Origin of the sequence: Runella aurantiaca, from assembly GCF_003339505.1 — a bacterium.
Taxonomy (GTDB): domain Bacteria; phylum Bacteroidota; class Bacteroidia; order Cytophagales; family Spirosomataceae; genus Runella; species Runella aurantiaca.
On the sequence record NZ_QPIW01000029.1, the window covers coordinates 1 to 57671 of the forward strand.

Sequence of the window (57671 nt, forward strand, 5' to 3'; positions counted from 1 at the left end):
ATTTTAGGTTTGTTAGCACAACTAAAATACGAAAATCCCCGAATTATGCCAAATACGCGCATATTCGGGGATTATTTTTTGATGCAAAGTACTGATATTTAATATCTTAACCCTTTAAAGGGAAGCCAATGTAAAATATTCCACAAAAGGCAGGCGTGCGTCTGCCAACTTTTTCAACGCCACTTCATCTACCTTTACGAAGTAAAAAGCCCATCCGCTGCATAAATCATAAGAGAGGCAGAGTGTTTGATTGTCGGGGCAATAGTTAATCAACAAGTTGGCCTCACGTACCTGTACTTCATAAAACTCGTACTTTTTATCTTTATTATTTCGGTAAAATCCATACAGTTCCCCTGCCATTTGCTTCTGGATTTCGATAGCACTTTCCTCTTTTTTTGGGCTATACTCGAAGGTTTCAGGATACGATGTTGCCAACGAACAACTCGTTAACCAAATGGCAAGCGGTAAAATACAAATACAACTTTTCATGTTTTTTTGGGGCGTCTCAAGTGTTTTTACCTAAACCAGCACTGGTTCATTAGAGAAAATACTGCCAAAATTAGCTGCGAATCCTGTCACCAACAACACTAGACAAAAACAACCTCCCTGGCTATCAGAGAGGTTGTTTTTACTGTTAACTTTGAGCCTCCAACAGGACTTGAACCTGCGACCTACGCATTACGAATGCGCCGCTCTACCAACTGAGCTATGGAGGCTTATTGTTTATTATACGACCTACAATCACCAATGCCCCGCTCTATCGAAACGTCGAACCGCAACTGTGCTATGGAGGCTTATTAATTATTATACGACCTACAATCACCAATGCCCCGCTCTATCGAAACGTCGAACCGCAACTGAGCTATGGAGGCTTATTAATTCCCAAATAGGTGTTTGCAAAATAAACAAACGCTTATCTGTCATACAAGATTTCATTTCAAATTTTGTGCCAAATTTCCCTTTTGCAAATCTGCAAACCATTCCTAAATTGCAGTCTATTTCCTAAAACCTATGATGACTCGAAAATACGCCTTAGTGTCGGTGGGGGAACTCCTTGCGGACTTAATCGGAACTGAATTTACGCAAAATCTCGCAGATACCGAAATCTTCAAACGTTTTCAGGGTGGCAGCCCCGCCAACCTTGCCGCCAACATGGCTCGTTTGGGAAACCCAACGGCCCTAGTCGCTTGCGTTGGAAATGATAATGTGGGAACCTATCTCGTAGAAAAAGTAGCCGAAACGGGTGTGGACACCACTTATATTGGCCGCGATACTCACGCGCCCACCAGCATTGTGCTGGTATCGCGCACCAAAGGCACGCCCGATTTTATCGCTTATCGCACAGCCGACCGTATGATTCAAGCCGCGTATATTCCCGATGATTTACTTCAAAATGCCTCATTTTTTCATACTACCTGTTTTGCTTTGAGTCAAGAGCCCGCCCAAAGTGTCATTGTAGCCGCCGCCGCGCGGGCCCAAGCAGCTGGGTGCATTGTGAGTTTGGACGCCAATTATGCACCTTCCATTTGGCCCGACCGCACGCAGGCACAGCAGGTTATTGAAGATTATTGCAAAAACGGGGCTTTCGTAAAACTCAGCGAAGATGATGCCCAGCGCATCTTCGGGCAAACCCTTTCCAACGATGCCATTATTACAAAATTCCACCAAATGGGCGCACAATTAGTGTGTTTGACATTGGGAGGAAAAGGCAGTATTGTTTCGTCTGATTATGGAAAAAACCATGTAGAGATTGCAGGAAAGCCCATTGAAGTAAAAGACGCTACGGGTGCTGGCGATTCTTACTGGTCTGGCTTTCTGACGGCGTGGTTGGATGGAAAATCACCCGCAGAATGTGCACAAGCTGGCGCCAATATCGCGGCCCTGAAAATCAGCACCGTGGGACCACTACCTGCTAAAGTTGACAGAGCTATTTTGTACTTGTAACGGTTTTCACTGCTTTACTTTTTCATCCCCAGGCTGATAAGAAACGTAATAAATCACCATTTCCATCATTTCGGAGGTGGTGTTCCACCCAAAGGTTACATCACGGGCGGGCTTAAAAGGATTGAGCGGATTTTCTTCAGTATTGTCGTAGGAGGCTTCTGCCAGTATAACCGAGCCTTTAGGGACGCGCAAAAGGGTCTCAAATTGGTAAGTCATTTGCCAGTTGAAATCCCAGTTATCAATCTTAATAAATGGCACCAAATCACCATCGGGCGTAATGGCAAAAGCTTTGAAGGTTTTGCCCAGAAAGTGCATGTGCGGCAAAATTGAAATGGCCGATATATCTTCGGTCAGAGGCTTCGTGCTTATGTAAAAAGTAGGTTTTTCGTTGGCTTTAATCAAAAACGGTGGATTAGTAATGTGCTGTTCGTGAAGAATCAACGATTTGACTTCGCGTTCTACAGGCTTTTTGGCAAAATAGAGATGAATCTCCGATTGGTCAGTTTGAGTAGTGGCGGAAGGAGAATAATGCAAATACATAATCAAATTGGAATTAGCGCTCATTTTCTTCGCTACACCTTGGGGAAACTGAATTTTATCATTGCCCGGCACCCAACCATACAAAAACTCATCAGCCATCGGAATACGCTGAAATTCGGCCAATTTAGGGTCTGTGCCCTGCATTCCTTCCAATCCTGCCATGCGTCCCGTGGTGTCTACCATCACGCGGCTGTGATGCACTACTTTCCGATTTCCTGGCAAAAACGCAATGGCATCCACCATCACATCTTCTTTGAGACCCGTAGGTACGTGGAAATACCGAAATTCTTCAACGCCCGTGTTCGGCACGGTAAACGCATTTTGCATTTTTAGTACGAGGTCAGGTTTTTTGTCTGTAAGTGACAAACGGGCATCTTTACTGCCTACTGCTAACTGTGAACTGCTAACTCTCGCCATCTTCCCCTCCACACTTCCTTGCGCCACCCATTGCTGAATGAGTTCTATTTCTTCCTCCTTCAAACCTCGTTCGTTGGCATAGTGCTGAAAGCTCTTATCGGCTGGGAAAGGCGGCATATACTTGATTTGGGTTACTTTAGCCACAAACTTTGACCGTTTGGCTACATCTTCGTAAGTCAGCAAATGAAAAGGGCCGACTCCCCCTGGGCAATGGCATACCGCACAGTTTTTAGCAATAATGGGTTGGATATGCTCATAATACGTCGGTTTAGACTGTGCCAAAACCGATGCACTTATCCCTAACATGAAGAGTATTTTTTTCATTGATTTCACGCCAATTAATCCCAAACAAAAATAGCAGACTCCGAGGAATCTGCTATTTTCAACACAAAAAAACTAAATTATCTTACCGTGAAGTTCAAACGGCAGTTGGCGTTTGCCTGTGAAACTGGCGTTGGATCAAGACAAATACTGTCTTCATTCCATGTTTTGAACACAAGCCCAGTAGAGGTAGTCAATTCCCATCTTACCACAAAAGCATCGGCAGCTGCACCCGTTTTTGCTCCTTGCAAACGTGCTCCCGCAGGACGGGGACGGTCAGGGTTTTCAAAAACTTTTACGTCTTTCACTTTGTCATATTTCACCGTAGCATCTTTATAAAGATTGTAGATTTCTGCAGGAGTGATGCTGAATGCATTCCACTGACGGTTACCAGCTGGGGCATCAATCGTTTTTACGACTTTACCACCGTTACCCAAAGAAATCGTTTTAGGGTTGCCATCAGGGTCGGTATATGATTCAATCATATCTACTTTGATTACAATCTTACTAACGGTCAATTGGTTATCCAATGATACCCAACGAATTTTAAAGTCAATTTTTGCGGCATCCTGACCAGTAAGCGGAAAAGTTTTTGCATTAGCAACAATGTTGGCTTTGCCTGTTTCAGCTACTCCGTCAAATACGCCCCAACCATGTACGCCCGGCTCCCAGGGTTTGTTAGGGTTAAGCGATTCATCGCGGCATCCTACCAACAGAAAAATCGCAAGAGATAATGAATATATAAGTGTTCTTTTCATTGTTTATCTTTCTTTAGGTTTTGAGAAATGATGAATGCCAAACAGTAAATTCAACATTCATCATTCAAAATTCGTCATTTTCTTAGAATTCCCACTTCACTTTCACTTTATCCCAGAAAATAGGATCGCGGTCAAAAATGACATCAGAAACGTATTTAGCCGCATTTGCAGGGTTCAATGCACCCTCAGATTGTGGATAAGGCAGACGCAACGCATATTGACGCGGTGGCTTAGAAATCGGCGTCATAATGCCCACAGAGAACTGTCTGAATTGGCCTTGGATTGGGAATCCGGTACGACGTTGAAAGTTCCAAAGGTCCATTCCTTGTCCCCAAGAGCAGAACCAAATTTGTTTAGCCACTACGTTCAATTTAGCTGAATTGGTAGCCGCAGCATCGTACAGTTTCAACCATTCGTTTACATAAGCGGTAATATCAGCCGCCGCAGGAGCTTTGGCCCGCGTTGGGTCTGACTTCAAACCTTGCGCTACTACAACCGCCATTTGCTCACGCATAGCAGCTTCAAACAATGCTTTAGCATCACCTGTTACACCCGTATTGTCCAATATAGCCTCAATCTGATAGTACTTGGTATTCCAGCTGTGAATGATGGGCCATTGGCCATCACCACCTGTGTTGAGGGCCGCCTGTCCAGTCAAGGCTACCGCAGCAGTAGTTTTATCTGAATAAACACCACCCGCTGGGTAGCAACCCGGAGTAGTACGCAAAGGACCATCGGCCGCTGCTCCTGATACATCTCCACGGTCGCGGCCAAAGAAACCAGCGATGTAAGCTATCTCAGATGCAGGCAAGTCTCCCGTAAATCCAAAGGCTTTTTTATAATCCTCAAGGAAGGTTGCCCGCAATGGCAAGTAAGAGCCCCCAAAAGGAGTAGTACCACGGTCGGTTGGGTTGCTTTGATCCAAAACACGGCTCGTTTGACGATAGAAATAGAATGGCAAACGTGGATCTTTGTTGAGAATCATTTCTCCCATCAATTGGTGATTAATGTAGCTTGGATCGCCAAGACCAGCATACGTATTATACCAAGGGTGGGTATTTCTCTCGGGAGCCACTTGCTTAGAATACAAGTAAGACCAGTTTTGCGCAGGCGTAGTAATAAACCCCCCCGCTTCAAAAGCGGCTTTCAGTTCTGCATTTCCATTAGCACGGCCCTTGCGAGACGTCAGCAACAGACGAAGTTTTACCGTTTTGGCAAGGCGTGTCCAAGTGGCGGCACTACCAGCACCAATGTAATCATTTTGCACCGATACGGCTTGGGGCTTAGCCAATTCAACTACTGCTTGGTCACATAATTTTAGAAGGTCTTCATAAATTTCTGAATCCTTATCAAACTTAGGCGTTTTGTTGGGCTCGGCGGCATTACCTTTCCATGCTTCGCTGTAAGGAATATCACCAAACATATCCACCATGTGACCTACCGCAAATGCCTTCAAGGTCAATGCAATCCCGCGATAAACGGGATTTTTACCATCTGCAGACCCTTTCAACATTTCTTCGATGGTCTGAAGCTCACGGAAACGTGCGTTCCAAGTTCCCTGATACGAAGTATTGCTCAGGTTGTAAGAATCACTGATAGTACTCAGACCTGCAAAACCCATTGCATCATTGTTGACACCAACATGGGCATTGATTGCTGCATTTTCGGCCACAGGCAACAACAGCGCTAACGAACCCGTAGCTGGGCGGTTAGGGTCAGTGTTGATATCCAATTCTGTCAGTTGGCAAGAGCTCACAATTGCAATAAGTCCTCCCAACGCCAGTGTTTTAATGCTATTTTTATAATTCATTTGTGTGTATCTTTTGAATGATTAATGAATGTGTAGTATGGGATATTGAGTACAATTTATACTCAATACTCGCTTCTCAATACTCACTACCAATTAGAACGTTGCAGTTATGTTAAGGCCAAAACGACGAGTCGAAGGCGAAGCCCCCAAGTCGAATCCTTGAATGTTTGAATCCGAGAAGTTTGACAACACTTCAGGGTCAAAGTTCAAGCCAGGCAACATGTTTGGTGCATAGAACCACAAGTTACGACCAGAAGCCGAGATACGGAATCCGCCAAATACTTTCGCGTATTTTTTCAGGAACGTTTTAGGAACTTCGTAACCTACTGAAACCTCACGCAAACGAATCACGGTAGCATCGTAGATATTTACTTCGTCTGCCCCATAAGCACCGTATCCATCAGAGAAGTGATACTGGAACGCCGACATCGCGATGGTATTTTTAATTGGCTGACCATCATCTCCCAACAATGGCTTGTAGGTTGTTGGGTCTCCTAATACACCTGGGATTACGCGCATACCTTCACGATCTTCTGAATTCTTCAACTGACCACGCAATAACAAAGAAGCCGCAGTAGATGAGAACAAGCTTCCGCCCGCTTTATAATCTACTAAGATATTCAAATTGAAGCCTTTGAACGAAACAGTGTTATTCCAACCTATTGTATATTTGGTATTAGGGTCACCAATGATATTTGAGCCAGCAGCCCGAATTGGCAAACCAGTGTTAGGGTTAATCAATAGGTTTCCGTTTTCGTCACGGGCATTCACAGCTCCGTAAATTTGTCCATACGGCAATCCATTACGGAAGATAGTTCCCAATGTGGTAGTTCCTGTACCTCCAATGAAAATTTCACCACCTGGGCCAGCATCTTCTACTTTTGAACGAATACGTGTATAAGCCATGAACGACGTCCAAGTAAATCCATTCCGCAATTTAACTGGAACTAGCGTTAAGCCTAATTCCCATCCTTTGTTAGAGATTTTACCAGCGTTGGTAATCTCGGTGTTAAAACCAGTGGTGTTTGGCAATTGGCGCGTTACGATCAAATCGGTAGAAACGCGGTTAAAATAAGCCAAATCAACACCGATACGATTATTCAGGAATTGAAGTTCAGTACCCACTTCCACTTCAGACGTAAACTCTGGCTTCAACGCCGCGTTGTTCAACTGACTTGGTAAGCTGGCGGTCGAAATAGCCGTAGCATTATAGAAAGTACGACTCAGGTTGAGTGCGGTGTTTACCTGATACGGATCGGCGTCTTTACCTACTACCGCGTAATTGGCTCTAATTTTACCAAAATTGATGATATTTTTAGGCAAGCTCAATACATCCGTAAAGATAAATGAACCAGAAATAGCTGGGTATAAATAACTGTTGTTGGCCGCAGGCAACGTTGAAGAGTGGTCTTGACGAGCAGATGCCGTTATAAAGGCAAAATTTCCGTAACCCAACGTTAATTCACTGAAGATACCGTACAAACGACGCTTACGAGAATATTCATACGCCGTTTGGGTCAAGGTAGCGGCAGTAGTCATTACATTGGCATCAATGATGGGTGAGCCAGCCACGCCTGATTCACTATAGCTACGCTCGTTGGGGTTAAAACCTACCAATAATTTAGCGTTAAATTTCTCAGTAAAATCGTGTTGAGCCGTTGCCAAAAACGTAAAATCAACCTCAGTATTAGTCAAATCCTGACGCAATACTGCACCAAGTGGTTGGAAAGTACCTCCTGGGCGAATGCCATTGCGGCGTATTTCTGAATAGGTATTCAAGCCACCACGAGCGGTCAGGTTCAACCAAGGAGTAACATCATAGCTCAACGCCATGTTTCCGTATACACGGTTTACACTTGATGTATACAAGTTGTATTTTGCCGTCCAAAGTGGGTTGTCAAGTGCCCGGAAGTAAACATTTGAACCATCAACGGGATTTTCAAAAGGATAACCATTTAGGTCATAGTTACGCGGTTGGTAAAACAAACGGCTATAAATTGAACCTGCTGAAGCCAAACCACCGTAGTCCGCGTAATAACCTGCTCCCGATTGTGGACTTGTCTGGTTCGTACGTGTGTAGGCTACGCTACCGCTTACGTTTAGGCCGTTAACTAAAGTGGCATTACCACCAAAGCTCAACGTAGTACGCTCGGTAGATGAATTAGGAACAATCCCTTCGTTTTTGGTACGCGACATCGAAGCATTGATTGATGTCTTGTCACCCGTAGAATTAATCTGGATACCATTTTCCAATACCTTTCCTTGGCGGAAGAAACCGCCTACAATATCATAGGCTTGGAGTGGTACAGGGATACCACGACCATTGGCTTGTAGTAATTCAGGAAAAGCTGATTTATAACGTGCTGCACCATACGGTACAGTAGCATCAACCAATGGGTGAGGAATTGTACCAGCAGGATAATCCGGGTCAATTATTTTTGAATAACGCTCAAAACCCAAAGCAGCATTGATACGATCTACTTCGCTTGGCATGGCAGTTCCCCAGTTACCGATAAATCCACCGTTATAGGTCTGGTTTGAGCCTTGTGAGTAGCTATCCTGATATTCAGGCAATGAAGATACTTTTTCAACGGAATAAGAAGAATTATAAGTAACCTCCAAACCTTTACGCGCCGATTTACTACCCGCTTTGGTGGTGATTACGATAACCCCGTTGGCCGCACGTGAGCCGTACAAAGCCGATGCCGCCGCACCTTTCAATACCGTCATTGACTCAATGTTGTTAGGGTCAATATCATACGCTCGGTTTGAAGTCACCGTGTTTTGGTTATACCCTTGGGTATTGTTTACACCATTATCAAAAGGAATACCGTCTACAACGAAAAGCGGCTGGTTGTTTCCAGTAAAAGAGTTGTTACCACGAATAGTGATACGCGTACCTGCACCAGGCGCACCGTTACCCGCCGTAATATTTACGCCTGGTACTTTTCCGCTCAATGCACGCAGTGGATCTGGCTCCGAACGCTGCTGAAGATCAGCACCTTTTACGTTTGAAACCGCAAACGCCAACGCTTTCTTGTCGCGCTGAATCCCTACAGCCGTCACCACAACTTCTGACAACTGCTTGGTATCTGCCGCCAACGCCAAGTTTATTGACGTACGATTACCAATATTAATCTCTTGAGAAACAGTACCCACAAAACTAAATACCAAAGTGGCATTAGTCGGAGCGTCAATTGAATAGCTTCCTGCGGCATCGGTATTCACACCTTTAGATGTACCTTTTACCACGACCGATACGCCTGGCAGGGGGGTTCCATCCTCTGCCGAGGTCACTTTCCCGGTGATTTTACGGTCTTGAGCTACCCCAGTAGCCCAAACCATGCACACAAGCAGAAAGTTGATACATAAAAATTTCCTCATAAGGGTAATTTAGTTTGGTTTGATTAAAGTGAAACATGTATGGAAAAAATCGCTGAAGCGCTAAAGTGAAGGCAATAGAAAAACTGGGCAAAACAAATTTGTTTAGCCAAAAACAGTTTTGAAAATTTTGCCTATTCCTATCCTAGATCAGAGGGATAGAAAATTTGGGGAAGTAAGAGATAGAGTTACGATTCATAGGGTACTTGTTTAGTTAGGTTAAGAAAATTTCTGAATGTAAAGTAAAATAAAGAATATAACAATTCAAACAGTGAGCTTATTTGGAGAATAAGGAATTTCGCCCTAAAAAAGAACAGAATTACTTGTACTTACAATAGATAATATTGTCAAAAAAGGCCTTTTTGAGCAAAATTTCTAAGGAATTAGGGTCAATTTACGGTATTAATAATTGTCCCTAAAAGTCAAACAGGGAGTTGTTTACTTTAAAAAATTCTTTAAAAAGTACAATAAAAACCTTGTAAAAAATCAATTTAATCGCAAAAAAAATAGCCCTACACGAAGGAGTTTGTCTAAAAAAAAGGGGAGTTCGTCTATTTTAGTGAGTTATAAAACAGCATTTATTGCTTTGGTAAATTAGCGTAATCTTCCAGCATACGCAGTTTGTCGGGAGATTTGGTGACGGAATGATACCCAACCAGAAAAATTTCGCGGGCTTTCCGAATATCAAATATGTCGTACTTCCCTACCTCTTTGGGTTCAAACAACAATTGGCACTGTAGGGTACGTTCTTGTGTTTTATTGCGAACGGCCAGCAATAAACTGCGCTCAATGACGGTCCGCATTGAGCGGATTGGCTTATCTGGAAGCGGAGGGTTACAATTGACCCCAATTAAGAAGTTTACTTCATCTTTTAAGAGCGGTTCGATGGGTAGATTATTCAAAACGGCACCATCCACAAATAGCCGCTTATTGTAGCGAATGGGTTCAAAAATGCCAGGCAAACAACTTGACGCCATCAATGGGCGAATCAACTCGCCCGATTGAAAATACACAATTTCGCCAGCTTCTATGTCGGTAGCCGCCACGGTGAGAGGAATTTTTAATTTTTCAAATGAATTATGGGGCAACAACTCTTGATAAAGCTCTTCGGCTTTGTCCATTCTCAATAGGCCAGGGCCATTAAACGAAGGTCGAAGGTACTTTAAAAGGTTTATTGTAAGCAACTTAGCGAGCACTTCATCTGGACTATGCCCGTGTGCGATAAGGGCCCCAACGATGGCCCCCGCGCTCGTGCCTGAAATAGCGGCAATCTCCACTTGTCGTTCTTGTAAAGCTTTTATTACCCCAAGATGCATGATTCCTCGGGCACCTCCTCCCGACAGTACTAATCCTATCTTCATTGACTGCAAAACGATTGTTCAGTTCTAAATTAACGTATAATCGGCCAGAATATAACTGATTTAACAAACGAACTCGCCCAATTAAATGTTTCCTTCACGATTTACTTAACTTTGCACCCTCATTTATTATTTATAATCATGCCCATCGACTTTGCACAAATTCCATCGCCTTGTTTTGTTTTGGAAGAACGTCTTCTACGCCAAAACCTCCAACTTATCCGTCAGGTGATGGATGAGGCTGGCTGCCAAATTATATTGGCATTGAAAGGCTTTTCTATGTATAGCGCCTTCCCCATTGTGGGCGAGTATCTGCCGGGGGCCACCGCAAGTTCACTAAATGAAATAAAGCTTATTAATGAATATTTAGGCTATCGGGCACATACTTACATCCCCGCGTATCAGGATGAAGAATTTGAGGAAGTATTGGAACGGAGTAGTCACCTCACCTTCAATTCATTATCTCAGTGGGAGCGGTTTAAACAACGCGTCAACGAATATAATCAAACTCACCCAGAAAAGGTGGTTTCGTGCGGGATTCGAGTGAACCCTCAGTATTCTGAAGTTGAAACCGACATGTACAACCCCTGCGTTCCGGGGTCTCGCTTGGGAGTAACACGCAGTCATTTTGGTGATACACTACCCGCAGGAATCGAAGGGATTCACTTTCATACGCTTTGCGAAAATGGCTCCGACGTACTAGAGCGTACCCTCGAAGCACTCGAAAGTCGCTTTGGCGACCTGCTCCACCAAGCCAAGTGGCTCAACATGGGTGGTGGGCATCTTATGACTCGCGAAGGCTACGATATACCTAAACTTATTTCACTCGTAAAAGCAATAAAGGAAAAATACAATTTGGATGTCATTTTAGAGCCAGGTTCAGCCATTGCGTGGCGAACTGGGTATTTGGTATCGACCGTGTTGGATATGGTAGAAAGTCAGGGAATAGAAGTGGCTATCTTAAATACTTCTTTTGCCGCCCACATGCCCGACACCCTCGAAATGCCCTACAAACCGCGCATATTGGGGGCCTATCACGAACCATTAGCTGATAAACCAACCTACCGACTCGGCGGTATGACCTGCCTCGCGGGCGATTTTATGGGCGACTATTCGTTTAACGAACCTTTAAAAATCGGCGATACGCTGGTCTTTGATGACATGATTCATTATACAATGGTCAAAACCACCACCTTCAACGGTGTCAACCTTCCTTCCATCGGCATTTGGCAGGCCAATGAGCGTTTCAGATTGGTAAAGACGTTTGGGTATGAAAGTTTTAAAGATAGACTTTAGTATCGTAAGCAAATTGATAGACAAGGCGGGGTAGTTTTTTAAAAAATCAGCTTGCCGTGTATAATATATTAAATTAATCGAGTAAATTTGTTTATGCCTCTCTCTTATAACCTTTTACTCAATAGTGTGCTAGTGCTATGATTTCAAAGAAAGCAAAATATGCCCTTAAAGCACTCAAAGTGCTGACCGAAGAATTCGGAAAAGGTCCCGTTCTCATTTCGCACATTGCGGAACGTGAAAATATCCCAAAAAAATTCTTGGAAGCTATTCTTTTAGAGTTGCGTAACCACGGGATTCTGTCCAGCCAAAAAGGAAAAGGTGGCGGGTATTTATTACGCGTGGAACCTGCAAGAGTCAATTTCGCCCAGGTCATCAGGGTAATTGACGGCCCTATTGCGCCAACACCCTGTGTATCGCTTCATTTTTATGTCAAGTGCGATGACTGCGTCGATGAAGCCACCTGCGCTCTGCGCCCCGTAATGGAGCAAGTGAGAGATGCCAACTTAGGAGTCTACGAAGGCACTACTTTGCAAATTTTTGTCAAATAGGCTTACATCCTCATTTTCTCTTCCAAAAACACTGCAGTGTAGTTGTCCGAAAGCTTCACCATCTCTTCGGGTGTTCCCTCGAAGGTGACATAGCCTCCTGCTTCGCCACCTTCGGGGCCCATATCAATAATCCAATCTGCCGATTTAATCACCTCAACGTTGTGCTCAATCACAATCACGGTATCACCTTGATTTACTAGCGCGTTGAGCGCTTTCAGGAGTTTTTGTATATCATGAAAATGGAGCCCTGTGGTAGGCTCATCAAAAATGAACAGGGAGCGTCCTTGATTGGGGTTTGATTTGCTCAAAAAGAAAGCCAGTTTTACGCGCTGCGCCTCTCCACCCGAAAGCGTGTTGGACGATTGACCTAATTTGACGTAACCGAGGCCCACTTCCTGAAGCGGCAACAGCCGGTCGGCGAGTTTGGGTTCATCGGCCCTGAAAAAGCCGATGGCTTCATCAATGGTCATGTCCAAAATATCGGCAATGTCAGCCGAGCCTTGGTCGGGACGTTGGTACCGAACATCCAAAATTTCCTGTTTGAATCGTTTTCCGCCGCAGGCTTCGCATTTGAGGTAAATATCGGCCATGAACTGCATTTCAATCTTCACTTGCCCTTCTCCTTGGCAGGTTTCGCAGCGGCCTCCTTCGATATTAAAAGAAAAATGAGAGGGTTTATAGCCCCGCGCTTTGGCCAAGGGCACTTCACTCATCATCTGTCTTATGTAATCGTAAGCCTTGATGTACGTAACTGGATTGGAGCGCGACGACTTGCCGATGGGATTTTGGTCTACCATCTCAAGATTGTCAATACGGTCCAAACTACCCGTCAGATTGGTGTACTTTCCTGCTTCTTCGTTGTATTCTCCCTTTTGGCGGGCCAAGGCTGGAAATAAGATTTTTCGAACAAGCGTCGATTTACCAGAACCCGATACGCCCGTCACCACCGTAAACGTACCGAGCGGAAACTTTACATCTACATCTTTGAGGTTATTTTCTCGTGCTCCCGTGAGTTCAAGCCAATGAGTTGCCTTTCGGCGAAAAGTAGGCACTGGAATTTTATCTTCACCCGTCAGGAATTTAATAGTATGGGAATGAATGCCTTCAATGGGGTTCAGAATATCCTCCCAACTTCCCTGCCATACCACCTCACCACCCAAATTTCCCGCGTCGGGACCAATGTCGATGATTTGGTCGGCGGCACGCATTACTTCTTCTTCATGCTCGACCACAATCACCGTGTTGCCCATGTCGCGCAGAGATTCCAGCACACCCACCAACTTGCGGGTGTCGCGCGGGTGAAGCCCAATGCTCGGCTCGTCCAAAATATACATCGAGCCAACCAAAGCACTGCCCAGTGACGTTGCCAATTTTATCCGCTGGAATTCCCCCCCAGAAAGCGAATTTGTCAAACGATTGAGCGTTAAGTAGCCCAATCCGACGCGTTCCATGTATTCCAAACGGTTTTCTATTTCGATTAAAATACGTTTGGCAATGCCAAATTGATAATCAGGTAACGAAAGGTTCTTAAAAAACAGCAACACCTCACTAATGGGCAACAACACCAAATCAGTAATGGAAACACCACCCATCTTTACATACCCGGCATCTTTGCGCAAGCGCGAACCACGGCATTCTGGACAAGTAGTACGACCGCGATAGCGAGACAGCATCACGCGGTATTGGACCTTGTGGGTTTGAGATTCAAGGTGTTCAAAAAATGCGGTTAGCCCTTCAAAATACGTATTTCCCGCCCAGAGAATATCTTTTTGTTCTTGGGTAAGGTCTTTATAGGCTCGGTGAATGGGAAAATCAAAGCGGATGCCGTGGCGCAGAAGAGGTGCTAGCCACTCGGCCATTTTTTCGGTTCGCCAAGGGGCAATTGCTCCTTCAAATACCGAGAGGTTTTTGTCGGGAATAATCAAATCAGGGTCCAAACCCAGCACTTTCCCAAAACCTTCGCAACGTTTGCAAGCCCCATAAGGGTTATTGAAACTGAAAAGATTGACCGTAGGCTCTTCAAACTTTATTCCGTCGAGCTCAAACTTATCCGAAAACACCCGGCGCTCCCCGCCTATCACATCGACAATACACAGGCCCTCTCCCTCGAAAAAAGCCGTTTGTACCGAATCCGACAATCGAAACTGCGTATCTTCATCGTCGTGTTTGACCGAAGCCCGGTCGATAAGAATAAAAAAATCGGCGGCAGAAAACGCGGCATATTCCTTGGTTTCCATCAATTCCTCAATAGATTTCGTTTCCTGATTGAGTACGACCCTTGTGTATCCTTTTGAAAGTAAAATACTTAACTCTTGGGCTAGACTTCTCTCTTCTTTCACAATCAAGGGTGCCAGTACCATCACACGCGTACCTTCTTCGTGGTGCAACATAAAATCAACCACGTCGGTCACGGTGTCTTTTCGTACGGGCAAGCCCGAAATGGGCGAATAAGTAACCCCCACCCGCGCAAAAAGCAGCTTGAGGTAGTCATAAATCTCGGTGGTGGTACCTACGGTAGAGCGCGGATTTCGGGTATTGACCTTTTGCTCAATGGCCACCGCTGGCGACACGCCCTTGATGTAATCTACTTCGGGTTTTTCCATGCGCCCCAAAAACTGACGCGCATAGCTACTCAAACTTTCGACATACATGCGTTGCCCTTCGGCAAAAAGCGTATCAAAAGCCAATGACGACTTTCCACTCCCCGATACCCCGGTGACCACAATCAATTTATTGCGGGGAATAGCAACATCAATGTTTTTAAGGTTGTTGACGCGAGCGCCTTTAATGATAATGTATTGCTTCGGATTAAGGGTTTCGAAGTCTATTTCGGAAGTATTTTGTTGGTTTTCGGCTACGTTCATGCGGCTGATTGCTAAAGGCACAAAGTTAGGGAATACCCCTTCATTTACTAACCCTAGTTTTTAAAAAATGGTTTGTTTTTCGTCGAAAACTGTTGGCTCGCATTGCTTTAAAACACAGGTATTTCTCCCCACATTTAAACAGTCAAAACAATCGCTTTCCATGCTCATCGCTTTGGGTAGAAAATCCGCTTGAAATGCTTGATAGGTTATATTTCCATCTGGCTACTATTCACAATCGGTTGCTGTTTTCCACAATTGATTCTTCCTGTATTTCACCGCTAAAAATAATTCAAATCAATGAACCGCAGAAAATTCTTAGAACAGAGTACGCAGCTTTCGGTGGCAGCGGGTGCCTTTGCACAAAGTATTGAAATCCGTGCTATAAACCATGTGCGTAAGTCGGCCAATGAAAAAATCGTTATTGGTGTCATCGGTTGCAATAATATGGGTAACGGAATCATGAACCACGCCCTCAACCAACCGAATGTGGAATGCGCGGCGATTTGTGATATTGATACCAACATTTGCAATAAGCGTGCCGATGAAGTAATGCGTAAGCAGGGAAAACGGCCCCAACTGTACGGGGATTTTAGGAAATTATTGGAAAACAAAGACATCGACGCGGTCATTATCGCTACGCCCGATCATTGGCATTGCCTCCCTATGGTTGAAGCCTGTCGGGCGGGCAAAGATGTGTACGTAGAAAAACCACTGGCCAATTCAATAGGCGAGTGTAACGTGATGGTAAAAGCAGCGCGACGCTACAATCGTGTGGTACAGGTCGGACAACAACAACGCAGCGGAGAACATTGGCAAAGTGCGATGCAATTTATCCATTCGGGCAGCATCGGCACGCTGCGAAAAGTACACAGTTGGGCGAATTTCAACTATGCAATTGGCTCTCGAATCGTGCCCGACGAACCCGTCCCCGCCCATATTGATTTCAATCAATGGCTAGGCCCTGCACCGCTACGCACCTACAACCGAACCCGACACCACGGTTCGTGGCGTTTTTTTTGGGATTACGGCGGAGGCCTCATGACCGATTGGGGCGCTCACCTGTTGGACATTGCGCTTTGGGCCAAAAACATCAAAACGCCGCCGCTGTCGGTCGCTGCTTCGGGCGGCAATTTTTATTCGCCCGACTTTGCCCACGAAGCGTTTGATACCTTGAGTGTGATGTACCAACTTCCCGATTATACCATTTCGTGGGAACAAACCGCTGGCACCCAAAACGGCCCTTATGGGCGCTCTTATGGGCTGGCTTTTATCGGCAATGACGCCACGCTCGTGATAGACCGGGGCGGTTGGGAGTTGTTTCCAGAAATTGACAAAGGCGGGTATAAAGTGCCCGCAATTCCTAAACGAAGCGGCAAAGAAACGCACGAAGAGCACGTAAAAAACTGGCTAGAATGCATCAGAACCCGCAAAGAGACGAATTGCCCCATCGAAAACGGCCGATTGGTTGCTTTGTATGCACACGCAGGCAACATCGCATTGCGCACCAATTCGCGCTTGGAATGGAATGAAACGGCGCAATCGTTCGGCAAAAATGAAGCCGCCAATGCCCTCATTACACCCACTTATCGTGCACCTTGGGAATTCCCAAAAATATAAACTGTGTTTCAATTCGTTCATTACAAAGCATATATCCATAAAGAAGTAAAAAAAGCAGCCTCTGCCCTTTTTGCTAAAAAAGCACATTCCAAACCATGAACCTTTCCACTTCCCGTCGCGATTTTGTCAAAACCGCCGCTACCACGTTGCTGGCCCCTTCCATTATCACTTCGGTGAACGCCCAACCAGCCGACGGCATCATCGGCCACGGGTCACACCGCTATAAAGTCAATGCCGATTGGGGTAAATTAGACTCCTCAAAATTTCCCGTCAAAAACTGCCATGAAATGGTCATGGACAGCAAAGGACGGCTTATTATGGTCACTGATGAAACCAAAAACAACATTTTGGTCTACGATCGTTCTGGTAAACTCCTAGACAGCTGGGGGCATGAATACCCTGGCGGACACGGCCTTACGCTCTGGAATGCCAACGGCGAAGAGTTTCTGTTTATCTGTGACCCCAACTCCAACCGCGTTACCAAAACCGACATCAACGGAAAAGTAATTTTCACCATTGAGCACCCCTCCAAAGTTGGCGCTTATAAGCCCGAAGAAAAATTCCTGCCTACCGAAACTACGGTTGGGCCCAACGGGGACATCTATGTAGCAGACGGGTACGGCTCGCAGTGGATTTTACAATATAGCTCTAAGGGAGAATTTATCCGCAAATTCGGCGGCCCCGGCGACGGCGACGACCAATTTGCCACCGCCCACGGTATCACGGTAGATTACCGAAATAAAGCAAACCCCACGTTGCTCATCACCTCACGGGTGCATAATTCCTTCAAACGTTTTACATTGGATGGCAAATATTTATCGACCATTTTTCTCCCTGGCGCGTTTGTTTGTCGCCCCGTGATTCACGGAGACCATTTGTTTGCGGGCGTTTGCTGGTCGCGTTTGCGCTACATGAACCAAACCAACAACTCTGGTTTCGTCACGATTTTGGACAAAAACGACAAAGTAGTTTCCAACCCCGGCGGCACCAAACCCGAATACCGCGACGGAAAGCTTCAGATGATGGTTCAGGATGCCGCGGCGGTAGGCGGCACATTAATGCACTGCCACGATGTATGCGTGGACAATGACGAGAACATCTACATTTGCCAATGGAACGCCAAACAAACGTATCCGGTCAAATTGTCAAGAGTATAATTTTAGTTTTATAATCAGAATAACAGAAAATGGGCCGTGGATAATTCTGCGGTCCATTTTCTGTTTATAACGGAAATGTGGCAATATTGGGGAAATAGTTCTACACCAAGAAGGGTTAGCATGATATTTTTACGTTAATTTTCGGGAATTTTTATTCTCACCGAACGTATAAAAAACATACATGCTATGAAATTTTTGCTTACCGCATTTTTGATGGGTCTTTCTTTTCTCCTACAAGCCCAATGCCGCCCCGCTACCGCTGCTGAAAATGCCGCCTACGAACGGGTAGTCAAAGAACTCCAACGCCAATTCACCACCGCCACTCCCAACGGAAGCTGGCGGGTTTTTGACGAAAAACATTCAATGGGCAACTTGGAAGTGACCTCAGAATGGGGTGGATTTACCCACCTTTGCACCGACCGTTATGACCTCATCATGGAAAACAGCGAACTGGCCGTGGTTCGAAAAGCCGAACTGGATACCGTCAAAGCCGCGCCAAATGTACCTACTTCTCTATACGTACACCGCGATACGATGTACAAAGAAAATCCAAACGCCATTGTGCAACGCGCCAGAGATACCTACTCCGTGAGTGTTGAAATGAACCTTGGCAACTATCGCCTACAACACCTCGAAAGCTCCCGGATTGTCGAGAATACCCAAGCCATTTCCGTACCCAACAGTCCAGTAGCGCTTGAAGTCCGTCTCAAGCCCGATTTACAGGGGGCAATCGGCCGTCAAGAAATCGTCATTTTATTGGGTGGATGGAATCCCCAACTCATCAAAAATGGACAGGATACGCGCTATCAACCCAAGTTTAAAAAAGGTGGTAAACTAGTGGAAAATATCGTAGTCACAATTACGGCACCCGTCGACATCGCTCGTCAGATAGTTGAAAAAATCGACTGGAAAGCAATTGATGGGGTTTTGTTGAAATAACTCAAAACCGAAGCGTCAAAGCACCCAGCGACAGCCCCGCCGCACTGCCGATAAGCAGGATTTTTTGGTCCGACAAATCCTTTTTTTGTTGGGCCAAATCGCACAAGCCTAAGGGAATAGAAGCCGAAATACAGTTGCCATAATGGGCCAGTGTATTAATTAAACAGTGCTCGTTTAGGTGGTATTGTTTGGCAAAAATCTCATTTCCAAACCGACTGGTTTGGTGCGGAATGACGTAATCGTATTCTGTCAGGGCAAGCCCCGAAAGCTGCTCATATTGGGCTAGAAACGGCTTTAATTCTTGCAAAGTGAGCGAAATAAGGCGTTTTCCATCCATTCTGAAATAAAATGACTCTTCGGGTGTATCGGCCGCTATACCACGATTTACACTTCCTCCCGTGGGTATCCAAGCCAAATCAGCGCCTTCGGGATTGTTGATAAAAGAGGGGAAAACGGGCTCATAACCCTCGTCACTTTTGCTCAAAATTACGGCTACGGCAGCATCGCCCAACAATCCATACGTTTTGGGGTCTTGGGGATTCAACGCGCGCGAAGCCAGCTCGGCAGATACGATGGCAATGGTGCGCACCGCGTTGCGTTGGAAATACAAGTGCGCAATATCAAGCGCATTCAAAAAACTCAAGCAGGTGGAATCCACGTCAAAACATGGAAATTTAGCCGTTGTCCCCAACGCTTTTTTGATACGCCCTGCATTGTGCGGAATGGGGTAATCGTAGGAAGCCCCCGCGTAAATCAACAAATCTAGGGTATCGGCCGAAAGGCCCGCAGCAGTCAGGGCCTTCTGTAAGGCCGTAGCCGCCATCGAAGCCACGGTTTCGTCGATTGCCGCCCAGTGCCTCGTTTTTACGCCTGCATTTTTTTCAATCCAGCCCGCAGAAAGACCCAGTTGTGCCTCCAATTGCGCACTTTCAATGGCAACTCCCGGCAGGTATTTCTCAATGGCTTGAATCTGAATTTTCATAGAATCTTCTTAAACGTTCGCACTACACGGCGATGTTTTGCTCCTTTATCACTTACTTTTTCTTCGATAAAAACAACCACGGTATTTTTTATACCCTGCCCTTCCAACACCTCCAAAATAGCCGTTTCAATTAACTGGCTGACGATTGCTTTATTTTTCGGTTCTGTTCCTACCGCCACTTCTAGCCTATTTTCGGCCACTTGCTTAATGCTGTAATGACTAAAATTATCGGTGGCGCGGGCAATTTTTCGCACTAAAGTATCGGGGAATATCGAAATTATTTTTCCGTCTTGGTCAAACAGAAGCACATCATCCGTTCGACCTTCAATGCGCTCAATGCCCAGCATCGCCGACCCGCAAGGGCAGGGCGTAGTACGTTCAGCCAGAATATCCATCATTTCGTACCGAATAATGGGCTGCGAAGTACGCGTAAAATCCGTTACGATGGGAATAAACCGATGTTTGCTCACGTATTTTTTTTCAAAAATGGCGACATCTTCGTTGAGGTGCATCGTTCCGTGCGCACAACTTACCCCCAAAAAGCCTTCGGTGCATTGATACACTTCGGTGATTTTAAGGCCAAACACACACTCAATTACCGTGCGGTCGTCATCATGCAGCACTTCGGCAAACGAAATGATTTGGAGAGGCGCAATACTGAGATTCCCTGCCCGCTGCGCCTCCGCCAAATACCGTAAAAGAGACGGTTGAGCGGCAACAATATCGGGCTTTAGAAGGTCTAGTTCGGCAACCAGTTCTTCGGTCTTTCTAAAAATATCAAAGAAGTAAAACGCCAATACCGAAGATTGGACCGAGCTGTACAAATTACTGTTGGCCCGCAGGAAAAACGCCACTTTTCGACGCTTAAAAATCGACCATTTCACCACGCGATGGAGCACCATCGCCACCCACTGCGCCCGCTCTGCCGTTGACGCTAGGAACAGCCCTCGCTTCCCGCTTGTTCCCGTCGACAGCCCTACCGTAATACCGTTAAGCTCTGACGCAAAGTCGCGGGTTTCTTCCGCTTGGAGTGCTATTTTCATTGCCTCTTCTTTGCGTATTCCTACGGTGTTTATTTCATCAAAATGTTCCATAAACAACGCCTTATGCATCAGCGGCATTTGGTCTAACGGAACGTTTAAATAGGAGCGATAAAAAGTTGATTTAGACAGCACAGTTCGGGCAAAACGGTGCCAACGCCGTTGTTGAAAACGTTCTATCTGCGCTCGATTTCGGAACAAGCTACGCAGCTTAATTCTTACTAAAAAATAAATAATTTGAAGTTTGAAAAACATAGGTGTCAACAAAACAGCCTTAGCAAGGCTCGAAAGTTTTCAAGGATTGAATGAGGAAATATGAGTCAGCGTTTCGGGACAATGCGTAAAAAGCAGCCGATGCGTTGGGAATGTTTGCTGATAGTTACGCAGGGCCGAAAACGTAGTTTTATAGGCCGCCCAATCGTCAAAAAATAATTTTACGGTGGGGCTTGGTAAAATGCCCGCTTCCAGTGTACTCTTGCGCCACACGGCGTCGGTGGCAAAAAATAACGTATGGTCAGCCGTGTGAATACGGATACCCAACTGCCCACACGCATGTCCTGGAAGCTGCGCCAATTCAACCGAACCATCCCCAAACAAATCCTTAAATTGAAGGCTAAACAACTCATCGGGATTCCGCATTATGGCTTTATTTGATATTACAGAATCCTCCGTTATTATCCGAACTCTTTCTCTCAAATCATTCGGAATCAGCGCCTTTACAATCCCATGTCTGACCGCCCCAAAACCCTTCACCGACAACACTTGTTGCATAGCTGCCGAATGACAGATAACGGGTATTTTCGGAAAATCCAACATTCCGGCCACGTGGTCCGCGTGAAAATGCGAGATAATCATTCCGCTCAAATCCGAAGGTTTGATACCAGTCTGCGCCAATTGCACCATTGCCGTTTCTTCATTCTTAATAAAAGCAGGGGTAGCCCAACCGTAAAATTTATCAGGAAAATGCTGTGTTGCTTCCAGAAATCGGGGCGAATATCCAGTATCAAACACAAAAAGTCCATGCTGTGGGTGTTCAATCAACAACCAAACCGCATAAAAACGGGCCTTTCCCCGACCATTTTTGGGGTCCACAATCCGATCATGGGCGGTGCAATACCCCGACGCAAAGAGGCGATAACTTACGGTTGTTGGGTTTGATACCATTCAATAAACTCGACAATTCCTTCCCGAGTAGTTTGTACAGGGTGATAATTCAACAAGGTTTGTGCTTTGGAAATATCCATCGTCAACGATTTTGCCAATACGCCAATGCCATACCGCGTCAGCGTAGGCTCAGGGCCTCCGGCGAGTCGGGCTTTCAGCTCCATCAATCGGGCCGCTGCATCGGCTATTGCCAAGGGCACGTGTTTGGTTACGGGCATCAGACCGAGTTGTTTGAGTAAAAAATTGATTTCTTCCCACAAATTGACTGGCTCTCCATTTGTGATGTTGTAGGCTTGACCCCAAGCCTCCACGGAAGCTTTAAATGCACAATTCACAGCCTCAATGACGTTGCGGGCCGTGGTCAAATCTACCCTATTTTGACCGTTGCCAATGATTTTTAGACGACCGCTTTCGTAGGCTTTCAATAATCTAGGAAAGATAACGGTATCTTCCGCCCCGATGATGGCACGCGGACGCAGGGCAATGGTTTTAAAAAAGGGAGAATGTTGGCTCAACACTTCCTGCTCGGCTTCCCATTTGGTGGCGGCGTATTCATTCACCATTTTGGTAGGCAACGGATCGCTTTCCGAAACATTCAATCGGTGCCGAGCGTTAAAATAAATGCTCGGAGTGGAGATAAAAATAAACTTTTTAACGCCCGTTTTTTGGGCGGCTTTCAACAGGTTTTGGGTAGCAATGACGTTGGCTTTTACGAATTCTTCGCGCTTGCCCCACGGTGCCGACAACGCTGCGCAATGCACAACCGCTTCGGTTTCAGCGAGCAACGTTTCGCAAAAATCAACGTCTAATAAATCTCCCGCCTCATAACAACACCCGTGACTTTCAAATTCGGCTATCCGCTCGGTACGACGGCCCGTTCCCACCACCCTTTGTGCGCTCTTCGGATGCGTAAGGTGTTTTAACAAACGTCCGCCTAAAAAACCTGATGCTCCAGTGATAACGATTTTTTGCATTCACGAAGCTAAATCTTAAAAATTGAATATGCTAGATTTCGGGTAGAAGATACATCAAAGACATGCACCGTGTCGGTATTTGGCACCCTCACTCGAACTTTGTAGTTGAGGATACCCGTGGGGAGTTTTCCTGCCAAATGCGTAAATAGAAAGGTTTTTTGCTGCTCATTATAAGAGCCCATTACCATCGGAAAAGGTAGATTATTTTGAAAAAAACCGCCCATCCACCAACCGTTATAGTGGGCTTCATACGGTTTTTTGGCATATCCTCCCTCTATCCAAGTGGCGCCTCCATCCATGCTTACATCGGTTAAGACCAAGGTGTGATTTTCGATATGCGTTTTGTAGGGGGCTATTTTTTTTTGCGCCAAAATAATGCTTTCCCTAACCATCGGATTCACCTTGCCTACGGTATTGGCTTCCCAATTCACGACACCGTAGTTTTGTAAGTTGGCAAAACCCACAACGGCGTCGTAGATTCGCTGTTCAAAAATATCGGTCGTTGCCAATGAATAAGGGCTAAAGTTGTAGGTCCGGGGAGTGGGTTCCCAGTTGATAAAACCAAGTTTCGCCGGTTCAAGATAGCGGGCGCAATAAATGGTATTCCAAATCAGCAGCAGAAAATGGTCATCTGTCTGCCAGACGAGTTCGGGCGACGTCGTAGTCAGCTCAAGGGTGTGCGTACCTGCGGGAAAATCAGCTTCGGCAAACCCCCGCCAATGCTGAAACGTAACCCGGTAAGCTTGGTTTGCCGCCCGCAGGCTCCCATCTTGGGCGTGAAGGGTAACGCGCACGCGGCGGTTTCCAGTGGCAGCATCTGCACCAATATCAACGATGTGGTAGCGCGTAGGAGCCCCAGGCGTCACGTTGGTTTTAGGAGGATTTTTTAATCGAATTATGTCTGTATTTACCCATTGGTTGTACTGAGAGTCGTATTGCAGAATGGCCCACATCGCAAACTGCTGCACAAAATCCCAGCCTTCCATGTAATTCAACTCCTCATTTACGGCCCGATTGTTGAATTTATTTCGCAAATTCCAGATAGGGTTGTTGGCAGTATTGTACGTAACATTCCCATTATCATCGAATTGTCTAAAAATAAAAGGATCTGCCTGATTGACGGGACCCGCGCCATATTGCCAAATCTTTGAATTGTTGCTATAATACCGTGTTTTGTAAAACAATTCGGTAAATACATAACTCCACCGGTGCTGTACGTAGTCAAAAAATTGGGAATCGGTCAAGTCTTTAAAGGCAGGATCAGTGCCTCCGTTGAAAGCATGGCGGTATTTTCCCTTATCCCATACCTGCCGTCCTCTGAGAATACTTATCCATTCTGCATTGGAGAACGTTTCAATGTCCCACCGCAAAAAACCGATTCTGCCATCACCCGCGTATTTTCCACGGCGGTCCAGTTCATGCTCGGTCAGTAAAAAAGGGTTCCATTTACTGGCTTCATTGACGTCGTCAATGGTCACAAAAAGAAAAGGAGCATCGAAACATTTAAAGCGTTGCCCTTGTGCCGAAAGCAGCCGATTAGGATCTGGGTTGTAAATAGGGTTTTTAGGAAACGATTCTCCATCAACCGTAAACGCATCCCTGAAGGCTCCTTCATTGATGTCGGTGTATCGATTTTCTTTCGGTTTACCTTCAACGGCACTCCCAAAAAAGGCTTTAAATCCATAATCTCGAAAATCGGTGACATCATCCCAAACGACTTTTTGAGCCTCAAAAAGTTTGAATAAATGCCGAAAAGGCTCATTGGACGCGCTGCTAGACAAATCAAATTTGCCAAGTTTTTGCGTCGGGGTGTAGCCAGACGGATATCCACCTTCATCGGGCTCATAGATTACTTCTTTCGGAATTCCCTGACTGTGAGCCACTACCGCCATTAAATGAACCAGCAGTAAAACGTAAATCTTTTTTTTCATGATTATTAAAATCGAATTCCCGTAAAAAGACCATTGTTTACCATCCAAAGCATTTGATCAAGGGCATTCACTTCGCCATCCAAATTAGCGTCGCCGGGTAAATAGCGGGCAAACTGCCCATTTTGTTGTTGCCAAATGATAACGTCATTGGCATTTACCTCCCCTAGCTTTGTTTTTTGTAAATCTCCCGCATACATCATGTAGCGATTATCAAAACGTTTCTGCCCAATGGATGATATTCCAGACGGGATGTACGATTGCTGAATGGTGAAATCATAAAAAAAGTGATCATAAATAAACAGCGCTGGCGTACCCGAAACAATGCCGACGTGGTTGCGGTGCTCAACCGCAACGTAGTAATTGGTGTAGTTTTTTAACTTATCAGGGCATCCAGTCACCACACTCAAACCGTTTTTTTGTAATACTGCCGCTGCCTTAAAAACCGTTGTGGCGGGGTCGTTGGGACTGGTACGCAGCGATACCAAAATCCAATCTGTGGCGTTGGCAGCGTAAGGAGCCGTCGTTTCGGTGCCAGTATAATTCCAAGGGGCGCCATAATAGGGCTGTCTCGCTGGAGTCGCCACACCTAAAGCATTAATGGGCGTTTGGCCCGGCAAAAGGCCTTTTTGGTTTAAGGAGGTTGTCATCTGTCCTATCCCTTTTTGATAGGGCCCTTCCAATAAAAGGTATAAGCTGCCCACACTCTCAGGGAAGGGAATGGTTCTAACGGTTACTTTGGCCGTACTTGTACAGCCTGATGCCATCTGCGCCGTAACATAAAAATCAGTAACATCCCCCGTAAGAACTATATTTTCGGGGTTATCCACAATGGGGGTCGTCATACTCCCTTGTCGCCATACCATCGAGACAAAGTCAGCGGAGTTGGTAACCATTTTAGGCAGAGAAAAAGGGCCTTTATGACAAATGGTAGTATCGGCCGTTACTAATTTAACCACTGCACAGGGTACTAATTTCCATATCTCCCCGCCAATTTTCCCATCATCAGCGGTAAAGTACACGGTATCGGCCACCGACATCATATTACTGACTCCACTGCTTGTACTCCCCACCCGTAGTTCTTTCAAAGCGGCAGTGCCCGCCTCTTTTCCGTCTGATTTCCAGAGCTCTTGGCCTTTCTCTCCGTCGTTTGCGGAGAAATACACGATTCCTTTTCCGTCCGTAAAAAACAGTGGATTGCTCGCGGAGGCTCCACCACCAATGGCAATTTTTTTCACCATCAACGTACCAGCCCCTGTTCCGTCCGACTTCCAAAACTCACGCCCCGTTATCCCATTGATTGCCGAGAAATACAACGTGCCGCGTATATTACTCAGGTAATGTGGGTTAGAACCTAGATTCCCTGCTTGCATATCCGCCACCAATGCAGTCCCTGCGGCGGTACCGTCTGATTTCCAAAGCTCATAGCCGTTGGTTCCGTTATTGGCCGAAAAATACACGAGGCCGTTTAGTTCGGTCAAAAATTGGGGCATCGAGCTTTGGTTGCCACTCCAAATATCTTTGACCAGTGTCGTTCCCGAAGCGGTGCCGTTCGACTTCCAAAGTTCATAGCCATTGGCCCCGTTGTCGGCCACAAAATACAGCGTACCATTTACGTTGGTAAGATACTGCGCTGAGCTGCTAGATGGCCCAGCATAAATATCCTTAATCAACGCTGTCCCCGCTTCGGTACCGTCAGTTTTCCAAAGTTCGTAGCCATTTGAACCGTCATCCGCCACAAAGTACAAAATGCCATTTACATTGGTCAACCCTTGGGGATTACTCCCTCCATTGCCCAGCAGAATGTCTTTTACCAATACGGTTCCCGCTTCAGTGCCGTCAGATTTCCAAAGTTCGCTCCCGTGAACAAGGTCAGTAGCCACAAAATACAGGACGCCGTTGACGTTCGTAAAACTTTCTGGCATACTACCCATACTGCCCGGATATATATCTTTTATGCGCACGGTTCCACTTGCAGAGCCATCTGATTTCCAAAGCTCATAACCAAAATTTGACTGGTCGGCGGCAAAATAGAGAAGGTTTCCCGCGCTGGTCAATCCATAGGCAGAATAAGGCAAATCGGTCACTTTTAGCGTTCCTTTAGCAGTACCATTTGACTTCCAAAGTCCAACGGTAGTACTGTTTTCTTTGGCCGTAAAAAACAGCGTGCCTTTGTGATTCACCAAAAAACGTGGATCACTGCTCAAGGTTGTCCCTGGGCGAATAGGATCAGTAAGGGAATTAATATCTTTGAGAAGAACGGGAGTCTGTGCATACATCAAACCCGTAAGAAACAACAACCCGCCGCAGATAAAACAGCGCTTTGACAGCAGATGATTGACCGCGAAAGCCCAAAAATGGACGATTCTGTAGATACACATTTTGATTGGCATCGAGTTTCTTGCGCTAACACTTGAATAAAGCCTCAAGCGTTAGAGCAAGAAAAATGCCAAAATGCGTTATATCAACGGGTTTCAAAAAAAAGCCACTCAATGGCCTTGGGGAATTCTTTCCCCCATCGGGTTTCATTATGCTCTCCTTTGGGGTCTACTGAGAGTTTTAATTGCAGGCGCTCTGGCGACCATCCTTGCCGCTCTACAGCCTCTTTGAGACGTTCTGTGCTTTGAATCATGTATCGCCCTTCTTTACCTCCTGCGTATACATATATCTTCGTTTCCATCGGATTGAAAAACTCAATGGCGTCGAAGTATATTTTTTCAGAAACCCACAAAGACGGCGAAAAAATCATTAAACGGCCGAGTACTTCGGGGTACATCAAACCCGCATAGATACTTATCAGCCCACCCATGGAGCTTCCTCCCACACCCGTATGCTGGCGCTCAGGACGGGTCCGGTAGTGCTTGTCAATGTACGGCTTTAACGTACGTACGATAAAATTGGCGTATTTTTTTCCAGAGCCTTTCCCAAATTTAGGATTGGCATAGGGCGCAAATTCGTGCAAACGGTCTTCGTCGGCATGGTCTATGGCTACAATAATCACGCTTTCTTTGCCCTGGGCAGCCAGAATAGCCATCTTTTTGTCGATTTCCCAATTTCCATACACCGAGCCATCTTCAAACAGGTTTTGACCGTCCTGAAGGTAGATTACAGGATAACATTTTTCGGAAGTATAATAATCGTGGGGAAGTAAAATACGAATACGACGCGTGCGTCCCAATTGTGGCATTTCAAATTGTTCAGCAACCGTTTCTACGGTCGGAATCAGGAGCGGGTCAAAAGACCGACCATCTTTACGCCAGTGGGGTACAAAATCTTTTTGGGACTTTGTTTTTGCGCGAACTCTGCGATTTTGAGGAGCTTCTCCAAAAGAATCAAGCTCTACTTGATCCCATCCCCCACGGGTGTATTTATATTCGAGTGGTTTATCAAACAAAAAATCAGACGGAAATTGAAATCTATACTTACCCGGCTCTACTTTTTGCATTCTAAATCGCTCAATGTCGGGAAACCATTCACAAAAATTTCCGGCAATGTATACAGGCCGCTCGTCGTCAACGGCAGTCGTCAACTCCAGCGCCAAAGACGCATAACTATTACTCATCACTTTTCCTTCATAAGTTAGTGTCACATCAACACATACAAAGGTACTAAGGTTCAATGAAATCTTTAAAAAACTGACAATTCATTCTTCGTTTTTTTATTTTTCTGAAGATTGTCGGTACCAATAACGGATGACTACTTTTTGCAATTCTCTCTTTATGATTAACTCCGCCAAAGGGTGCAGGTTGGACGCCAAACGCTCCGGAATGTGCTTTTTTAGTTGTTTTTCGGTTAAATCAACCCGATTTAAGACATTTTTCAGCGTTCCCCCCTTGGCCAAATGCGCATCCAGGGCCTTCACGAGTGTTTCACACAGCCCTTCAAAAGAGCAATTTACCAAAGACTCGGACGATAAGGGTATTTGTGCCGTCTGAAAATCTTTTGTTATTTGAAGAAGCAAATCCCGCAGCAAATCAGGCATATTTAAATACGCTTGAATGGCTTCATTTGTGTTGAGAATCAAATCATCCGATGGTTGTTCCATAAAATGTAATTAAGTGTTATGCTCTAAAACAAGAAAAAGCCATTTGTGCCGCAACGTTTCACAAAATAAAACTTTTCCCGGCAACCTTCCGTTATTTATACGCCACATAAATCATTTTCTAAGTTATGCCTTATCCGTTTTTGCCCCACAAAACCGTCGGACTCACCCGCTTCACCCTCACAACATTGTCCTTTATATTTCTCTCGTTTACTATTATTTGGGCACAACCCAAAGTAAACGTAGCCCAACTGAAGGCTAAGTTTCCGAATGAAGAAATGGCGTATCTCAACCGCTCCGAACAGGTAACGGTAGATTTGGTTAATGGGGCGTTGCAAATCGACGTTTTGCATCAAGAAGACCGCGTGTTTTTGGATGAACGCGCCAGCGTTTGGGCCGACGAGCGTATTTATTTTTCGGACGCGTTTCAGGAAATTAAGGATTTAGAGGCCATTTCCTACGTTCCCGAAAAAGCAGGATTTAAACGTACACCCGTTACCGACTTCAAAACCGAACGCCCCAGCCCAGGAGGAGGGATATTTTTTGACGATATGCAAGTTAAAAAGTTCACGTTTCCGGGGGCAAAACAGGGAGGCATCGGCACTGTATCTTACCGTGAGCACATCAAAAATCCGTACATGCTTTCGGGGTTTGTATTTGGCAACTATGTGCCCGTCATCAACAGCGATTTTTCAGTTACGTTTCCTGCGTCGGTTAAAATATCCTACAAAACCTACGGCGATATGAAGGGGATTACGTTTAAACAAACCACCCTAAACGGCAAAACAACCTACGCTTGGAAAGCCCAAAACCTGAAAACTTCACCCCTCGAAACCGAATCTCTTTCGCTGCGTTATTATGTACCACAGGTGCTTTTATTCATCGAAAGTTATACCATCGACGGCAAAACCACGGAGGTATTGGGAAATGTACAAAAGCTGTTTAATTACTATAAAAGCTTGGTCAAAGACCTCAACAAACAACCTAACGCTCCTTTGCAGGCCCTCACCGACTCTCTGACGAGGGGCAAAACCGAAGAGGAAAAAATCAAGTCGGTTTATTATTGGGTACAAGACCACATCAAATACATTGCTTTTGAAGAAGGCTTGGGCGGCTTTATTCCCCGTCAAGCGGCTGACGTTTGGCAAAAACGCTACGGAGATTGTAAAGACATGGCCAGTCTGACCTCTACGATGCTCAAGTTGGCGGGCATTCCCGCACATCTGGTTTGGATTGGCACGCGGGATATTCCGTATCGTTATGTGGAAAACCCCTCGATGAGTGTTGATAACCACATGATTGCGGCCGTTAAGCGCGATGGTAAATGGCAGTTTTTAGATGCTACCGACGACCGCATTGATTTTGGTCTACCTACTTCTCACATTCAGGGAAAAGAAGCAATGATTATGACCTCTGAAGACAAATATGAAATCGTAACCGTGCCTATTGTTCCAGCCTCTCAAAATTTCCGGCGGGATTCCATGATTCTTTCGCTCGATGGCAAGACGTTGAAAGGCCAAGGCACGTTGATGTTTGAAGGTTTGTGGAAAACATCCGTAAAATCGGCGATTCAATACCGTTCGGAACCGCAACGGGATGAGTACTACAAAAATATTCTCAGTCGCGGCTCCAATAAGTCCACGCTTGAGAAACGGACGGTTTCGGGCATCAATCAGCGGGATGTTCCTGTGCAGTTTGACTACACGTTTCGGGTCCCCGACTACGTGCAGGAAGCCGCGGGCGAGTTGTTTATCAACCCCCACTTAATACGTACCTGGGCGGATAAACGCATGGAAGATACGCGTAAAAATGACTGGAAACACGAATTTGCGCATACGCAAGAAACCGTCGAAATCTTACCGATTCCCGCAGGATATGAGGTTTCTTACTTGCCCGAAAACAGGTCGTTTGCCAATCCTGATTTTGGATTTTCGCTTAGCTACGAACAGAAAAATGGACAAATCACTATTCGTAGTAAACTAACACTCAACACATTACTTGTAAAGAAAACGAGTTTTTCTGAATGGAATAAAATGATAGAAGCGCTGAATGAAGCGTATAGCGAAGTGATTTCGTTGAAGAAAAAATAAAAAAGGCTTCCCAAGTTTCAGAAATTTGGGAAGCCTAAAAATGACTTATCGCTTTTTACCCATTTTCTTCTCCACCCGCGTTTCCTGCTTTTTGGGATTGCTCAAAAGTCGGTCGGCCAAATCAGGGCGTTTCAGTTTGTTTAATCGGCTTCGAATCAGGCTTCTAAACTCTGGCTTGTACCAGAAGAAATAGCGATTTTGGTCCAATTTTTCTTCTTTGGTTTTGGCCGTAAAGACGGGCTTCAACGTATAGGGATGAACGCCCGAATAGTAAATCACTTCCGCCACGGTCATGGGCGTGGGCGTAAAATCCTGCACCTGCTCCAGCCGGAAGCCAAGGTCTTTGGTTTCGGCCGCCAAATTGGCCATATCTGCTTCTTCGCAACCGGGGTGAGAAGAAATAAAATACGGAATCAGCGGTTGGTTCAGGTTATGTTTGTCGGAAATCTTATCGTATTTCTGTTTAAACAATTTAAAATACTTAAACGATGGCTTACGCATTACGCGCAGCGTATCGTCAGAGGTGTGTTCGGGCGCTACTTTCAACCGGCCCGACACGTGGCGCGTAATGAGTTGCTCCATGTATTCGTCGTGGTTATTGTCTTTGTTGTTTTTGTTGAAATCATCCACCAACAAATCGTAACGAATTCCCGACCCTACAAACGCCTTTTTCACTTTCGGGTGCGCATCTACTTTTTTATATAACTCCGTAATTGGCTTATGGGAGGTATCCAAATTTGAACAAATTACAGGGTGAATACAACTCGGACTCGTGCAACGCGCGCAAATGGCCTCGTCTTTGCCTTTCATGCGGTACATATTGGCCGACGGCCCGCCCAAATCGGAGATATAACCCTTAAATTCAGGGTGTTTTGTTACCTCCTCCACTTCTTTCATGATTGACTTCTCGCTCCGCGATGCAATAAATTTTCCCTGATGCGCCGAAATGGTGCAGAAACTACACCCGCCAAAACAGCCCCGATGCATGTTGATGGAAAACTTAATCATTTCGTAGGCAGGAATCGTGCCGCGCGTTTTGTACTTGGGGTGCGGCAAACGCGTATAGGGCAAGTCAAACGATGCATCAATCTCTTTTTCGTCCATGATTTTGAACGGCGGATTGATAACCAATGTTTGGTTGCCCACTTTCTGGATGATTCGATTGGCCTCCCATTTATTGGATTCAACCTCTACAATCTTGAAGTTGGCGGCATACTTGATTTTATCCTGTAAACATACTTCATGACTCGCCAGCTCAACCGTTTCCCAGCCTTTGTCGCTTGGCAACTCTGCTTCTGAGTCTTGCAAGTAGGCGATTTGGTTCACGTTGCGAATGGTATTCAACGGAACTCCTTCGCGCACCAACTTCAACAGCTCGCGCAGGGGCTGCTCGCCCATGCCATACACCAGCAAATCGGCTTTGGAATCGGCCAAAATGGTGGGCATCAATTGGTCTTTCCAATAATCATAGTGCGTTACACGGCGCAATGACGCCTCAATCCCCCCAATCAGTACTGGCACATCGGGATAGAGTTCTTTTAATATATTTGAATACACCGTGGTAGCATAGTCAGGACGAAAACCCGCCTCGCCGCCCGGCGTGTACGAGTCGTTGGAGCGCAGGCGTTTGTTGGCCGTGTAGTGATTCACCATCGAATCCATGCAGCCCGCCGTAACGCCAAAAAAGTATTTGGGTCGGCCGAATTTTTTAAAATCCCGTAAATCGTCTTTCCAGTTGGGTTGGGCTACCACCGCCACCTTGAAGCCTTCGCTTTCCATGATACGGCCAATGACAGCCGTACCAAAGGCAGGATGATCTACGTAGGCATCCCCCGAAACCAACACAACATCCACTTCGTCCCAGCCTCTTTTTTCAACCTCTTTCTTCGTCAGGGGCAACCAGTCGGTGATGGGTCTTTCTATCATACAACGTTTCTTTTTCTTGCGGAATGTAAATTGGCGTGCAAAAGTTTCACGCATTTATTCAACCAAAGTTATACTGAAATAGTTTTGGTCTTTATTAAATACAAAAACAGTTCACAATCAACAGATAAGGTACTTATACTGTGAATTGTGAACTGCAAATGATTGAAAGGCAGCGCTTAACACCGCCCCTGCGGTTATCGTGCTACTTCGATGTTGACCATTTTTCCTTTGATGGTATTGCCGCTCATGGCTTCCACCACTTTGCGGGCATCGCGCTCGGGAACATCTACAAACGAGTACGCATCAAAAATATCAATTGAGCCAATCACACGGCCGGGAATACCCGCCTCGCCAGCGATAGCGCCAACGATGTCGCGTGGTTGAACGCGGTCTTTACGGCCCACGCTCACAAACAGGCGAACCATACCCGGTTCGTTGCGTTTTGGACCACCGCCTTCACGGGGACCTCTGTCGCCGCCACGGTCGCCGAAACGGCCTGAGCCACGCTCTTCGCCTCTTCCGCCACGGTCTTCAAAACGGCCACGTTTCTCAAATCCTCTTTCTGATGGGCGACGATCAGCATCCCATGCCAAATCATTGTCGGCAAATTCGCTTTTCTGAACACCCATGTTGATTTTGACCAATGCGGCCACAATCTGCTCCGTAGTGAAGCCCGTAGTATGATGCAACATACCCAACATATCTTCGTACAAATCCAAATCGCCAGTCGAAACCGCCTCTTCTACTTGTGAGATAAAACGGGCTTTGCGTACACCTACGATGTCTTCAAAAGTTGGAATAACTCCTTTGTCGATTTTTACTTTGGTATAAGTCTCGATTTGGCGCAAACGGTATTTTTCATCTTTGGCTACCAACGTCAGCGCTTTACCCGTTAAGCCTGCACGGCCAGTACGACCGATACGGTGAACGTAGTATTCTTCATCCAACGGTAAATCAAAGTTGATAACGGCGTCAATACCCGACACGTCGATACCGCGAGCGGCTACGTCGGTGGCTACCAAGATATTGGCGGCTCCCGAACGAAACTTCGCCATTACCTGATTCCGTTGCGTTTGGCGCAAATCGCCGTGCAAACTTTCGACCGAATATCCTTTGGAAGAAAGTTCTTCGGTTACTTCGTCTACTTTACGCTTGGTATTACAGAAAATAATGACCTGCTTTAAATCGTAGGCATCTAATACCCGGCAGGTCACTTCAATTTTGCCCCGTTGTTTTACTTCAAAATACGTTTGCTCAATATTTTCGTTGGTAACTTCCTTCCGCGTAATTTTAATCTGGACGGGATCTTCTTGGAATTTTTGAGCGATGCCCATGATGGGCTTCGACATAGTAGCCGAAAACAACACCGTTTGGCGCTCATCGGGTACACTTTCCAGAATGGTATCAATATCTTCACGAAAGCCCATATCGAGCATTTCGTCGGCTTCGTCTAATACTACATAATTTACGAAATCTAGCTTAAGCGCCTTACGCTCAATAAGGTCCATGACACGACCGGGAGTTCCGACCACAATTTGAGCACCTATTTTCAACGAACGAATCTGACGTTCAATCGAATCACCACCGTAAACGGTTTCGAGTTTCAACCCTTTTTTGTATTTGGCAATACGACGTAACTCTTCAGTTACCTGCACCGCCAACTCACGGGTCGGACACAACATTAATACTTGGGTACGCTTATCTGAGATATCCACTTTTTCAAGAGCAGGAATACCGAAAGCGGCGGTTTTGCCCGTTCCTGTCTGGGCTTGTCCCAATACGTCACGGCCTTCCAAAAGGGACGGGATGGCTTCTGCCTGAATGGGTGAGGGTTTGGTAAAACCCATTTCTGTTACTGCTTTCAGAATTTCTTCCGAAAGGCCTAATGAATCAAAAAGTACTTCCATTGATTGTTTTTGCGTGCTTACGCACAAGTTAAACGGTTAATAGTATTCCCGTTAATTGTTCGAGCGGTAAGCACAACGTGGCATAGAAGGGTTTCTAGCCGGCGAAAACCTTTCAACAATTACCTTCCCTCGACGAGTTTTTAACTCAACCTATCGGCGGATACGATCAATAACAGGATTTTTAAAAATTGCCCATGCACTGAACACTCATGAAATCTCAATGAGCCGGTGCCAAATAATTCGAAGCGTGATTTTCTAACAGACAAAGATGGGGACTCCAATACCCCATGGGAGAAAAAGACGCAGAGACGTTAAGAAGCGCTCGGTGCAGTTATTTTATGCAAAAGTAAGAAGAATATTCGATTTTCCCCAATCAACGCAACAAATTTTGTATTTTTTTAATATTACACCTCGCTTACACTTCCTGCCTCACACTTCAGGACGCGTGCTGGGTATTTTTTTAGAAAATCATAATTGTGCGTAGCCATCAAAATGGCGGTTCCTGCCGTATTAATACTCTGAAACACCTGCATGATTTGTTCACCTACTTCAGGGTCAAGGTTTCCAGTTGGCTCATCAGCCAACAGAATCTGAGGCTCGTTTAGCATGGCCCGCGCAATCACGACCCGCTGCTGCTCCCCACCCGAAAGTTGATGGGGCATTTTCTTTTGTAAAGTGCCCAACCCTACTTGCATCAGCACTTCCGAAATCCTGTTCTTGATGGTGGCTTTGTCGGTCCAGCCAGTGGCTCGCAGTACAAACTCAAGATTTTCTTCCACGGTACGGTCAAAAAACAGTTGAAAATCTTGGAAAACAATGCCGATTTTACGCCGAAGGAAAGGCACGTCGGCTTGTTTGAGCTTTTGCAACTGATAGCCAACCACCGTTCCTGTACCCGACTCCAACCACAAATCGGCGTAGAGTGTTTTGAGCAGAGAGCTTTTTCCACTTCCCGTTCTTCCAATCAAAAAAACAAAATCGCCTTTATTTATTACGAAGTTTACATCTGCCAATACCAGCTTGTTGCCGTTTTGATAAATGTCGGTATTTTCGAGTTGAATAATCGGTTCAGATGAAAAAGCAGTCATAGTTTAGTAGGAAGTTAGCAGTTAGCAGTAGGCTGTTAGCAATAAAATACTGCAAACTGCCTACTGCCAGCTGTAAACTATTTTTATTGGTTTCCTTTTTTGTAGTCAGACAGGAATTTCTCCAAGCCAATGTCGGTCAGAGGGTGCTTAAGCAACGAGGTAATAACGCTTAACGGGCAAGTAACCACATCGGCGCCCAATTCAGCACATTTCAAAAGGTGAATCGAATGACGAACCGATGCCGCCAAGACTTCGGTCGTATAACCGTAGTTTTGATAAATGGTCACAATCTGCTCAATCAAATCCATCCCGTCCATGGAGACATCGTCCAAACGGCCAATGAAAGGAGACACGTAGGTAGCGCCCGCTTTGGCCGCCAACAACGCCTGCCCTGCCGAAAAGACAAGGGTACAGTTGGTCTTAATACCACGATCTGAGAGGTGTTTGATGGCTTTTACTCCATCTTTAATCATCGGTACTTTTACAACAATTTTCTCGTCAATTTCAATCAATTCATCCGCCTCTTTGATCATCCCCTGAAAATCAGTAGCAATTACTTCGGCACTTACGTCGCCATCTACAATATCACAAATTGCTTTGTAGTGGGCCATGATGTTGGCTTTGCCAGTGATTCCCTCTTTTGCCATCAAAGATGGGTTGGTAGTAACGCCATCCAATACGCCCAATTCATAGGCTTCCCGGATTTCACTCAGGTTTGCGGTATCAATAAAAAATTTCATAGAAGTCTTTTTAAGTTATCACTTGCAAAGTTAGGCAAACCCTTTGTTTCATGAAACATTTAATTGAATTAATGGCAGATAACCTCCCCGCTTTACCATCCCCTTTTTTTGGGTAACAAACAGACTGATTCATGCGTTTTTAATATCCGAAACTTGTATTATAGAAATTAATTATTGTAATTTGCCGTCTGGTTAAAGCATTTGTGACAACAAATACTTGGAACAATCCAAAAACCGTAGTAGTGAGTGCGTTACAAATTGCGAAAACCAATTAGGTAATTATTCACAAAAACCAATTTTCAACCTATGATGAACAGTTTCCCCTTAGCAGGTCGGGCTTCTTTAGCTCGACAGAGGGCCTTTGTCAGCAAATTTTTGTTGACAGTCCTAGTCTCAGTAGTATCGTTGGGGGTATGGGCCCAGGACAAACAAGTGTCCGGTAATGTAAAAGATGCAAGCGGTACCGGTATGCCCGGTGTTAGCATCGCCGTAAAGGGTACCCAGCGAGGTGCCAACACCGACGTAGACGGTAACTACAAAATCTCCGCACCCGACAATGCTACGCTCGTGTTCAGTTTCGTAGGTTACAAAACGCAAGAAGTTGCCGTAGGTAACCGTACCACTGTAGATGTTAGCTTGGTCGAAGACAATCAGGTACTTAATGAAGTTGTGGTTGTGGGGTATGGTACACAAAAACGCCAAGAAATTTCGGGTACAGTAGCCAGCGTTAACTCAAAGGATTTCAACGCTGGGGTTGTGGCCAACCCGCTTGCCGCCATTCAGGGTAAGGTAGCTGGTTTGACCATCAACCAAACGGGTTCTGACCCTAACTCACGCCCAACGGTACGTTTGCGCGGAGTAGGTTCATTGGCCGCTGGCTCTGATCCTCTTTATGTGATTGATGGAGTACCGGGTGTACCCATTCAAAACATTGACGCAAACGATATTGCTTCCGTAGACGTATTACGTGATGCTTCATCGGCCGCTATTTATGGGGCGCGTGCTTCCAACGGGGTTATTCTGATTACTACTAAACGTGGTAAATCTGGCCGTGCTTCGGTTGATTACAATGCTCAGTTTGGCGTAGACATGGTTGCAAAAGCTCCCGATTACATGAGCGGCTCAGAATACCGCGATGCCGTTAAAAAGTTCGGTTTCACTTTGGTCAATGATCAGGGTGCCAATACCAACTGGTTTGAAGAAATTACGCGCAAGGCTCCAGTCATGAGCCACAATTTAGCATTTTCAGGCGGTACTGAAAACTTCAGTTATCGTGCTTCTATCGGCTATTTAAACCAGCAGGGTTTAGTCCTGAAATCAGGTTTTGAGCGTGTAAGTGCTCGTATCAACTTAGATCAGACGGCTTTAAACGGCAAATTGAAAATCGCTACCAGCCTGTCTTTGATTAACGGTAAACGTGATTACGTAAACTACGACGCCTTTACTTATTCAATTACCAACTTGCCTACCGATCCAATTTATACAACCGACCCAACTTTCCAAACACCTGGTAGCATCGCAGCTGGAACAGGATATTTTGAGCGTTTGGGTGAGTTTGGCGCATTTAATCCAGTGGCACTTTTAGAACAAACTACCAACTATTCCAAGTCGATTGAATATTTGGGGAATATCAACCTAAAATATAGCCTTACCAAAGATTTGGTATTTGGGGTAAACGGTGCAATGAAAGGTTCTAAGCAAGATGGTTTCTTCTACATATCACGCATACCTAAATCAGCCCAAGCTGGCTTAGGTACTGGTAGTCGCTCAACAGGCCCAGTAGATAATGGCCAAAGTGAAGATAATCTGTTAGAATTTACGTTGAACTACAACAAAACATTCAATGGATTGACATTCGGAGCTTTGGGAGGTTATTCTTATCAAGATGTCAATTTTGAAGGATTTAACGCGGTAAACAATAATTTTATCACCGACGATTTATTGTTTAACAACTTAGCTGCTGGAGCGGGTGTGTCGCTTGGGCAACGGGCAAATGACGCAGTTGGCTCTTTCCGCTCAAACTACAAATTGATTTCTTTCTTTGGACGTGCTACTGCCGCTTTGAATGATAAGTATTTTGCAACGCTGACAGTACGCCGTGACGGTTCAACCAAGTTTGGACAGAACAACAAATGGGGGCTTTTCCCATCGTTGTCGGTAGGTTGGGCATTGTCTGAAGAAGCATTCTTGAAAGGTAATCCAACCGTCAATAACCTGAAACTTCGCGTAAACTACGGTCAGACGGGTAACTCTGAGGGTATTGCCCCTTATCGTTCTTTGGCCTTGGTGGGCCCAAGTAACAAATACTATGACAACGGTAACTGGTTGCCTACCTACAAGCCTTCACAGAACCCTAACCCAGATTTGAAATGGGAAGTGAACGAAAACTACGGTGCTGGTATTGACTTTGCGTTGTGGAACTACCGCATAACGGGTTCATTGGATTATTACATCCGTAATACCAAAGACCTGTTATACGAAATTGCCGCCCCGCTTTCTATCAAGCCTCTGTATCCAACTATTCTTGCCAACGTAGGTTCAATGCGTAACCAAGGTTTGGAATTATCGTTGACGGCGGGTATTGTAGAAAAAGGTGACTTCCGCTACGAAGCAACATTAGCCGCCGCGACTTTGAAAAACGAGGTAACTGCGCTTGCCAAAGGTGAATTTATTGGCTCTGATAAAATCTTCTTGTTCTCAGGTTTGGGAGCTGCTACTCGCGGTACTTCAGCCGTGCCTTTCTCGCTTATCAAAGTTGGTTTACCAGTAGGTGCTTTCTTCGGCGGTATTGTTGAGAAATTGGATGAAAAAGGGCAATTTGTATTCAAAGATATTGATGGTGACGGTCAAATTAGCGAAAACGATGCAGATCGTGACTTCCAAGGAAGCCCGCTTCCTAAGTTTACGGCTTCTTTAACCAATAACTTTACGTACAAAGCATTCTCGTTGAGTTTCTTATTGAACGGTCAGTTTGGCAACAAAATCTTTAATGCAGAACGCATGATGTATGCCAACCCAAACAACCGTCTTCCTGCTGAAAACACGCTTCGTGAGGCTTTGACTTCACCCGTTCGTGATACTAAGACAGGTGCATTCAGCTATTTCGTAGAAGATGGCAGCTTTGTACGTTTGGCTAACTTCCGTTTGGGATACCAAATCCCTGGCAAAGGTGTGTTGAGCCGTGCGCAAGTGTATATTTCTGGAAACAACCTGTTTGTATTGACCAAATTCAAAGGTGTTGACCCTGAAATGAACACAGGTTTTGCTACTGCGGGTGTTTATACCAAGCAGCAATTCCCTAAAGCCCGTGGTTTCCAAGCTGGCTTTAACCTATCATTCTAATTAACACGACTTTAGAGTTATTTGAAAAATCTAAATTTCTCTAAACATCGTACATAAACATACTGTTACATAATTAATTTGTAGCATCAAAAACTAACTGAATAAAAATGAAAAAAACATTCTCTTACCTTGCATTGGCGGGTGTGCTTACGATAGCCTCTTGTACCAATTTGGATGAGTCGGTGTATGGAGTTATACCTAAAGAAGGCTTTGGTTCAACTCCCGAGCAGTTGGCCTCGTTGTTGGGTCCTGCTTACTCTGGATTACGGGATTATGCATGGAATGCCCACAACGCTGAAGTAACTACTGACGTAGGCTTAGTACCTACTCGCGGAAAAGACTGGTATGATGGCGGTAACTGGTTGAACTACAACCGTCACACTTGGACTACCACGCATGGCCCTATCAACGACATGTGGGGTTGGATTTTTGAAAGCGGTATTAACACCATCAACAACCTGATTCCGCAAGTAGCTGGCAACACAGTAGCGATTGCTGAATTGAGAGCGGTTCGCGCTTTCTATTACTTCCTTGCCATGGACTATTTCGGTAACGTTCCGTTGATTACAGAATCTACGTCAGGTACCGTAAGCACCACTCCACGGGCACAAATCTATGCGTTTGTAGAGAAGGAATTGACCGAAGCTCTGCCTAATCTTTCTGACAACGTTGGTGGTTCTTACTACGGACGTATCAATAAATTAACGGCTCAAACATTGTTGGCTAAAATTTATTTGAACGCTGGTGTATATAAAGGAACTCCCGAGTGGCAAAAAGCTGCTGATATGTGTGACATCGTCATCAAATCAGGTAAATACAAATTAGAACCCAACTTCCTTGCCAACTTTGCGGCAAAAAATGAAGGTTCTACCGAAAACATCTGGGCCATTCCTTTTGATCGTATTCAGGCGGGCGGTATGACCATTGCTTACCGTACATTGCACTACCAAAACCAAAGCACCTATAACCTAAGCGGTCAGCCTTGGAACGGATTCTGTACTATTGCTGAATTTTATAACTCATTTTCAGACGATGACCTGCGCAAGAAAATGTGGATTTCAGGTGTTCAATACGGTGCCGATGGCAAAGCGTTGAAAGACGATAATGGTAAAGATTTGGACTTTAATCCCGTAATGACCAAAGACGAAATGACTTCGGCTGACCCTGAGTTTCAGGGAGCAGGTGTACGTCTCGGAAAATACGAAATCCAACGTGGCAACACGGTACCTGACCAAGATAACGACTGGGCAATGTTCCGTTTGGCCGACGTTTATATGATGCGCGGAGAAGCTCTTTTCCGTCTTGGAAAAACAGCGGATGCCTTGGCCGATTTTAACATTGTAAGAGCTCGTGCTGGTGTAACAGCATGGACTGCGCCACAATTGACGCTCGATAACATTCTTGCCGAACGCGGTCGTGAATTGGCATGGGAAGCATGGCGTCGCAATGACTTGATTCGCTTTGGTGAATTCAACAAAGTGGGTGGTAAATTCACTTCAAGATTTATGAAGGAACCAGCTACTAAAACGTTGTTATTCCCAATTCCTCAGCAACGTCGTGATGCCAACCCTGGATTGGCTCAGAACCCTGGCTACTAATTTATAACGTTATACGTTAAATCAGATAACTGATACAAAGCGAGTGAGTCTAATAGCTCACTCGCTTTTGTTTTTTAGTTAATTTTGTGAAAAGATTTGCTACAAGTGATTGCCACAACCTATGATGAGCAAAATAAATTATTCACCCTTTTTAGTCATTTTATTCCTGTCGGCATGTATGGTGGGCTGCAGTAAAGATGCCGACGAAAATTTGTTCGAATCCCTTCCTGCTTCTCAAACGGGAATTAATTTCACCAACCGTTTACTGGATAAAAAAGAACTGAATATTTTCAATTACCGTAATTTTTACAACGGAGGGGGCGTCGCCATCGGCGATGTAAACAATGATGGATGGGCTGATATATACGTTACCTCCAATTTTGAAGAAAATCACCTTTACCTTAACAAAGGAAAAAACGCCAACGACCAATGGAAATTTGATGATGTAACCCAAACCGCTGGCGTGGGAGGTGCCAAAGCATGGTCAACAGGGGCCACTTTTGCCGACGTAAACGGCGACGGGCTCATGGACATTTATGTTTGTAACGCGGGTAATATCAAAGGTGACAGCCGAGGCAATGAGTTATTCATCAATCAGGGCATCGGCCCCGACGGTGTACCGAAGTTTGCAGATAAAGCGGTAGAATACGGCCTCCTCGACGGAGGATTCTCCACCCACGCGGCTTTTTTTGACTATGACCGCGACGGCGATTTAGACATGTATCTACTCAACAACAGTTTTACGCCCGTTGACAAACTTCAATACCAGAATTTCCGCAAATACCGCGACCCTCTCGGTGGCCATAAACTGTTTCGGAACGAGACAATTAGCACTACCTCCAGTAAACTGACACCAAAACCAGTGGTAAATGATTCAGCATCCATGACTAAACCTGTTTTTACGGATGTAAGTGAAGAAGCAGGAATTTACGGCAGCTTGATTGCCTTTGGGTTAGGAATCACCATCGGCGATGTCAATGAAGACAATTGGCCAGATATTTATATTTCAAATGATTTCTACGAACGTGATTACCTCTATATCAATCAGCGCAACGGCACCTTCAAAGAATCATTGGAAGAAAGCATGAACCACATCAGCCTGTCGTCGATGGGTGCGGATATTGCCGACATCAATAACGATGGATTGCTGGATATTTTCGTGACGGATATGCTTCCCCGCGATGACAAACGGCTCAAAACAACCTCCGTTTTTGAAGGGTATGAATTAACAGAATTCAAAATAAAGCAGGATTATTGGCACCAATACATGCGCAATATGCTGCATCTGAATCAGGGAAACCAGTCCGCAGTCCAGAGTCTTCAGTCCGCAGTCCAAACCTCCTCTTTTAAAGAAGTAGGTCAGATGGCAGGTGTACACGCGACCGACTGGAGTTGGGGAGCCTTGATTTTTGACATGGACAATGATGGTCAAAAAGACTTATTTGTGGCTAACGGAATTGTTAAAAACTTAACAGACCAAGATTACGTGGCCTTTTTGTCCGACCAAAAAAATATACAGGCAATGATTGAAGGCAGAATGCAGTTTGATTATCGTAAGTTCGTAGATATGATTTCAACGACGCCTATATCTAATTTTGCATTTCGAAACAAAGGTCAACTGCAATTTGAAGACAAAGCCATGGCATGGGGACTCGGAGAACCCAACTTCTCAAATGGTGCAGCCTACGGCGATTTGGACAATGACGGCGACTTGGATTTGGTAGTAAGTAACAATAATGCCCCATTGGGCGTATTCCGAAACCAATCGGTCGAGAAATTAAAGACCCATTTTTTGCGCGTAAAACTAAAAGGCAACGCTAAAAATCCCCACGCTATTGGGGCCAAAGTTTACATTTATCAAAAAGGACAGACGCAGTATTTACAACAAATGCCCAATCGTGGGTTTCAATCATCCAGCGATTTAAACTTGGTTTTTGGCCTCGGCACCAATCCAAGGATTGATTCACTGACGGTCGTATGGCCCGACGACAAAATGCAGTCATTCAAACACCTGAAAGGAGACGTTGAACTAACCCTAAATCATGCCGATGCAAAAGACTTATGGAAATTGCCCGCTGCTTCAACAATTAAGGCTCCTTTCAATGACATTACAAACACCTCTGGCTTGGATTTCAAACACGAAGAAAACGACTTTGTTGACTACAACCGCGACGGATTGTTGAAACAAATGTATTCTACGCAAGGCCCAGCCCTAGCTATTGGCGACATTAACGGCGACGGATTGGACGATGCCTATATCGGCGGCGGTGCTGGAAAACGACGTGCGTTGTTTATGCAGCAACCCAACGGCAACTTCGTAGAAACTTCAAAAGCTACTTTTGCCTCTCCCGCCATTGCCGATGAAACTGCCGCTACATTCTTTGATGCCGACGGGGACAAAGACCTAGATTTATACGTCGTGACGGGCGGGAATGAATTTATGACCGGCGAAGAAATATTGGCGGATAAACTCTACCTCAACGACGGCAAAGGTAGCTTCAGCCTCAGCAAAGGGCTACCCACGGTTTTTGAAAATGGCTCATGTGTGGCCGTGGCCGATTATGACCGCGATGGTGACCTAGATTTATTCGTAGGCTCTCGGATGATTTCTGGTCAATATGGCCTCAGTCCCCGAAGCTACCTACTCCAAAACAATGGCAAGGGCAACTTTAAAGACGTAACCAAAGAGACCATGTCCAACAACCAACTTGGTATGGTGACGGATGCGCGCTTTGAAGATTTAAACAAAGACGGTTATCCTGAGCTCATTGCCGTAGGAGATTGGATGCCCATCATGATTTTACAAAACCGCAAAGGAAACTTCCCGCAGTCCCAGAATATTCCCATTAAAAATTCAAACGGTTGGTGGAATGCCCTAGAAGCGGCTGACGTAGACGGCGACGGCGACACGGATTTTATCGTGGGAAACTTGGGGCGTAACACAAAGCTCCAATGTTCGGAGACCCAACCCGCAGAGCTGTACATCAACGATTTTGATCGTAATGGTAGTGTAGAACAGATTATTACCTGCTACAATCCCGACGGAAAAACGTACCCGATGGTGCTAAAACCCGATTTGCAAAAAGTATTGCCCGTAATAAAAAAACGATTTGTTCGCCACGAAGAGTACGGCGGTAAGCCCATAGATGCTATTTTTTCGCGAGAACAAATGGAAGGGGTACAAAAAAGGGTTGTGTATCAATCCAACAGTTCGTTGCTCATCAACAATGGCAAAGGCGCATTTACCTTGCAATCGCTGCCGCTAGCCGCCCAATACTCCCCTATTTTCGGAATCGTAACAACCGACTATGATAAAGACGGAAAAACTGACATTCTGTTAACGGGGAATTTCTTCGATGTATTGCCTGAAATGGGCCGTTATGACGCAAATGATGGATTGGTTCTGCGAGGATTAGGAAAAGACAAAAACGGTCTGCCGCAATTTGCCACGGTGAAGCCTGCACAATCAGGATTTTTGGTCAAAGGTCAGGTACGAAAAATGCGTAAAGCACGCGGTACCAATGGCAAAGAGTTGATTATTCTGGCCAAAAACAAAGACAAAGTTCAAGTAGTAGGGCTGAATCAATAGTCCCTTGATTAACTCAGTAGTAGTAGAAAAATAAAACCTGTGATGAAAAAAATGAAAGGAAACACCTGGGGTGTTTTAATTTTTAGTCTGTTTTTTCTAACCAATTGTTCCAAAAACTCCAACAATAGCGCGGATGGGCCTGCCCTTTTTGAGCAAATCGCTCCCGAAAAAAGCGGCGTAACCTTCGCAAACATTGTGCGGGATACGAGAGAACTTAATATTTTGGATTATCTGTATTTTTATAACGGCGGTGGAGTAGCCGTGGGAGATGTTAACAATGATGGGCTTTCGGATGTATTCTTTGTTTCTAACCAACAAAAAAATCACCTTTACCTCAATAAAACGAAGACTGGAAGCGGCATAAAAATGGAAGACGTCTCCGAAAAAGCCAACATCGGCGGAAGCGCCAATTGGAAAACGGGCGTCACCATGGCCGACGTCAACGGAGATGGCTGGTTGGATATTTATGTATGTGCCGTCAGCAACTACAAATCGTTTAAAGGCCATAATGAACTGTTTATCAATAATCAAGACGGAACTTTTTCTGAAAAATCGAAAGAATATGGGTTAGATTTTCAGGGGTTTTCGACCCAAGCCGCTTTTTTTGATTACGACCACGACGGCGATTTAGACATGTATCTGCTCAATCATGCCGTGCATACATCCATCTCCTACGACCGCGTCAACGTTCGCGCGCTAGAACGCGATGAGTTGGCGGGGGATTATTTATTCCGCAATGACGGCAAGACTTTCACCAACGTGAGCATCAAAGCAGGAATTTACGCCGCCCCCCAAGGCTACGGACTAGGAATTTCGGTGGGTGACTTAAACAACGACGGCTGGGAAGATATCTACGTCGCCAACGACTTTCACGAAGACGACTATTACTACATTAACCAAAAAGACGGCACCTTCAAAGAAGCGCTGAGAGAGCACTTTACACATACCAGTAAGTTTTCGATGGGCAACGACATGGCCGACATCAACAACGACGGCCTGCTCGATATGGTGACCGTCGACATGTATCCACAAGACCCCAAAGTCGAAAAATCCTCAATGGGCGAAGACCCGCTAGACGTATATTTGTACAAACTGCAATTCGGCTATTATAACCAATACACCCGCAACACTCTGCAATTAAACCTTGGGGGCGAGCGCTTCAGCGACATTGGTGCCATGTCGGGCATCTCGGCCACGGACTGGAGCTGGTCGCCGCTTCTGGCTGATTATGACAATGATGGCATCAAAGACCTGTTTATCAGCAATGGCATTGAGCGCCGACCCAACGACTTGGAATACATCAAGTACGTATCCAACCCAATGGTTGAAATCATGTTGGAAAAAGGCAAGAAAAGCGATAAGGAAGCCTTGGACAAAATGCCCAACGGCCGCTGGCACAACTACCTTTACAAAGGGAGCGACAGTCTGCTTTTTGAGGATAAATCACTGGCGTGGGGGTTCAAAGAGTTTAACTGTGCCAATGGAGCAGCTTACGCCGACTTAGACAATGACGGCGATTTGGAACTCATTACCAATAACCTCAATGCGCCCGCTGGAATCTACGAAAACAAAGCCGATGAACTGTTTAAGAACGCTTTTCTGAAAGTTAAACTGCAAGGACAAAAAGGGAACGGCTTTGGAATTGGCGCAAAAGTGTACCTTAAAACCAATGGCAAATGGCTATACCAACACAACATGCCCACGCGCGGGTTTATGTCGTCGGTAGAACCTTGGTTGACGTTTGGACTGGGAAAAGCCGCCAGCATTGACTCGCTCGTGGTGATATGGCCCACCCAGAAAGCCCAGATTCTGACGAATGTAAAATCGAACCAAACCCTAACGTTGCAACAAGAAGCCGCCACCAGTCAATGGAACTTACCTGCGGGCAAAGCGCCCATTTTTGAAGATGTAACGAAGCAATACCCAGTTGATTTTGTCCATAAAGAAAACGAATATTACGATTTTACGCGTGAGCCACTCATGCCCTTTAAGATTTCTACAGAAGGCCCCAAAATGGCCGTTGGCGATGTAAATGGCGACGGATTGGATGATTTTTACGTGGGTGGCCCAAAATATCAAGCGGGAAAATTGTTTATCCAAAAAACAGACGGGCAGTTTACCGAAAGCAAACAGGGAGCTTTTTTGACGGATACGCTTTGCGAAGACATCGACGCGTCTTTCCTCGATGTCGACGGCGACAAAGACCTTGATTTGTACGTAGTAAGCGGTGGCAATGAATTTTTTGCGCAAGATGAGCCGCTACTCGATCGGCTATATTTCAACGACGGCAAAGGGAATTTTGCCCGTAACCGAGCCGCCTTGCCCAAATTTTACGGTAACAAATCCTGCGTTAAAGCGGGAGATGTGGACAAAGATGGCGACTTAGATTTATTTGTCGGCGGCCGCATAGTAGCGTTTCACTACGGACAAATCCCCGATTCTTATTTATTAATCAACAACGGCAAGGGTATTTTCACGGACCAAACCGACAAACTCGCGCCCGAACTTCGTAAAGCGGGGATGATTACTGATGCCGCTTGGGCCGATATTGACAACGACGAAGATGTTGATTTGGTGATTGTGGGAGATTGGATGGGCATTACCGTTTTTGAAAACGACAAGTCTTCGTTTGATGTAAAACATACTTCGTTGGAAGACAAAAAAGGGTTTTGGCAAACCATAAAACCAGCCGATTTGGACGGCGATGGCGACATAGATTTTGTGGTGGGCAACTTAGGAACCAACTCCAAATTCAGACGGCATACCGACGCGAAACTCCGCATGTATGCGGGTGATTTCTTAAAAAGCGGGGCTAAATACGACCAAATTTTGGCTTATGGCGAAGGCGACGAATTTTATCCCGTTGCGTCCAAAGATGAACTGGGAAAAACCCTGCCATTCTTAAACAAACGTTTTCCTAATAACAAAGATTTTGCGGGAAATACCCTTGGCAAAATCTTCAAATCGGCCGAATTGAACGCTGCTGAGGAGCGCGAAGTGAACATATTTGAAAGCGTGTGGATTGAAAATATGGGCAAAGGTGAGTTTACGTTGCATTACCTCCCAAGCGAGGCACAGGTATCCAAAATCTTCGCTCTTCACATCGCCGACGTTACCCAAGATGGCAAGCCCGACATTTTGTTAGGCGGTAATTTTTACAACGTCAGCACCTACCAAGGTCGCTACGACGCAAGTTATGGACTGATATTGGAAAACAACTTTGCCAAAGCCAAAGGGCAGTTTACCCCATTATTGCCTACCAGCTCAGGCTTTTTATTAACGGGAGAAGTGCGTGATATTCAGCCAATTCGCAGCGGTGGAGCTACTCGATTTTTGGTATCGCGTAGCGGCGCTGACCTGTTGATGTTTAAAACTAAATAATCGTATTGACGCCGCAAAACATCCTTATTTTGGGGGCAAGAGCGCCCATTGCCCTTGAGATGGCGCGGAGCTTTGGCAAACAAGGCCACCGCGTCATCATGGCAGATTCGTTGCGGTTTACCTTGGCGCGGTGGAGCAAATACGTGGCGACTTATTACCATTTACCACCGCCCGCTTACGCGTTTGAAGCATTTCAGGAAAAACTCAGGCAAATCATCATTGACGAAAAAATAGACCAGTGCCTCCCCACTTGTGAGGAGGCTTTTTTCGTGGCCATGTCCAAAGATTCCTTGCCTTGTCAAGTCTGGACTTCTGGCATTGAATTGATGCACCAACTCCACCGAAAAGATACCTTTATTGAATTGTCTAAAGGATTTTTTGCCATACCTGATACAATAAATGCGGCGGATTTTAACGATTATGAAAATGCTAATGCCTACGTTTTTAAGCCCATTTATTCCCGCTTTGCCAATTTTACGCTCCTTCGACCGACGGTTACACAGATAAAGCAAATCTCTGATTCAACAGCGTGGGTAGCTCAACGATTTATCAGCGGCAAAGAGGTCTGCGTTTATTCCATTTGGGCCCACGGAAACCTAAAAGCCCTTACAATTTATCACCCTAAATACCGCGTCGGAAAAGGCTCAGGAATTTATTTTGAACCCGTCACTCATCAAGCACTTATCTCTTCCATCAAACGATTTGGGGAAGCGATTGGTTATCATGGCCAATTAAGTTTTGATTTTATCATTCAGCCCGACGGTACGCCTGTGGTGCTGGAATGCAACCCGCGCGGCATCAGCGGGGCGCATTTGATTGGCACTGATTTGGCGCGCTGTTTTCTGGATGATTCTTTCCAACTTCTCAATCCGAGCCAAAAGCACATGGCCGTCAAATTTGCTTTTCTGATTACGCAGCCGCACCGGATGTTGAATCGGGATTTTTACCGAGCCAACGACGTGATTTTCAACGGCGATGACTCCTTACCGTTGTTTTTACAACCGTTGAGTTTGGTAGAACTCTTAAAAATCAAGTTCTTGCAAAACAAAACGCTGTTACAGGCTTCTACTCAGGATATTGAGTGGAATGGATAACCCGAGCGTTTTTAGTATATTTGTACAAAAAACACAAAATTATGACCGTCATTATTAAACCCAATGACTCAAAAGCTGAAATTGAAAAACAGCTAAAAAAGTTGAAACCCGGCAAAGGCTTCAATACAAAAAAATATTTCGGTAAAATCAAATGGGGGCAAGATGCCGTTGAATATCAGCGAGAATTACGAGAAGAATAAATGGATACAATTTTTGCTGATACCAATAGTCTCATCAGAACCCAGCTTGAAGAGCAACGCTAGATGATCAAGTGGCTGCTTCCTTCGCAAATTCCTAACCCGCAGATACGGGTATGGGGAGAATTGTTTGAGCAGCATCCGTCCCAACAACTCATTGAAAACGTTCGTACAGATTTTCGCCTTTTATCCATCAACGACCGCTGGTTTCTGCCCGTCACCATCAACGATACGGAGTTTGATAATTCTTACGTATGCTCTCCCTACACCGCTTGCGTATCCTACTCAATTGAAGAACTTGACCGAAATATCCGAAATCCCTTTCTGAATAAATCGTTGAATCTGCTCCTGAAAGGCACGTCTAATTGGCTGATTCGCAACGAAATCAATAAAACCATTCATGTTAATAATTTTCTACTTTCCACCAACCCTTACCCCGATTGGCACGGAATTTATTTACCGCAAATTGTTCGTTTTCTGACCGAACAATTCCCGCAACACACCCTCATTTTTAGGTCACTCAACCAAGTTCAACATTCTCTTTTACTGCACGAATTTGAACGATACGGGTTTCGAACTGGCGCTAGTCGGCAGGTGTATTATTTTCACCCAAACGCCCAAACCTGGTCTAAGCACAACAACATTGGCAATGACCGCCGACTGGTACAAAAATCTGAACTGACTTATGTCTCACCCGCAGAAATAGGTGAGTATGTTTCGCAAATCAGAGAACTTTACAATCAATTATACATCCAAAAATACTCCCAACACAATCCACGCTTTACGGAATTGTTTTTTGAGAAAGCATTTTCCAATCAACTTTTTCGGTTTGAAGGATACCGCAACGACGAAGGGCTATTGAAATCTGTGGTGGGTTTGTTTGAATTAAACGGCACTATCACTTCCCCCATCGTGGGTTATGACACATCCGAAAGTCCGAAAAAAGGGCTTTATATCCAAGCCATTGATTTGATTTTCAGGCGAATGCACCAAACTGGCCACGTACTGAATCTAAGTTCTGGGGCGGCATCTTTCAAGCGATTACGCGGCGGGCAGGGCCATTTGGAGTATTCAGCCATTTATTTCAACCATTTGCCGCACGCCCGTCAGCAAATGTGGAAAACGCTGTTATATTTACTCAACAAAATCGGTATTCCGTTGCTTGAAAAATATGAGTTATAGCGAAAACACCTGGTGGCCGCTTAAGCATCAGGCGTCCGACGGTTTTGAACCGTCAGACGCCCAGTGTTCAAAAGTTAGTCAAAACCCTTGCTGCCCATGACATACTACCACCAAAATACCTGGTGGCCGCTGGGGTTTGAGCGTGATTTCAAGGCCAATCAGCCCCATCCTGTTTCGTCGCCTTTTGGTGCGTTGGTTATTTACAAAACCCATAACCATTGGGCGGGATTTAAGGATATTTGTCCGCACCGTGGTGCGCCGTTGTCGCAGGGCTGGCTGCAAAACGGTGAATTGGTTTGCCCGTATCACGGCTGGTGTTTTAACCATAAAGGCAAAAATACATTTGTACCCGTCATCAACAAGGCCACCGATGCTGCGTTGGAGTGTATTTCGCTTCGCGTAGAGGGTGGTATTGTATGGGCAACCACTTCTGACACTGCACCATTCCCTGCCATTTCAGCCTTAACGCAAGATGTAATCCTAGGCGGAAACACCACCGCAAACTTGCTCAATACGTTGGAGAATTTTTTAGAAGGCAGCCATACACACTACGTACACAACGGTTTTATTCGTTCAGAAAACACAAAACGGTCGCCTCTCAAAGCGCGTCTTTTCCCCCAATCTAATGGTTTTAAGGTAGTGTATGAAGCCGAACCCGCCAAAGGACTACTCACTAAACTATTGCCCAAAAACTACCAACTTCTGACCCCAACGGCGCATTATATTTATCCCAACATCGCGGTTTTGGAATACCTCACCCAAGACCAACAGCCGTTGATTAGAATTGAAGCTTGTCTCAATGAATCCAAAGCGGGATGTACTTATGCCGCACGGGTATTTCTGCTGCGTCCTTGGTTGCGTTTTTTTGGAAAATGGGTCGTAAAAAAGCTATTCGGAATCATTATCCAGCAAGACAAGCGCATCCTAGAAATGCAGAAAAACAACCTAGATAACTTCCCGCAACGTAGTTTTGTGTCTACATCGGCCGATACCGTTGGTAAAGAGTTGTATTTTTGGTTGTATCAACCCCATCAAAAGGCATCAGAAATCGTTGATTTTGAGGTGTATTGGTAAATAATTTAGTTTAATGACGGATTTTGAGGCGTTTTTGGAAATGTAGATTTTGAGGCAAAAATCAATACGTGGACCACTAAACCCAGTACAATCAGCAAAGACAGTTCAAATCGGTTTTGAGAAGCCGAGCCAAGAACGATTTGTCGCGAGCTGTTGGCCACCTTTTCCCCCTCTGAAATTTGAATATTGGATAGAAGATTCAGGTCATTTGACATCACATAAAATGACTTATTCAACACTTTTTTGGCGTTTACAATGTCTGTTACTCCATCATTTTGGTAAAAATAACGCTTTTCCAACCGCAAATCTTCGGCCACGTGAAATTTGAATTTGCGGAAAATAACCTCCTCCGCAGGCGTTAGTTTGGTTTTTTCAAATTCATGAATTAGCGCATTAATCGCCTCATTATGCCGAGAAAGTTGCCCTTTAATCTGATTTACATCCTCATACGCCACACAGCCATCAATGACAATCTTCTTATCTGATAAGTGGTGATAGAATTTATAAATGTAGCTTTCTGCCAGCAGCCGGTCCTCATAAACCGTAGAAAACGCCTCGCCTAACTCCGTAAAACTTTGTTTATCAAGTAGATTTTTGACAAATAACAATCCAAAAATAACCGTTAATAGCACGGCGATTTTTAATTTTTGTTGCAAACTATACGCCCATTTCATGGTGAGAAAGGTTAAAAAGTGCGACGAATCAATTCTAGGAGCTATTTTTCAAAGATACAAAATCTGTATTAAACCCAAGGAAAACGTTTTGGATAAAATCACCGTATATTTGTAAAAACCATTATCTATTTCGGGGAGATGAAACAGTGGCTAAAAGTAGGAATGTGGCTGGGAATTGCCGCCATGACGGGATGCGATTTGATATTGCCCAAAGCCGAGAGAACCAAAGACAATCAGGCAACAACGGGAAAATGTCTGCCCGACCAACCAGTTTCTTTTTTGGAAGAAACCAACACCGAACGGGGATTTTATAACCCCAAAGACAGCCTTTATTACGGCACCATCGTTTACGGCGTTTTTTACCGGGGCGGAATTACGAATCCATGTGAGTTGGTAAAACGCCCGTTTTCCTATAAAAATGTTATTTCACGGAAATTCAAAGTCGTTTGGGAAGGCCCCAAAGGCGTTACTTCCGACCGTCAAGCCACGCGAGCATTGATTCGTTTTACGGACAAAGGCTATCAGGATGACATAGATCGGGACTTACCGAAGCCCGATACGCTTTATCCTTTTCCGTACGAAATCACCGTCAAAGAAGATTCAGGTTACGTGACCCTGCCCACCGCCCGCGAGTACAAATTAGCCCTTCGAAAAGGCTATTCTGGCTTACTCAACGAAGTTAAGTGCGCGGAGGTAAGTCTTTCAACAACGCCTACTTTTGATACACAACGCATTATTTTGGAAAATGCTGCCACGGCCAGCTGGTCGCCACGAATCATTTTCAAAGCCGCCGATTTTGCTCCCAACGTTGAATACATCGTTGTGCGTGAAAAGGAATGTGCTACATGCGACGTTCCCACGCCTACCCTCACCGCTTCTACCACCACGGTTGGAAAAGGAGAGGAAACAATTCTCTATTTTTCAGGATGTCCCGTGGTAGATGGGGCCCAAGGGCCCTTGGAATGGTTTTCACAAACCGATGGGAATGCCAAAGAATTGGTCCAACGCTTCAGCTATTCGGCCCGCAATGAGCGCCGATTTTATCCCCAAGTGACCACCACTTACTACCTGCGCTGCCAAGGAGATTGGTTTTGTAAACCCCAAAAAGAAGTAAGTATTCGGATAGAAGTAAAATAGTTGGAAGCTATTGGTTATCAATAGCCTCCAACGTCTCGCTATCTGCGTTTTCGGCGGGTGCCTTTATCTTTGGGCGATGAGCCAGCGCTGCGTTGACGACTCCGTTCAGTGGTATTTTTAAACGATGAAGTACTGCGCGTTGGGTTGGCATCGGCCAACACTAAATCCATACTTCTGCGCGAAATATTGGTCTCTTTGACCTTTACTTTTACGGCATCACCAAAAGTGTAAAACTTTTTGGTGCGCTGCCCTACCAAACGGTAGTTTTCTTTGTCAAGTTCGTAATAATCGTCGTTGAGGTCATTCATCCGCACCAGTCCTTCAGACGCGGTGTCGGTGATTTCCACAAAAATCCCGAATTCCGTTACGCCCGTAATGATACCATTCCAAACACGGTCTGGTTCCATGGAAGCCATAAACTCCACTTGTTTGTACTTGATACTGGCACGCTCGGCATTGGCGGCCAACTGCTCCCGCGCCGAGGAATGTTTACAGGCAGGCTCAAGTTCGGCACGGTCGGGCGAGGGCTTTCCGTCCAGATAATGCTGCGACAAACGGTGCGCCATCATATCAGGATAGCGTCGGATGGGCGACGTAAAGTGCGAATACCGCTTAAACGCCAACCCAAAATGCCCCGCGTCTTCGGTGCCATAACGGGCCTTGGCCATAGTACGAATCGCCAACTGTTCGAGCGCATTTTGTTCGGGCTTGCCTTCGAGGTCTTCCATCAACTGGTTCAGCGACTGGGCGGCAAGCTTTTCATTCTCAAATTTCATTTTATACCCCAAACGCCCCGCGAAAGCGGCAAATATGCGCAACTTTTCCATATCAGGCTCTTCGTGAACCCGATACACCATGGTATTTGGATTGCCTTTGTCTTTGGATTTTTGGTAAATGAATTCAGGTACTCGCCGGTTGGCCAAGAGCATAAACTCTTCGATTAGCTTGTGCGCATCTTTGCGCACTTTAGTATAAATTCCGAGCGGTTTTCCTGCTTCATCCAATCGAAATTTCACCTCGGTCGTTTCAAAGTTAACGGCGCCTTTGGCAAATCGGTCCGCACGAAGTTGAAGGGCCAATGTATTCAAAAGTGTCAATTCTTTTGCATAGGGTAATGGCGCGGAAAGATCCACAAATCCTTCTTCTTTGGCTGCTTTGTCAGCCGCCGCCTGCATTTCCAATACTTCCTGCGCTTCTTCGTACGAGAATCGTTTGTCGGAGTGGATCACCGTACGCCCAAACCACTCGTGTTTGATTTTGGCATCGGGTGTCATTTCAACCACCACCGAAAACGTGAGTTTATCTTCGTTAGGGCGTAGTGAGCAGAGATTATTAGAAAGTTTTTCGGGCAACATAGGCACGGTTCTATCCACCAAATAGACCGACGTAGCCCGTGCGTAGGCTTCCTGCTCCAAGGCCGTTCCGGGGCGCACGTAATGCGTCACGTCGGCAATGTGAATCCCGATCTCGTAGTTTCCATTGTCTAAAAACCGCACCGAAAGCGCATCATCAAAGTCTTTGGCGTCGGCAGGGTCAATGGTAAAGGTCGTTATATCGCGCATATCTCGGCGACGCCCTATTTCTTCGGCAGAAATGGTGTCGGGAATGGCATTAGCTTCGGCTTCTAATTCTTCGGTAAAGCGAATCGGCAAGCCAAATTCCGCCAAAATGGCGTGCATTTCGGTTTCGTGAGAGCCTGCTTTTCCGAGTACTTCCACCACTTCTCCTTCCATGCGGCGCGAGCGTGTCGCGTATTGGGTCAGGCGGATGAGTACTTTATCGCCATCCTGCGCACCTTTAAGTTTATTTTCTGGGATGTACACATCTTCGTACATCCGGCGGTTGTCTAAAGCCACAATGCCGTACTTCGGCCACAGTTCGATTTCACCCACAAATTCTGTTTTTCCTCGGGCAATGACCTCTTCTACACGTCCTTCACGGCGGCGGCCGCTGCGATAATCGCTGAACAGCGTAATGCGCACTGTATCACCGTCAATGGCTCCGCGCAAATCGTCGGAGTCGACCCACACGTCAGCGTTCTCCGAAAGTTTGGAGCCTTCGGGCAACGGCGAATCCATGACAATAAACGCGTAGTTTTTGTTGACGTGTTCTACTTTTCCAATCAGCACATTGGCACTTACGTTGGCAACGTACAAACCTTCTGGCGTACGTTTGATGCGTCCTTCTTCAATAAGCTCATCGAGTAACCCATTCAGAATCAACTGCATTTTATGGTCATCGGCGTCAAAATGGTCGTGAAGCTGTTGCAGTTCAAATGGCTGTTCGTTGTTGATTTCAAAAAAAGCGGCAATCTCTGATTTGAATTCATCCAAAAAAGTAACAATCTTTTTTTGGGAGCGAGTTTTTTTATTTTTTACCTCGCTTGTTTTTTTTCTTTTATTCATACTTAAAATTACTTCTGCTTAAATAACCATTTTTTACGGAAAAACATTACATAATACGCTTATTGATTCCCGTCAGCTTGTTATGTTGTTTGCTTTGATACCCTTTCATCCTTCCTTCTAGCAGCTTACCAAAAGCTACATTTCAGCGTACATATCAATATCTTTTTTTACGATATCAAAGACAAAACCCTACGAAAGATAGTTATAAATACAAACACACCGCCGCGACCGTCTTAAATTTATGTACAACGGTCCAAATCTAACATTGCTATATTTACGTAATTATAGATAACCATAAACATTATCGCTTTATGTCGACGTATTACAATTCCGAAGACCTCAAGAAATTTGGTAGTATTGGGGCCTTTGGTGCCAAAGATTTGGCCAACGATTTTTTTAAGTACTACGGCGACGTATTTGCCGAAGGGGCACTCACCTCCCGCGAAAAATCGTTGATTGCACTGGCCGTGGCCCACGTACTCAAATGCCCGTATTGCATTGACGCTTACACAACCGATACGCTCGAAAAAGGCTGCTCAGAAGACGAAATGATGGAGGCAGTGCATGTAGGGGCAGTCATGGCAGCGGGAATTACCCTGGTACACAGCACCCAAATGATCAACAAAGCAAAAGAACTAACCATGTAAAATCAGGAGCGAGAAGTGAGGAGTCAGAAGTTTTTATACTCACTTCTGACTCCTCACTTCTCGCTCCTGACTCCTGCCCACAATATGAATCCTGTCAAATCACTGAAAGCCCGAAAGCATGAACTGGGCGAATCTGCGTTTCAATTGGAGGTGTTAAACGACCGCCTTACTTTGGGGAAACACCTCCCGTCTTTTCGTGAGAAGCTAGAACCTATCGGTCTTTTTCCGCTGAAGCCCACCGAAATCGACATTTTTCAAGTCAACATGGGGAAAATGTGTAATCAGGTGTGCAAGCATTGTCACGTAGACGCGGGACCAGACCGCAAAGAAATCATGACGCAGGAAACCATGCAGTTGTGTTTGGATGTTCTGCAAAAACATAAATTCAAGACCATCGACCTTACGGGCGGTGCGCCCGAGATGAACCCGCATTTTCGGTGGTTCATTGAGCAAATCAGAGCCATCGACAATGACATCAACATCATCGTTAGGTGTAATCTGACCATTATTTTAGCCAATA

The 57671-nt window shown here is 45.4% G+C and carries 39 protein-coding genes and 1 tRNA gene (1 of these 40 running past the window's edge); 18 read left to right on the top strand and 22 right to left on the bottom strand.

What is annotated here, in order from left to right:
- Positions 1-114 precede the first annotated feature (114 nt).
- On the bottom strand, positions 115-489 hold the full coding sequence (locus DVG78_RS24525) for a hypothetical protein (RefSeq protein ID WP_114463666.1): 375 nt from the start codon (positions 487-489) through the stop codon (positions 115-117).
- A gap of 154 nt (positions 490-643) precedes the next feature.
- A tRNA-Thr gene (locus DVG78_RS24530) sits at positions 644-716 on the bottom strand.
- A gap of 295 nt (positions 717-1011) precedes the next feature.
- On the opposite strand from DVG78_RS24530, the gene DVG78_RS24535 reads away from it, so the two are divergent.
- Positions 1012-1944: a carbohydrate kinase family protein gene (locus DVG78_RS24535; protein WP_114463667.1), complete on the top strand. Its 933-nt coding sequence runs from the start codon at positions 1012-1014 to the stop codon at positions 1942-1944.
- Positions 1945-1950: 6 nt separating this feature from the next.
- Here the strand turns inward: DVG78_RS24535 and DVG78_RS24540 are convergent, their stop codons facing one another.
- The 5 genes from DVG78_RS24540 to DVG78_RS24565 all read right to left on the bottom strand — a co-directional run bounded on the left by DVG78_RS24540 (position 1951) and on the right by DVG78_RS24565 (position 10532).
- On the bottom strand, positions 1951-3225 hold the full coding sequence (locus DVG78_RS24540; RefSeq protein WP_114463668.1) for a monooxygenase: 1275 nt from the start codon (positions 3223-3225) through the stop codon (positions 1951-1953).
- A 77-nt stretch (positions 3226-3302) separates the two neighbouring features.
- Positions 3303-3980: a hypothetical protein gene (locus DVG78_RS24545; protein ID WP_114463669.1), complete on the bottom strand. Its 678-nt coding sequence runs from the start codon at positions 3978-3980 to the stop codon at positions 3303-3305.
- Positions 3981-4062: 82 nt separating this feature from the next.
- Positions 4063-5790 carry a SusD/RagB family nutrient-binding outer membrane lipoprotein gene (locus DVG78_RS24550; RefSeq protein ID WP_114463670.1) on the bottom strand — a complete coding sequence of 576 codons (1728 nt, stop codon included), beginning with the start codon at positions 5788-5790 and terminating at the stop codon, positions 4063-4065.
- Between the two features lie 93 nt (positions 5791-5883).
- Positions 5884-9174: a SusC/RagA family TonB-linked outer membrane protein gene (locus DVG78_RS24555; RefSeq protein ID WP_114463671.1), complete on the bottom strand. Its 3291-nt coding sequence runs from the start codon at positions 9172-9174 to the stop codon at positions 5884-5886.
- 575 nt (positions 9175-9749) lie between these two features.
- Complete coding sequence (locus tag DVG78_RS24565; protein ID WP_114463673.1) at positions 9750-10532, bottom strand: patatin-like phospholipase family protein; 783 nt, start codon at positions 10530-10532, stop codon at positions 9750-9752.
- A gap of 138 nt (positions 10533-10670) precedes the next feature.
- Between DVG78_RS24565 and nspC the strand changes: the two genes are divergently transcribed.
- The gene (nspC, locus tag DVG78_RS24570) at positions 10671-11825 is read left to right on the top strand and encodes a carboxynorspermidine decarboxylase (protein ID WP_114463674.1); all 1155 of its coding nucleotides are present in this window, start codon (positions 10671-10673) and stop codon (positions 11823-11825) included.
- A 137-nt stretch (positions 11826-11962) separates the two neighbouring features.
- Positions 11963-12373 (top strand): RrF2 family transcriptional regulator, encoded by a 411-nt coding sequence (locus DVG78_RS24575; RefSeq protein ID WP_114463675.1) that lies wholly within the window; start codon positions 11963-11965, stop codon positions 12371-12373.
- 2 nt (positions 12374-12375) lie between these two features.
- Here DVG78_RS24575 and uvrA read toward each other — a convergent pair whose 3' ends face one another.
- On the bottom strand, positions 12376-15237 hold the full coding sequence (gene uvrA, locus DVG78_RS24580) for an excinuclease ABC subunit UvrA (protein WP_114463676.1): 2862 nt from the start codon (positions 15235-15237) through the stop codon (positions 12376-12378).
- 297 nt (positions 15238-15534) lie between these two features.
- Here uvrA and DVG78_RS24585 point away from each other — a divergent pair, with 297 nt between their 5' ends.
- The 3 genes from DVG78_RS24585 (at position 15535) to DVG78_RS24595 (ending at position 18950) form a co-directional block, all read left to right on the top strand.
- Positions 15535-16854, top strand: coding sequence for a Gfo/Idh/MocA family protein (locus DVG78_RS24585; protein WP_114463677.1), 1320 nt, complete (start codon positions 15535-15537; stop codon positions 16852-16854).
- A gap of 95 nt (positions 16855-16949) precedes the next feature.
- Complete coding sequence (locus tag DVG78_RS24590) at positions 16950-18011, top strand: 6-bladed beta-propeller (RefSeq protein ID WP_114463678.1); 1062 nt, start codon at positions 16950-16952, stop codon at positions 18009-18011.
- Positions 18012-18197: 186 nt separating this feature from the next.
- The gene (locus tag DVG78_RS24595; protein ID WP_114463679.1) at positions 18198-18950 is read left to right on the top strand and encodes a hypothetical protein; all 753 of its coding nucleotides are present in this window, start codon (positions 18198-18200) and stop codon (positions 18948-18950) included.
- 1 nt (position 18951) lies between these two features.
- On the opposite strand, the gene DVG78_RS24600 is transcribed toward DVG78_RS24595, so the two are convergent.
- The 8 genes from DVG78_RS24600 to DVG78_RS24635 all read right to left on the bottom strand — a co-directional run bounded on the left by DVG78_RS24600 (position 18952) and on the right by DVG78_RS24635 (position 29083).
- Positions 18952-19932, bottom strand: a complete 981-nt coding sequence (locus DVG78_RS24600; RefSeq protein WP_114463680.1) for a 3-oxoacyl-ACP synthase III family protein — start codon at positions 19930-19932, stop codon at positions 18952-18954.
- A complete protein-coding gene (locus tag DVG78_RS24605) occupies positions 19929-21227 on the bottom strand; it encodes a F390 synthetase-related protein (RefSeq protein WP_114463681.1) in 1299 nt (432 codons plus the stop codon). The genes DVG78_RS24600 and DVG78_RS24605 overlap by 4 nt, the downstream gene beginning before the upstream one ends.
- A gap of 39 nt (positions 21228-21266) precedes the next feature.
- Positions 21267-22136 carry an MBL fold metallo-hydrolase gene (locus tag DVG78_RS24610; protein ID WP_114463682.1) on the bottom strand — a complete coding sequence of 290 codons (870 nt, stop codon included), beginning with the start codon at positions 22134-22136 and terminating at the stop codon, positions 21267-21269.
- Positions 22112-23110, bottom strand: a complete 999-nt coding sequence (locus DVG78_RS24615; protein ID WP_114463683.1) for an NAD-dependent epimerase/dehydratase family protein — start codon at positions 23108-23110, stop codon at positions 22112-22114. The genes DVG78_RS24610 and DVG78_RS24615 overlap by 25 nt, the downstream gene beginning before the upstream one ends.
- Before the next feature lie 8 nt (positions 23111-23118).
- Positions 23119-25041 (bottom strand): hypothetical protein, encoded by a 1923-nt coding sequence (locus tag DVG78_RS24620; protein WP_114463684.1) that lies wholly within the window; start codon positions 25039-25041, stop codon positions 23119-23121.
- Positions 25042-25046: 5 nt separating this feature from the next.
- Complete coding sequence (locus DVG78_RS24625; protein ID WP_158550087.1) at positions 25047-27419, bottom strand: ELWxxDGT repeat protein; 2373 nt, start codon at positions 27417-27419, stop codon at positions 25047-25049.
- A gap of 83 nt (positions 27420-27502) precedes the next feature.
- The gene (locus tag DVG78_RS24630; protein WP_114463723.1) at positions 27503-28600 is read right to left on the bottom strand and encodes an alpha/beta hydrolase; all 1098 of its coding nucleotides are present in this window, start codon (positions 28598-28600) and stop codon (positions 27503-27505) included.
- Positions 28601-28696: 96 nt separating this feature from the next.
- The gene (locus tag DVG78_RS24635; protein WP_114463686.1) at positions 28697-29083 is read right to left on the bottom strand and encodes a hypothetical protein; all 387 of its coding nucleotides are present in this window, start codon (positions 29081-29083) and stop codon (positions 28697-28699) included.
- A gap of 125 nt (positions 29084-29208) precedes the next feature.
- Between DVG78_RS24635 and DVG78_RS24640 the strand changes: the two genes are divergently transcribed.
- A complete protein-coding gene (locus DVG78_RS24640; RefSeq protein WP_114463687.1) occupies positions 29209-31170 on the top strand; it encodes a DUF3858 domain-containing protein in 1962 nt (653 codons plus the stop codon).
- A 45-nt stretch (positions 31171-31215) separates the two neighbouring features.
- On the opposite strand, the gene DVG78_RS24645 is transcribed toward DVG78_RS24640, so the two are convergent.
- From DVG78_RS24645 to fsa, 4 genes are all read right to left on the bottom strand, one after another.
- Positions 31216-33096 carry a YgiQ family radical SAM protein gene (locus tag DVG78_RS24645; RefSeq protein WP_114463724.1) on the bottom strand — a complete coding sequence of 627 codons (1881 nt, stop codon included), beginning with the start codon at positions 33094-33096 and terminating at the stop codon, positions 31216-31218.
- Between the two features lie 194 nt (positions 33097-33290).
- Positions 33291-35003 (bottom strand): DEAD/DEAH box helicase, encoded by a 1713-nt coding sequence (locus DVG78_RS24650; protein WP_114463688.1) that lies wholly within the window; start codon positions 35001-35003, stop codon positions 33291-33293.
- A gap of 404 nt (positions 35004-35407) precedes the next feature.
- Positions 35408-36091 carry a cell division ATP-binding protein FtsE gene (locus DVG78_RS24655; RefSeq protein WP_114463689.1) on the bottom strand — a complete coding sequence of 228 codons (684 nt, stop codon included), beginning with the start codon at positions 36089-36091 and terminating at the stop codon, positions 35408-35410.
- 83 nt (positions 36092-36174) lie between these two features.
- A complete protein-coding gene (gene fsa, locus DVG78_RS24660) occupies positions 36175-36831 on the bottom strand; it encodes a fructose-6-phosphate aldolase (RefSeq protein WP_114067785.1) in 657 nt (218 codons plus the stop codon).
- Between the two features lie 432 nt (positions 36832-37263).
- On the opposite strand from fsa, the gene DVG78_RS24665 reads away from it, so the two are divergent.
- The 8 genes from DVG78_RS24665 to DVG78_RS24700 all read left to right on the top strand — a co-directional run bounded on the left by DVG78_RS24665 (position 37264) and on the right by DVG78_RS24700 (position 52288).
- Complete coding sequence (locus DVG78_RS24665; protein ID WP_158550088.1) at positions 37264-40173, top strand: SusC/RagA family TonB-linked outer membrane protein; 2910 nt, start codon at positions 37264-37266, stop codon at positions 40171-40173.
- A gap of 107 nt (positions 40174-40280) precedes the next feature.
- Positions 40281-41771: a RagB/SusD family nutrient uptake outer membrane protein gene (locus tag DVG78_RS24670; protein WP_114463691.1), complete on the top strand. Its 1491-nt coding sequence runs from the start codon at positions 40281-40283 to the stop codon at positions 41769-41771.
- A 121-nt stretch (positions 41772-41892) separates the two neighbouring features.
- The gene (locus DVG78_RS24675) at positions 41893-45360 is read left to right on the top strand and encodes a VCBS repeat-containing protein (RefSeq protein ID WP_114463692.1); all 3468 of its coding nucleotides are present in this window, start codon (positions 41893-41895) and stop codon (positions 45358-45360) included.
- Between the two features lie 51 nt (positions 45361-45411).
- On the top strand, positions 45412-48741 hold the full coding sequence (locus DVG78_RS24680) for a VCBS repeat-containing protein (protein WP_229598313.1): 3330 nt from the start codon (positions 45412-45414) through the stop codon (positions 48739-48741).
- A 5-nt stretch (positions 48742-48746) separates the two neighbouring features.
- On the top strand, positions 48747-49835 hold the full coding sequence (locus DVG78_RS24685) for an ATP-grasp domain-containing protein (RefSeq protein ID WP_147277169.1): 1089 nt from the start codon (positions 48747-48749) through the stop codon (positions 49833-49835).
- Between the two features lie 41 nt (positions 49836-49876).
- Complete coding sequence (locus DVG78_RS30120; protein WP_158550089.1) at positions 49877-50035, top strand: hypothetical protein; 159 nt, start codon at positions 49877-49879, stop codon at positions 50033-50035.
- 63 nt (positions 50036-50098) lie between these two features.
- Positions 50099-51214 (top strand): hypothetical protein, encoded by a 1116-nt coding sequence (locus DVG78_RS24695; RefSeq protein ID WP_114463696.1) that lies wholly within the window; start codon positions 50099-50101, stop codon positions 51212-51214.
- A gap of 96 nt (positions 51215-51310) precedes the next feature.
- Positions 51311-52288, top strand: coding sequence for a Rieske 2Fe-2S domain-containing protein (locus DVG78_RS24700; RefSeq protein WP_114463697.1), 978 nt, complete (start codon positions 51311-51313; stop codon positions 52286-52288).
- A 5-nt stretch (positions 52289-52293) separates the two neighbouring features.
- Here DVG78_RS24700 and DVG78_RS24705 read toward each other — a convergent pair whose 3' ends face one another.
- The gene (locus DVG78_RS24705; protein WP_114463698.1) at positions 52294-52962 is read right to left on the bottom strand and encodes an MCP four helix bundle domain-containing protein; all 669 of its coding nucleotides are present in this window, start codon (positions 52960-52962) and stop codon (positions 52294-52296) included.
- Positions 52963-53100: 138 nt separating this feature from the next.
- Here DVG78_RS24705 and DVG78_RS24710 point away from each other — a divergent pair, with 138 nt between their 5' ends.
- A complete protein-coding gene (locus DVG78_RS24710) occupies positions 53101-54099 on the top strand; it encodes a hypothetical protein (protein ID WP_114463699.1) in 999 nt (332 codons plus the stop codon).
- Between the two features lie 38 nt (positions 54100-54137).
- On the opposite strand, the gene rnr is transcribed toward DVG78_RS24710, so the two are convergent.
- Positions 54138-56504, bottom strand: coding sequence for a ribonuclease R (gene rnr, locus DVG78_RS24715; protein ID WP_114463700.1), 2367 nt, complete (start codon positions 56502-56504; stop codon positions 54138-54140).
- 311 nt (positions 56505-56815) lie between these two features.
- Here rnr and DVG78_RS24720 point away from each other — a divergent pair, with 311 nt between their 5' ends.
- Positions 56816-57151 carry an arsenosugar biosynthesis-associated peroxidase-like protein gene (locus DVG78_RS24720; protein ID WP_114463701.1) on the top strand — a complete coding sequence of 112 codons (336 nt, stop codon included), beginning with the start codon at positions 56816-56818 and terminating at the stop codon, positions 57149-57151.
- Positions 57152-57235: 84 nt separating this feature from the next.
- Positions 57236-57671, top strand: the 5' end (the start) of a protein-coding gene (gene arsS / locus DVG78_RS24725; protein ID WP_114463702.1) for an arsenosugar biosynthesis radical SAM (seleno)protein ArsS. 629 nt of this gene lie beyond the right edge of the window; the window shows 436 of its 1065 coding nt (coding positions 1-436); its start codon is at positions 57236-57238; its stop codon lies off the right edge, out of view.

Excerpts from the sequence above, each read along its gene's own strand:
- DVG78_RS24525 (WP_114463666.1), bottom strand. The coding sequence starts at position 489 with ATGAAAAGTTGTATTTGTATTTTACCGCTTGCCATTTGGTTAACGAGT.
- DVG78_RS24535 (WP_114463667.1), top strand. The coding sequence starts at position 1,012 with ATGATGACTCGAAAATACGCCTTAGTGTCGGTGGGGGAACTCCTTGCG.
- DVG78_RS24540 (WP_114463668.1), bottom strand. The coding sequence starts at position 3,225 with ATGAAAAAAATACTCTTCATGTTAGGGATAAGTGCATCGGTTTTGGCA.
- DVG78_RS24545 (WP_114463669.1), bottom strand. The coding sequence starts at position 3,980 with ATGAAAAGAACACTTATATATTCATTATCTCTTGCGATTTTTCTGTTG.
- DVG78_RS24550 (WP_114463670.1), bottom strand. The coding sequence starts at position 5,790 with ATGAATTATAAAAATAGCATTAAAACACTGGCGTTGGGAGGACTTATT.
- DVG78_RS24555 (WP_114463671.1), bottom strand. The coding sequence starts at position 9,174 with ATGAGGAAATTTTTATGTATCAACTTTCTGCTTGTGTGCATGGTTTGG.
- DVG78_RS24565 (WP_114463673.1), bottom strand. The coding sequence starts at position 10,532 with ATGAAGATAGGATTAGTACTGTCGGGAGGAGGTGCCCGAGGAATCATG.
- nspC (WP_114463674.1), top strand. The coding sequence starts at position 10,671 with ATGCCCATCGACTTTGCACAAATTCCATCGCCTTGTTTTGTTTTGGAA.
- DVG78_RS24575 (WP_114463675.1), top strand. The coding sequence starts at position 11,963 with ATGATTTCAAAGAAAGCAAAATATGCCCTTAAAGCACTCAAAGTGCTG.
- uvrA (WP_114463676.1), bottom strand. The coding sequence starts at position 15,237 with ATGAACGTAGCCGAAAACCAACAAAATACTTCCGAAATAGACTTCGAA.
- DVG78_RS24585 (WP_114463677.1), top strand. The coding sequence starts at position 15,535 with ATGAACCGCAGAAAATTCTTAGAACAGAGTACGCAGCTTTCGGTGGCA.
- DVG78_RS24590 (WP_114463678.1), top strand. The coding sequence starts at position 16,950 with ATGAACCTTTCCACTTCCCGTCGCGATTTTGTCAAAACCGCCGCTACC.
- DVG78_RS24595 (WP_114463679.1), top strand. The coding sequence starts at position 18,198 with ATGAAATTTTTGCTTACCGCATTTTTGATGGGTCTTTCTTTTCTCCTA.
- DVG78_RS24600 (WP_114463680.1), bottom strand. The coding sequence starts at position 19,932 with ATGAAAATTCAGATTCAAGCCATTGAGAAATACCTGCCGGGAGTTGCC.
- DVG78_RS24605 (WP_114463681.1), bottom strand. The coding sequence starts at position 21,227 with ATGTTTTTCAAACTTCAAATTATTTATTTTTTAGTAAGAATTAAGCTG.
- DVG78_RS24610 (WP_114463682.1), bottom strand. The coding sequence starts at position 22,136 with ATGGTATCAAACCCAACAACCGTAAGTTATCGCCTCTTTGCGTCGGGG.
- DVG78_RS24615 (WP_114463683.1), bottom strand. The coding sequence starts at position 23,110 with ATGCAAAAAATCGTTATCACTGGAGCATCAGGTTTTTTAGGCGGACGT.
- DVG78_RS24620 (WP_114463684.1), bottom strand. The coding sequence starts at position 25,041 with ATGAAAAAAAAGATTTACGTTTTACTGCTGGTTCATTTAATGGCGGTA.
- DVG78_RS24625 (WP_158550087.1), bottom strand. The coding sequence starts at position 27,419 with ATGTGTATCTACAGAATCGTCCATTTTTGGGCTTTCGCGGTCAATCAT.
- DVG78_RS24630 (WP_114463723.1), bottom strand. The coding sequence starts at position 28,600 with ATGAGTAATAGTTATGCGTCTTTGGCGCTGGAGTTGACGACTGCCGTT.
- DVG78_RS24635 (WP_114463686.1), bottom strand. The coding sequence starts at position 29,083 with ATGGAACAACCATCGGATGATTTGATTCTCAACACAAATGAAGCCATT.
- DVG78_RS24640 (WP_114463687.1), top strand. The coding sequence starts at position 29,209 with ATGCCTTATCCGTTTTTGCCCCACAAAACCGTCGGACTCACCCGCTTC.
- DVG78_RS24645 (WP_114463724.1), bottom strand. The coding sequence starts at position 33,096 with ATGATAGAAAGACCCATCACCGACTGGTTGCCCCTGACGAAGAAAGAG.
- DVG78_RS24650 (WP_114463688.1), bottom strand. The coding sequence starts at position 35,003 with ATGGAAGTACTTTTTGATTCATTAGGCCTTTCGGAAGAAATTCTGAAA.
- DVG78_RS24655 (WP_114463689.1), bottom strand. The coding sequence starts at position 36,091 with ATGACTGCTTTTTCATCTGAACCGATTATTCAACTCGAAAATACCGAC.
- fsa (WP_114067785.1), bottom strand. The coding sequence starts at position 36,831 with ATGAAATTTTTTATTGATACCGCAAACCTGAGTGAAATCCGGGAAGCC.
- DVG78_RS24670 (WP_114463691.1), top strand. The coding sequence starts at position 40,281 with ATGAAAAAAACATTCTCTTACCTTGCATTGGCGGGTGTGCTTACGATA.
- DVG78_RS24675 (WP_114463692.1), top strand. The coding sequence starts at position 41,893 with ATGATGAGCAAAATAAATTATTCACCCTTTTTAGTCATTTTATTCCTG.
- DVG78_RS24680 (WP_229598313.1), top strand. The coding sequence starts at position 45,412 with ATGAAAGGAAACACCTGGGGTGTTTTAATTTTTAGTCTGTTTTTTCTA.
- DVG78_RS30120 (WP_158550089.1), top strand. The coding sequence starts at position 49,877 with ATGACCGTCATTATTAAACCCAATGACTCAAAAGCTGAAATTGAAAAA.
- DVG78_RS24695 (WP_114463696.1), top strand. The coding sequence starts at position 50,099 with ATGATCAAGTGGCTGCTTCCTTCGCAAATTCCTAACCCGCAGATACGG.
- DVG78_RS24700 (WP_114463697.1), top strand. The coding sequence starts at position 51,311 with ATGACATACTACCACCAAAATACCTGGTGGCCGCTGGGGTTTGAGCGT.
- DVG78_RS24705 (WP_114463698.1), bottom strand. The coding sequence starts at position 52,962 with ATGAAATGGGCGTATAGTTTGCAACAAAAATTAAAAATCGCCGTGCTA.
- DVG78_RS24710 (WP_114463699.1), top strand. The coding sequence starts at position 53,101 with ATGAAACAGTGGCTAAAAGTAGGAATGTGGCTGGGAATTGCCGCCATG.
- rnr (WP_114463700.1), bottom strand. The coding sequence starts at position 56,504 with ATGAATAAAAGAAAAAAAACAAGCGAGGTAAAAAATAAAAAAACTCGC.
- DVG78_RS24720 (WP_114463701.1), top strand. The coding sequence starts at position 56,816 with ATGTCGACGTATTACAATTCCGAAGACCTCAAGAAATTTGGTAGTATT.